This is a genomic window from Citrobacter sp. Awk 2 (assembly GCF_028069815.1).
GTDB lineage: Bacteria > Pseudomonadota > Gammaproteobacteria > Enterobacterales > Enterobacteriaceae > Citrobacter.
The window spans coordinates 1-57,671 of record NZ_JANEWL010000015.1 but is presented as its reverse complement, the minus strand read 5'-3'; the positions used below and the strand labels follow the sequence as shown (position 1 = coordinate 57,671).

Below are 57,671 nucleotides of genomic sequence, written 5' to 3'. Positions count from 1 at the left end.
ACGCTACAAGGTGAGCTGGTCTGGTAACACGCGTAAAATTCCATGGAATACGTTGCTTGAGCGCGTAGACATCATTCCTACCAGTATGGTGGCGACTATGGCTGCGGCTGAAAGCGGTTGGGGCACATCGAAACTGGCGCGTAGCAATAACAACCTGTTTGGCATGAAATGTGTCAAAGGCCGCTGCAACAATGCACCCGGTAAGGTGAAAGGCTATTCACAGTTTGAATCGGTAAAAGAGTCGGTGAATGCATATGTCATTAACCTGAACACGCACCCGGCATACTCTTCCTTCCGTAAATCGCGCGCGCAGTTGCGTAAAGCCGATCAGGAAGTGACAGCGACCGCGATGATCCATAAGCTGAAGGGGTACTCCACCAAAGGACAGAGTTACAATAACTATCTGTTCGCGATGTACCAGGATAACCAGCGTTTAATCGCCGCGCATATGTAATTCCACAGGCCTGATGGCGCGACGCTTATCAGGCCTGTGAGTCGCTCTGTCGGCCGGATAAGGCGAAACCGCTATCCGGCACAATTCCCCTTACAGCAACACCTCACTGTTCATGTCACGGTACTCTTTTGGCGTCGTGTCATACTCTTTCTTGAAAACGGAATAGAAATACTGCAACGACGGGTAGCCGCACATTTGTGAAATTTCGTTTATCGCGAGCGTCGTGGAGATCAACAGGCTACGCGCTTTTTCCAGTTTTTCGGCATGAATCACGGCGTGGATGGTCTCCCCGACCTCGTCTTTAAAGCGCTTCTCGAGATTCGAACGTGAAATCCCAACTGCATCCAGCACTTGTTCGACTTTGATGCCTTTACAGGCATGGTTGCGGATAAAGTGCATTGCCTGAATGACAGCGGGATCGGTCAGTGAGCGATAGTCGGTTGAACGACGATTCACGACGCGTACCGGAGGCACCAGAATGCGTTGCAGCGGCAGTTCTTCATTCGCCAGTAAGCGGTGCAGAAGTTTTGCCGCCTGATAGCCCATTTGTCGCGCGCCCTGAGCAACGGAGGACAGTGCGACGCGGGACAGGTAACGGGTGAGTTCTTCGTTATCGATCCCAATGACACACAGTTTTTCCGGCACCGGGATATGCAAATGCTCGCAGGCCTGCAGAACATGCCGCGCACGCGCGTCGGTTACGGCGATAATACCGGTTTGCGGGGGTAAAGTTTGCAGCCAGTCCGCCAGTCGATTTTGAGCGTGCTGCCAGTTTTCTGGTGCGGTTTCCAGCCCCTGATAAACAACGCCACGGTACTTCTCTTTGGCGACCAACTGGCAAAAGGCATATTCACGCTCGGCAGCCCAGCGCTTGCCGCTGGAAGAGGGCAGACCATAAAATGCGAATCGGTTGACCCCTTTTTCTTTTAGATGCAAAAAAGCGCTTTCCACCAGTGCATGGTTATCAGTCGCAATGTAATGGACGGGTGGATAATCGCTTTCAAGATGGTAGGAACCACCGACACCGATGATGGGAACATCGACATCGGCAAGTAATTGCGCAATGTCATCATCGTCATAATCAGCAATAACACCGTCGCCTAACCAGTCTTTGATATTATCAATACGGGCACGGAAATCTTCCTCAATGAATATATCCCACTCGGATTGCGATGCCTGTAAATATTCACCTACGCCCTCTACCACCTGGCGGTCATAGGCTTTATTAGCATTAAATAATAGGGTGATGCGGTGTCGTTTATCAAACATAAGAGCCTATCCTGAAAGGTTAACGTGGCCTGTCGATACTACCAAAACCGCAGGTGCGACTACTTGATGAAGCGTGACAAATTTCTTATTTGCGTAACGCTACGCAAAATTCACACACCCCGACCAGGAAGACAATTGTCATTTCTTATCTGCGTATTATGGTTTTTTGTTTATTGATGAAGAGCCGATCGCGATCGCTTTTTTAATTGCTTATTCAGTGTGAATTTTTGGGAGCCAGCGCACATTTGGGTATTCTCTTAATGGCGGTGTGAAATAACGTAATTGAGCAATAAATCAGGAAATTCCAGTATGACTGTATCGCAGTTTACTTGCCGTATTACCTGATTATGGAGCTTATTATGCAGGCTTATTTTGACCAACTCGATCGCGTTCGTTTTGAAGGTACAAAATCCACTAACCCACTCGCATTTCGCCATTACAACCCTGATGAAATCGTGCTGGGCAAGCGCATGGAAGATCATCTGCGTTTTGCCGCCTGCTACTGGCACACTTTCTGCTGGAACGGCGCGGATATGTTCGGTATGGGGGCCTTCGACCGTCCGTGGCAACAGCCGGGTGAAGCATTGGCGCTGGCAAAACGTAAAGCGGATGTGGCCTTTGAGTTTTTCCATAAGCTGAATGTGCCTTATTACTGCTTCCATGATGTTGACGTCTCGCCTGAAGGCGCGTCACTGAAAGAGTATAAAAATAACTTTGCCCAGATGGTGGATGTGCTGGCGGCAAAACAGGAACAGAGCGGCGTGAAACTGCTGTGGGGTACGGCAAACTGCTTTACTAACCCACGTTATGGCGCAGGTGCGGCGACTAACCCGGACCCGGAAGTCTTCAGCTGGGCGGCCACGCAGGTCGTGACTGCCATGGATGCCACACATAGATTAGGTGGTGAGAACTACGTTCTGTGGGGCGGCCGTGAAGGTTATGAAACGCTGCTTAATACCGACCTGCGTCAGGAGCGTGAGCAGATTGGCCGCTTTATGCAACTGGTGGTCGAGCATAAACACAAAATAGGTTTTCAGGGCACCTTACTGATCGAACCGAAGCCGCAAGAACCCACTAAACACCAGTATGACTACGATGCCGCGACCGTTTACGGATTCCTGAAGCAGTTCGGTCTGGAAAAAGAGATCAAACTGAACATTGAAGCAAACCATGCCACGCTGGCAGGGCATTCGTTCCACCACGAAATCGCTACGGCGATTGCTCTGGGGCTATTTGGTTCCGTCGATGCGAACCGTGGCGACGCACAACTGGGCTGGGATACCGACCAATTCCCGAACAGCGTAGAAGAGAATGCGCTGGTCATGTACGAAATCCTGAAAGCGGGCGGATTTACCACAGGTGGCCTGAACTTTGATGCCAAAGTCCGTCGTCAGAGTACCGATAAATACGATCTGTTCTATGGTCATATTGGGGCGATGGATACCATGGCGCTGTCGCTGAAAATTGCGGCCCGTATGATTGAAGACGGTGGCCTGGATCAGCGCGTGGCAAAACGTTATGCCGGTTGGAATGGTGAGCTGGGCCAGCAAATTCTGAAAGGTCAGATGACGCTGACGGAAATTGCGCAGTACGCTGAACAACATAACCTGGCACCGGTGCATCAGAGCGGCCATCAGGAACAGCTGGAAAATCTGGTAAACCATTATTTGTTCGACAAATAACGGACTGCCGAGTACGTCCGTAAGCCCGGATAGCGATTCGCTACCGGGCCTTTCTTTAAGGAACGATACCCTATGTATATCGGGATAGATCTTGGTACATCAGGCGTAAAGGCCATTCTGCTGAACGAGCAGGGCGATGTGGTGGCCTCGCACACGGAGAAATTGACCGTCTCCCGGCCTCATCCATTATGGTCGGAGCAGGATCCTGAACAGTGGTGGCTGGCGACGGATCGTGCTGTAAAAGCGTTGGGCCAGCAATATTCTCTCAGCGAGGTAAAGGCGTTAGGTATTGCCGGGCAGATGCACGGCGCGACGCTGCTTGATAAGCAGCAGAAGGTTCTGCGTCCGGCAATCCTGTGGAATGATGGTCGCTGCGCTGAAGAATGCGTGATGCTGGAAAATCAGGTGCCGCAATCTCGTGTGATTACCGGCAATCTGATGATGCCTGGCTTTACCGCCCCTAAATTGCTGTGGGTTCAGCGCCATGAACCGGATATTTTCAGCCAGGTTGATAAAGTCTTGCTGCCGAAAGATTATCTGCGTCTGCGTATGACCGGAGAGTTTGCCAGCGATATGTCGGATGCCGCAGGTACGATGTGGCTGGATGTCGCGAGACGTGACTGGAGTGACGTCATGTTGTCTGCGTGTCAACTGACTCGCGCACATATGCCGGCCTTGTACGAGGGCAGTGCGATTACCGGAACGCTGTTGCCTGCTGTCGCGCAATCCTGGGGCATGTCAGAAGTTGCGGTCGTTGCCGGTGGTGGCGATAACGCGGCGGGTGCGGTTGGCGTAGGGATGATGAATGCAGGCCAGGCGATGCTGTCATTGGGTACGTCCGGCGTCTACTTTGCTGTAAGCGACGGCTTTCTCAGTAAACCAGAAAGTGCGGTACACAGCTTTTGCCACGCGCTGCCTGAACGGTGGCATCTGATGTCGGTGATGCTGAGCGCCGCATCCTGCCTCGACTGGGCGGCAAAATTAACCGGGCTGGCAAGCGTACCTGCGTTGATTGATGCCGCACAGCAGGCAAATGAGCAGGCTGAACCGGTCTGGTTCTTGCCCTATCTGTCAGGTGAACGTACGCCGCACAATAACCCGCAGGCGAAAGGTGTCTTTTTTGGCCTGACGCATCAGCATGGTCCGGCAGAACTGGCGCGAGCGGTACTTGAAGGTGTGGGATTTGCCTTAGCTGACGGTATGGATGTGGTACATGCCTGTGGCGTTACACCGGCCAGCATTACGCTCATCGGTGGTGGGGCGCGTAGCGAATACTGGCGGCAGATGTTGTCCGATATCAGCGGGCTGCAGTTGGATTACCGTACAGGCGGAGATGTCGGTCCTGCCCTGGGCGCAGCACGGCTGGCGCAAATTGCGATGAATCCACAACAACCACTCTCTGACTTACTGCCTCAACTGGTGCTGGAGCAGGCGCATTATCCTGATGCAGAGCATCATGCTCGTTATCAACAACGTCGGGAAACCTTCCGTCGTATCTATCAGCAATTGCTGCCCTTAATGTCCTGATCGTGTTCCCCTCTGATGAGCAGAGGGGATTTTTCTCATATATGTTTCCATTGAATCAATAGCTCATGTGCATAAATGTATTCTGAAATTTCAGTTGGATAGCGTTTTTCTGTGTTGTCTTGAGTGGGTTATTCATATTGTATCCGTGGTAGAGGATAAGGAGATCCCGATGAAGACGACGCGGCTATTGCCATGGCTATTGTTTCTTTCCGGCGCACTCATTTACGTTATTGGCTTATGGCGGGCGTGTCCGTTATTGAGTGGCAAAGGCTATTTTTTCGGCGTGCTGATGACAGGAATGTTTGTGACGTACGCTTATCAGCGTGCTGTAAATCTCAATCAGAACGACGAACGTTTCGCTTCCGTGTGTCAGATGGTGACGCTAATAACCGTTGGGTTACTGCTGGTGGGGGTGTGGAATGCCCCGTTAGCCCCCCTCGAAATGGGGTTATACCCGGCGGCATTCTTTGTGAGTTTACTGGGGCAGGTTTTACTCATGCGTTCAGCAGAATATTTATCTAAAGGACAGGAACTCTAAATGGAAAACAGGACATCAACTTATTCACCCGCATTTAGCATTGTGTCATGGGTCGCGCTGCTCGGCGGTATTGTGGTTTATCTGCTGGGATTGTGGAACGCCGATATGCAGTTGAATGAAAAGGGGTATTACTTTGCTGTTTTGGTGCTTGGTTTGTTTTCTGCTGCGTCGTATCAAAAGACGGTAAGGGATAAATATGAGGGGATCCCGACTACGCCGATTTACTACGTAACCTGTCTGGCCGCGTTTGTTATTGCAGTTGCATTGTTGGTTATTGGTTTGTGGAATGCCACGCTGCTGCTAAATGAAAAAGGATTTTACGGCCTGGCCTTCTTTTTGAGTCTTTTTGGTACTGTAGCGGTGCAGAAAAATATCCGTGATGGTGGCTTTGAGCATCCAAAAGAATCGTTGGCGGTCGCAGAAGAGTTTACGGAGTGACCGTATGCCCTCGATGGTTACCGATCGAGGGCTTTTCTTTTAGCTCACCAGTCTGCGCGTATCGATGCGCTGTAGCAGCATGGAAAGCAATAGACTGCCCGCCAGCGTAGCGCTAAAAATCCATAGCATATCCAGCGGTGGCCAGTTTTTGAGTTCAATACCGCGGGTACGTAGCGCATGAATGATCAGCGCGTGGAAACCGTAAATACCTAACGAGTGACGGGAAATAAGCCCCAGTATGGGCAGTGTGCGTGTACTGAGCGTGTTTTTGACCAACGTCAGGAGCGATGCAGCAAAGATAAATACCGCCGGGCCACAATAGAGATACCAGGTATCGGCAAAATTACCTCGCCACTGGAGCTCATGCAGCGTCCCGCGGGAAATAACAAACACGGCGATGATACACAACGCTGCACAGAGCCAGGTGAGTGAGCGCTTTTGTGTCTCCATCATGCCAATTGCCCGACCCAGCATGCCGTACAGAATGTAGTAGAAGGTATCGCCACTGATGTACAGGTTGATGGGTAGCCACTCAAAGCTGCCCAATTTTTGCGATACGGTATTGGGATTGGCAATAACGCCAATCACGACCATCAATGCCAGCAGCATTTTTCCGCTGACATTTTTCACCTGAATTAACGGGGATACCAGGTAGATAACGGTAATAGCGAAGAAAAACCACAGGTGGTAGAACACCGGTTTTTGTAGCAGGTTTTTCAACGATAGCTCAGCGTTGATCGAGGTAAACAGCAGGATGTAGGCCAGTGCAACGGTGCTGTAAAACAGTATGCACAACGTAATGCGGATGAAATGTCGCGGTCTGGCGCTGCGTTCGCCAAAAAAGAGATAACCCGAGATCATAAAAAACAGCGGGACGCTAACGCGAGAAGCAGAATTTAGCACATTGGCAAGATCCCAATTTACCGGGCTGACGCTTTGCGCATTGGTGATGTACCAGGTCGTGGTGTGAATCATCACAACCATTAAACAGGCTATCCCGCGTAAGTTATCAATCCAGAAAATTTTGGGCTGCATCAGTTCCTCTGTTTTCATTAAAAAAGTCTGACCGGTATTTGCGAACGTCGCTCACTGGATTAATCCGAGTTATTACGCTAAAGCTTGTGATGGCCTGGGGAGATTCTCACAATAGGATCTGTTTCCAGACACTAATAATAAGACTGACCAGTAAACCAGGCGGTAATAAAATGATGATGAAGTATTTCTTTCCAGCAATCCTCACGCTGCTGCTGGCGGGGTGCGCCGATCCACAATCTTCAGCACCCGTGCAGAAAGCGCAAAAGGTCAAAATTACTGCCACGCGTTCACTGGATATGGAGTCATTGTGCAAAAGTGAAGCATCGGAGCTTTATAATACGGGTGCCCAGAAAATTGCTATCACCGGTCTTGAGCAATTCCAGGGTAGCTATGAGATGCGCGGTTCTACCTTCCGTAAAGAGAGTTTTGTCTGCTCATTTGATGCAGACGGGCAGTTTTTGCACCTTTCCATGCGCTAAGTTCCCCCTTTTTCCCGTTTCGTACTGTATATCTTGCAGCCAGCGGGTATACTGATCGCTTCCTTTAAATCCACACGTATCCAGCACGAAATAATATGCAAAAGTTTGATACCAGGACCTTCCAGGGCTTGATCCTGACCTTACAGGATTACTGGGCTCGCCAGGGCTGCACCATCGTTCAACCATTGGACATGGAAGTCGGCGCGGGGACATCTCACCCAATGACCTGCCTGCGTGCACTGGGGCCGGAACCGATGGCGACTGCTTATGTGCAGCCTTCTCGTCGTCCGACCGACGGCCGCTATGGCGAAAACCCGAACCGCTTACAGCACTACTATCAGTTCCAGGTAGTGATTAAGCCGTCACCGGACAATATTCAGGAATTGTACCTGGGTTCTCTGAAAGAGCTGGGTATGGACCCGACCATTCACGATATCCGTTTCGTGGAAGATAACTGGGAAAACCCGACGTTGGGTGCCTGGGGTCTCGGTTGGGAAGTGTGGCTGAACGGCATGGAAGTCACGCAGTTCACCTACTTCCAGCAGGTTGGTGGTCTGGAATGTAAGCCAGTTACCGGGGAAATCACCTACGGTCTGGAACGTCTGGCTATGTACATTCAGGGCGTAGACAGCGTTTACGACCTGGTCTGGAGCGACGGTCCGCTGGGCAAAACAACCTACGGCGACGTGTTCCATCAGAACGAAGTGGAGCAATCCACTTACAACTTCGAATACGCCGATGTGGACTTCCTGTTCACCTGCTTCGAGCAGTACGAGAAAGAAGCACAGCAACTGCTGGCGCTGGAAAACCCACTGCCGCTGCCTGCGTATGAACGTATTCTGAAAGCCGCCCATAGCTTCAACCTGCTGGATGCGCGTAAAGCCATCTCCGTCACCGAGCGCCAGCGCTATATCCTGCGCATTCGCACGCTGACCAAAGCAGTGGCAGAAGCTTACTACGCTTCCCGTGAAGCCCTTGGCTTCCCGATGTGCAACAAAGACAAATAAGAGGCGGCCATGTCTGAGAAAACTTTTCTGGTGGAAATCGGCACTGAAGAGCTGCCACCAAAAGCACTGCGCAGCCTGGCTGAGTCCTTTGCTGCGAACTTCACCGCGGAGCTGGATAACGCTGGCATCGCGCACGGCAACGTTGAGTGGTTCGCCGCGCCGCGTCGTCTGGCGCTGAAAGTCGCGAACCTGGCTGAAGCGCAACCTGACCGTGAAGTTGAAAAACGCGGCCCGGCAATTGCCCAGGCGTTTGATGCTGAAGGTAAACCGAGTAAAGCGGCGGAAGGTTGGGCGCGTGGTTGCGGTATCACCGTTGATCAGGCTGAGCGTCTGACCACTGATAAAGGTGAGTGGCTGCTGTACCGTGCGCACGTGAAAGGCGAAAGCGCTGAAGCGCTGCTGCCGAACATGATTGCGGCTTCGCTGGCGAAGCTGCCGATCCCGAAACTGATGCGCTGGGGGGCGTCTGACGTCCACTTCGTGCGTCCGGTTCACACTGTGACCCTGCTGCTGGGCGACAAAGTGATTCCGGCAACGATTCTGGGGATTCAGTCCGATCGCGTGATCCGCGGTCATCGTTTTATGGGCGAGCCGGAATTCACCATCGATTCTGCCGATCAGTATCCAGAAATCCTGCGTGAGCGTGGCAAAGTGATCGCGGATTACGCTGAGCGTAAAGCGAAAATCAAAGCCGATGCTGAAGAAGCAGCGCGTAAGATTGGCGGTAACGCTGACCTGAGCGAAAGCCTTCTGGAAGAAGTCACCTCGCTGGTGGAATGGCCGGTAGTGTTGACTGCGAAGTTCGAAGAGAAATTCCTCGCGGTGCCGTCTGAAGCGCTGGTACACACCATGAAAGGTGACCAGAAGTACTTCCCGGTTTATGCGAACGACGGCAAGCTGCTGCCGAACTTTATCTTCGTTGCTAACATCGAATCGAAAGACCCGAGCCAGATTATCTCCGGTAACGAGAAGGTGGTTCGTCCGCGCCTGGCAGATGCCGAGTTCTTCTTCAATACTGACCGTAAAAAACGTCTGGAAGACAATCTGCCGCGTCTGCAAACCGTGCTGTTCCAACAACAGCTGGGTACGCTGCGTGACAAGACTGACCGTATTCAGGCGCTGGCGGGCTGGATTGCCGAACAGATTGGCGCTGATGTAAACCACGCAACGCGTGCTGGCCTGCTGTCCAAGTGCGACCTGATGACCAACATGGTCTTCGAGTTCACTGACACCCAGGGCGTAATGGGCATGCACTACGCGCGTCATGATGGCGAAGCGGAAGATGTGGCCGTCGCGTTGAACGAGCAGTATCAGCCGCGCTTCGCCGGTGATGACCTGCCGTCTAACCCGGTTGCCTGTGCGGTGGCGATTGCCGATAAGATGGACACCCTGGCGGGTATTTTCGGTATCGGTCAGCATCCGAAAGGCGACAAGGACCCGTTTGCACTGCGTCGTGCCGCGCTGGGCGTGCTGCGTATCATCGTTGAGAAGAACCTGAATCTGGATCTGCAAACGCTGACGGAAGAAGCGGTACGTCTGTATGGCGACAAGCTGACCAACGCCAACGTGGTGGATGACGTTATCGACTTCATGCTGGGTCGTTTCCGCGCCTGGTATCAGGACGAAGGCTATACCGTAGATACCATTCAGGCCGTGCTGGCGCGTCGTCCGACTCGTCCGGCTGATTTCGATGCGCGTATGAAGGCGGTTTCGCACTTCCGTACGCTGGAAGCCGCGTCCGCGCTGGCTGCGGCGAACAAGCGTGTATCGAACATCCTGGCGAAGTCCGAAGAAACGCTGAATGAGCGTGTCAATGCAGCAACGCTGAAAGAGCCAGAAGAAATTGCGCTGGCGATGCAGGTTGTGGTGTTGCGCGATAAGCTGGAGCCTGTCTTCGCTGCGGGGAACTATCAGGAAGCGCTGGTTGAATTAGCTGAGCTGCGCGCGCCGGTCGATGCGTTCTTCGAGAAAGTGATGGTGAACGTAGAGGATAAAGACCTGCGTATTAACCGTCTTTCTATGCTCGAAAAACTGCGTGAACTATTCCTGCGTGTTGCGGATATTTCGCTGCTGCAGTAACGGTTCTGAGCTGATTTAGAAAATGCCGGATAAGCATTGCGCTATCCGGCATTTTTTTATGCTGTTAGCGCAGTTGTAATTTTGTCAGGCAGGTCTGGCTATCTTCCATCGTTTTAATGGGATACTCTGCTGTTTTACCGTTGTAGCTTACCGCGATGGTACCTGTCATATTGCGCGGTAACCAAATCCCGACGAAGCCATTTCGACCACTTTTCATCTCTTTTTGTACAACCACATCCCCTTTGCTATCCGTCACTTTGACGTTGAATTTTTTCCCGGGCATTTCTCCCTGACAACCGGAAAGGCTGTGGTTGAAACAAGGGTGCGTTTGCCACTCATAGGGGGCAAACGACAGATAGAACTTATCGCCGAGCGGCATCGTATACACCTGGTCGCCCGAAGACAGCTTCAGCGCGGTACTGGTGACAGAGGCTGAGTACGGCAGCGGGCGACTCTGGGGGGATTGGTCAATGGTCTCGACTATTTGCTCGACGGATTTCCCGCTGAGTCCGTGTTCAGCCAGGAAATTGGCTTCCGGTGTTGCCGCGAAGGCGGTACCGGTTGTGAGCAAACCTAAAAATAACAGCAGTGAGGATTTCGACATAGCTTCAATTCCTTGTGAAAATTGTGGAATATAAACTCGCTCACTATAAAGCTTGCCCTTAGGGAAAGGTCAAAGGTGTGATGGGTAAAGTAATGCAAAGACGTGTTCGGGAGAGGGGGCGTGGAGAACAAATAAAAAAAATCCCCGCCGTTTGGCAGGGATCTTGAATTCTGAGCTTTTTAAGCTTACAGGCTGGTTACGTTGCCAGCTGCCGGGCCTTTAGCGCCGCTTTCGATGGTGAAGGAAACTTTCTGACCTTCGTCCAGAGATTTGTAGCCATCGTTCTGGATAGCAGAGAAGTGTACGAACACGTCTTTAGAGCCATCGTCAGGAGTGATGAAGCCGAAACCTTTATCAGCGTTGAACCATTTTACGATACCAGTCATTTTACCGGACATAGTGTATTACCTTTTAAAAAATAAGTGTGCCTTTCGGCGATATGGCGTGCTCTACAGATTTTTTAACAGTAAAGGAAATGCTCACTACGAGGGGTATCAATGATAACTCTTGAAGGGACTTGCCTTACTAAACTGCTTTAATGGTCTGTACGTCAAACCGTTGAGCGCATTAACTCATTTTACGCCTGTGGATGCAACTACTATTTTCTTATTTGTGGATACCCTCCGTAAGGGAACGGCCCTTTTACCGGACCGTTCTTCAGAAAAATTAAAAAATAGCTCAATCCATCAACTGTTTACTTAATCGAGGGTCTGCCTGAATCAGACGCATCAACTTCAATTCGGTACTGGATGGCTTCACGCGTTTAGACTCCCATTCATGAACCATCGCGACCGTTACGCCCATCACCCGGGCGAAATCATCTGTTTTTAAACCTGTCCCTCGTCGTAGTTGTTCAAATTCAGCGAAAGGGTTGGTTTTTTGCGTCTGAGTAACTGTCTGCGATACATCTTTAAAAACAATCTGCTCCAGACTGCTTAGCAGTTCAAACATAGGATCTTTGTATTCCATTGAGAACTCCTATAAATCACACAGCGGGATCGTGAATTTCATCGAAGCTCATTAAGAGTAGTCGGAAAAAATGAAGGCGAATTTAAGGTATGCGTTGTGGATTCGTTTCAGCGAATCGCGGGTGACAACCTTTAGTCGGCTAACGAACTGATAAAGGTCGGGATCTCCGATCGAACCCTTCCAATTGTAAAGATGACTAAAATAGACCGCCGTTATGTGAATGGAGCATTGTTGAGCAAAACACCGGGTGGTGGAAACCGTTATTTTCCCCGACAAGATTACGCGGAAAGGGTATCTTGCGGGGCTGACCTGGACTATCCTTGTCAACGTCAGGCACGCGGGTGTCGTTGTGCGCATTTTTGGGTGAAAGGAGTATTAAAATGGCGACAGGTAAGTCCTGCTCTCGCTGGTTTGCGCCTGTTTTGGCGCTCTTAATGGTAGTTGGCCTGAGTGGGTGTTTTGATAAAGAAGGCGATCAACGCAAAGCGTTTATCGATTTTCTGCAGAATACTGCAATGCGTAGCGGAGAGCGTTTACCGACGCTTACTGCCGATCAGAAAAAACAGTTTGGCCCGTTTGTGTCTGATTACGCGATTCTTTATGGCTATTCACAGCAGGTTAATCAGGCAATGGACTCCGGTCTGCGCCCGGTTGTTGATAGCGTAAACGCAATCCGTGTTCCTCAGGATTACATGACTCAGCGTGAACCGCTGCGTCAGGCAAATGGCGCGCTGGGCGTGTTAGGACAACAGTTGCAGAATGCGAAGCTACAGGCAGATGCTGCCCATGGCGCGCTGAAGCAGGGTGATGATCTGAAACCTGTCTTTGATCAGGTTTACAGCAAAGTCGTGACCGCACCGGCAGAGGCGTTACAGCCGCTGATCCCAGCCGCGCAAGTTTTCACGCAGCAGTTGGTGCAGGTAGGCGATTTTATCGCGCAGCAGGATACGCAGGTGAGCTTTGTTGCGAACGGCATCCAGTTCCCAACCTCACAACAGGCCAGTCAGTACAATACGCTGATTGGCCCGCTGGCGGCGCAGCATCAGGCATTTAATCAGGCATGGACTGCTGCGGTGAGTGCCGCGCAGTAATCGTCGTACGGTAAGACACATTAAAGGCCGGGTGAGCACCAATGCTACCCGGCCTTTTGTGTTATTTGGCCACTTGCGGATTTACGCAGTTCTTCTCAACTTTTCCCTGCAGTGCGTCAATTAAGTTATCCACAGCACAAGCCGCCATGTTATAGCGCGTTTCATGCGTGGCTGAACCAATATGCGGCACCGCCACCACATTCGGCAGTGACAGCAGCGGTGAGTCTGACGGCAACGGCTCTTGTTCAAACACATCCAGCCCAGCGGCATGAATCTCCCCGCTTTGCAGAGCGGCGATCAGTGCGTTCTCATCCACCACCGGGCCACGCCCGGCGTTAATGAAAATGGCAGAAGACTTCATTTTGGCAAACTGTTCGGTACTGAACAGATGGTGGGTTTCGTCCGTTAACGGCAGAATCAGGCAAACAAAGTCCGATTCTTGCAGCAGCGTATCCAGGTCGCAGTAGCGCGCGTTGAAACGTTCTTCCGCTTCCTGATGGTGGCGGCGCGCGTTGTAGAGAATCGGCATGCTAAAGCCGAAATGCGCGCGTTGTGCCAGCGCCAGCCCAATACGTCCCATGCCGACAATACCCAACGTCTTATGGTGAACATCGGTACCAAACCAGTCGGCTCCGATGCTTTTTGTCCATTCGCCTGCCTTCACGCGTTCAGCGACTTCCACCACGCGTCGCGCCGTACTTAACACCAGCGCCATTACCGTGTCCGCCACGGTTTCTGTCAGCACCGTTGGCGTGTGCATCAGCAGCACCTTACGTGCGTTTAAGGCTTCAACATCGAAATTGTCATAGCCTACGGAAATGGTCGAGGTCGCACGCAGTTTGGGCATTTTCTCCAGCAGGGCGGTATTGACGGCTTCACTGGAGCCCAGCAGGCCTTCCGCGCTGGCAAAGGCTGCGGCGTGCTGTGCTACGGTTTCCGCACGCAGGTTAGGCACCTGAGTGACAGTAAAATGCTCTTCCAGGCGATGCAGTAAATCGTCAGGTAACGCTTTATAGAGAATAATGGACGGCTTCATGCGAATCTCCGTAAGTTAAAATTTAAGCGTGGCGTGCGCCAATAGGTAGCTGTTGATTATTAGCAGGCTTAACAATAAGAGTTAGCCACACTGAGACAAAAAGCGCTACCCCCATAAAAATGTATGAGGCGGACGGGCTGCCGGTGGTGCCATTGAGGTAGCCGACAAACCAGGAACCAAAGAAGGAGCCTAATGCGCCCATGCTGTTGATCAATGCCATTGCTCCCCCAGCGACGTTGCGCGGCAACATCTCAGGAATGATGGCGAAGAAGGGACCATACGGGGCGTACATCGCCGCGCCGGCGATAACCAGCAGTGTGTAAGAAATCCAGAAGTGGTCTGCGCCAACGGCCCAGGAGCCAATAAAGGCGAAAGCGGCAATCAGCAGCAGTGGCCAGACAAACAGCTTACGGTTTTGCAGTTTATCGGAAGCCCATGAAACCAGGATCATCGCCGCCGTTGCGGCCAGATACGGAACGGACGAAAGCCAACCGACCTCTACCATACCCAGGTTGGCACCGCCGCTGCGGATAATTGACGGCAACCACAGAACAAAACCGTAGACGCCAATACTCCAGGCAAAGTACTGCATGCACAGCAGAATAACGTTACGTGAACGGAACGCTTCGCCGTAGTTACGCACGGCTTTGATACCCTGCTGTTCTTTTTCTAACTGGGCCTGCAGCGCGGCTTTTTCGGATTCTGACAACCAGCCCACCTGCGACGGTTTATCTTTTACCAGTACCCACCAGCAGAACGCCCAGATGATGGCCGGAAAACCTTCAATGATGAACATTTCACGCCAGCCCAGCGCCTGAATCAGGTATCCGGACACGACGGACATCCACAGGACGGTGACAGGGTTACCGAGGATCAGGAAGGTATTGGCACGCGAACGCTCGGACTTCGTAAACCAGTTGCTGATATAAATCAGCATGGCCGGCATGACCGCGGCTTCAACGACGCCAAGAATGAAGCGAATGGCGGCCAGCATCGGAATGTTGCTGACCATCCCGGTCAGTGACGCGCAGGCGCCCCACAGAATCAGACAGACAAAAATCAGTTTACGTACGCTGCGGCGTTCGGCGTAAATTGCGCCTGGGATCTGGAAGAAGAAATAGCCGAGAAAAAACAGCGCGCCCAGCAGGGAAGAGATCCCTTTGGTAATGCCGAGGTCCTCGTTGATACCGGCGGCGGAAGCGAAGCTAAAGTTCGCACGGTCAAGGTACGCCAGGCTGTACGTGATAAACACGATTGGCATGATGTACCACCAGCGTTTTGCTGCATTAGTTGAGCTATTCATAGACTGCCCTCTGGTTATGCTGATACGCCGCCTCTGTCTGTAGGGTACAGAGTTGGCCGGGAATTTATTCCCCTAATTGTTCACGTGTGGGTAATCCTTCGCTGTCGCCCTGAACCTGAATGGCCAGAGCGCCAATTTTATTGCCCCGGGTCACTGCCTGATGCAGCGTTCGGCCTTCCAGCAGCGCGCTGATCACGCCGACGGCAAAGCCATCACCCGCGCCGACGGTATCGACCACGTTGTCGACTTTCACCGGCGCGACGCTGCCTTGCTCGCCGCTAGCTGCTTTGTACCAGGCCCCATCAGCCCCGGTCTTCACGATGACGGCCTTCACGCCATGACGCAGATAAAAGTCTGCAATGGCTTCTGGTGTCTGTTGTCCGGTTAAAATCATGCCCTCTTTTAACCCCGGCAGTACCCAGTCAGCCAGGAATGCCAGTCGGTTGAGTTTTTCCACCATCTCGCCTTCGCTTTTCCACAGCACCGGGCGCAAATTCGGGTCGAACGAGATGGTCCTGCCCTGGGCCTTCATGGTGCGGGCGGTGTGCGCCAGTAGTTCATATGAACTGGCAGACAGCGCAGCCGCAACGCCGCTCAGGTGCAGGTGGCGTGCGCTGGAGAAATACCCATCGTGATAATCCTCAACGCTGAGATGGCTGGCTGCAGAGCCTTTGCGGAAATATTCCACAATGGGATCGGTTCCATTTTCGACTTTAGATTTAAGCTGAAAGCCGGTAGCGTAGCGCCCGTCCAGAGTGACTCCCTGCGCATCAATCCCTTCTTTCTCCAGCGACTTAATAATAAAACGGCCAAAACTGTCGTTACCCACGCGGCTGACCCAGCCTACGTTCAGACCCAGGCGAGCAAGTCCGGTTGCCACATTAAGTTCAGCGCCTGCAACGCGTTTAATAAACTGTTCCACGTCCGCCAAATCACCGGTTTGCGTGGCGACAAACATCGCCATCGCTTCACCAATGGTGACAACGTCCAGTGAATTTTTCATGTGTTACTCCTTGCGTAATAGAGCGACGTAGTGACGGGTAACCGCCGTTAAGTCTTGCCCTTCCAGGGGGAATTCAATGCCGCGCGGAACATCTGCGGGCAACGTGTCCAGCAGCGCCAGCCAGCGTGGTTCCGTGTGATCCGGCGGCATGGCACGGTAACTGTCACGATGTGGTGTGGCGGCTTTCACATGGATATATCCAACGCTTGAGGCCAACTGCTGTGCAGCCTCTTCCGGAGAATCACCTACCCACAGCCAGTTACCCATATCGAAGGTCAGAGAAATGGGCAGATTGAATGCCTGACAGGCATCGTTAAAGCGCTTCATCGGTTGCAGGCGTCCACAGGATGTCTGATCGTTTTCGACAACCAGCTCCATCCCGCTGTTGTCCAGCCATTCGCGCAACACGTCGAACTGTCCGTCATGGGCAAAATGGCCGAGGGAAACTTTTAACCACAGTGCTTGCAGGGCTTGCGCTTCCTGGAGTAGTTCCGGAAGGCGAGGATTAAGATTTCCGTCTTCGGTGAACAGCGGTTCGGGGGCGGAGTAGCATGCCAGCAGGCCGAAAATTTCAATAGCAGAGGCCATTGTTGGCAGTGTTTTTAGCTCGGCGTCGGTCAGCATTTCGCGGCGGATTTCAACCCCGTCAGCACCGGCTTCGGCAATGATGGGCAGCAGGGCCGTTTGCCCACCTGCGGCGCGTACCTGGTCGTAGCCGTAAGCGGCAGTGACCACCATAATTTTTCTTTTCATGGAAACTCCAAAACTAGCGTTCTTGCTATAACGCTAGATGGAACCGGTTCCAAAGAAAAGCCTGTGATGTTGAATTTATGATCACCATCACGAAGGAAATTTAGCGGGCGGTGGAGCCACGAACGATCAGTTCGCCGGAAAAAACCTGTTCCTGGATTGCGTCTGAGTCGCCATCGATCCGGCGTACTACCTGCTCGACGGCGGTGTAGCCAATCTGCCAGGTGGGCTGTTTTAGCGTAGTGATGCCGACGCCAGCCAGCTCGGCCCATTCCAGCTCGTCAAACCCGAGCAGACCGATGTCGCTGCCCCAGTTGAGACCAATACGCTTTAACGCGCGGGCAACCTGCAACGTCAGGGCACCATTGGCAGAGATAACGGCTTTGCGCATCCCTCGATGCTGCTGGTGAAACTGGCGCAGTGTGTCATCGAGTTGCGTATTGTCCGTTAGCGGGACTTCCGCATTTTGTGCGATGACACCAGGGGATTGTGCGAGCGTGGCGCGAAAGGCGCTCAGGCGCTCGCGGCGAGTATTCACCATCCCCAGCGGCTCGCTAAGGAACAGAATGGCTTCAAAACCTTGTTCAAGCAGGTGTTCGGTGGCAACGGTCGCTGCCTGGGTATTATCCAGTCCGACCATATCGCAGGCGAAATCCGGGATCTTACGGTCAATCAGTACCATTGGCAACGCAGACTGTTGCAGACGGTTCAGTCCTTCTTCACGCATCCCGACGGCGTTCACCACGATCCCTTCGACCTGGTAGCTGCGCAGCAGATCGAGATAATGCAGCTCCTGATCCACTTCGTTGTTCGTGTTACAGACCAGCGGGGTAAAACCTTTGTCACGGCAGGCGGCTTCAATACCGCTTAACACGTTGACGGAGTAGGGGTTGGTTATATCAGCGATAATCAGGCCAATCAGGCGGGTACGCCCATGTTTCAGGCCTCTGGCCATCAGGCTGGGACGGTAGTCGAGTTCGGCAATGGCTTTTTCAATGCGGGCTAACAGCGCGTCGGATAGCAGATGCTTTTCACCATTGAGGTAGCGTGAAATGCTGGTCTTGCCGGTTTTTGCGGCCTTTGCCACATCGCTGATGGTTGCCCGTGTTGATTTGCTCATCGCTGATTTCCCTGGATTTAGTGAGAATACCTTAGCGGGAAAATCTGACGAAGCAAGTAATTTGCCCGGTGGCGCTGTGCTTACCGGGTCTACATGTCGAATGTAGGCCGGGTAAGGCGAAGCCGCCACCCGGCTCAACGATTACTGTACAGGACTCAGCGTAATCTCTACGCGACGGTTCTGCGCTTTACCTTCAGCCGTGCTGTTGCTGGCGATGGGGTTCGCCGGGCCCATACCCTGAGTGCGAATGCGGTTCGCTGCCACGCCCTGGGTAATCAACGCGCTGGCGACGGAGTCGGCACGCTGCTGTGACAGACGCATGTTCAAATCGTGGCTGCCAGTGCTGTCGGTGAAGCCCAACACGTTGACGGCTGTTTTATTGTACTCTTTCAGTACCATTGCCACGCCGGTCAGCGTGTTTGCGCCCGCCGGTTTCAGGTTGGCGCTGCTGCTGTCGAAGGTGACATTGTTTGGCATGTTCAGAATGATGTTATCGCCGCTACGCGTCACGCTCACGCCTGTTCCCTGCATTTTCTCACGCAGTTTTGCTTCCTGCACATCCATGTAATAACCGATACCGCCACCTACAGCCGCACCTGCCGCTGCACCAATCAGCGCGCCTTTGCCGCGATCTTTCTTCGAAGACGAGAGTGCGCCAATACCCGCACCAACCAGTGAACCGATACCCGCGCCGATGCCGGATTTCCCTGCTTCTCGCTCGCCGGTGTAAGGGTTTGTTGTGCAGCCAGATACCGCCAGGGCGCCGCTCACGATGGCAGCAATAACAAATACACGTTTCTTCATCTTAATTCCTTAATGACTTTTTTCTTCTTTACCACAGCGACCGTGGCGGTTGATTATGACGTCTGAACATGAAGAAAATTCCAGGGAAGACTCTGAAATTTGTAAGTAACATTGAACGGCATAACAATAAGCCGTCACATCGCATTCAGGAGCGCCATCTTGGCTAATTCACCTGCACATTACCCGGTGTTAACTGCCGCACACTGGGGGCCCATTCTTGTCGAAACCGATGGCGAGACTGTTTTTTCATCCCGGGGGGCATTACCCACCTCTCATCCCAACTCGCTGCAAACCGTGGTTCGCGATCAAGTACACAGTAAAACGCGGGTACGTTTTCCCATGGTGCGTAAAGGATTCCTTGCCTCGCCGGATAATCCGCAAGGCGTGCGCGGGCAGGATGAGTTTGTTCGTGTTAGCTGGGACGATGCACTGAATCTTATCGATGCGCAGCATAAACGCATCCGTGACAGTTACGGTCCAGCCTCGATTTTTGCCGGCTCGTACGGCTGGCGGTCGAACGGGGTATTACACAAAGCGGCGACCCTGCTGCAGCGCTATATGGCGCTGGCGGGGGGATATACCGGGCACCTGGGGGATTATTCTACGGGGGCGGCACAGGCCATCATGCCGTATGTAGTAGGTGGCAACGAAGTTTACCAGCAGCAGACCAGCTGGCCGATGGTGCTGGAGCATAGCGATGTGGTGGTGCTGTGGAGTGCTAACCCACTGAATACGCTTAAAATTGCCTGGAATGCTTCTGACGAACAGGGTATTGCTTACTTTGAAGCGCTGCGCGATAGCGGTAAGCGATTGATCTGCATCGATCCAATGCGATCGGAAAGTGTGGCGTTCTTTGGCGACAAGATGGAATGGATTGCCCCGCATATGGGGACCGACGTAGCGTTGATGCTGGGTATCGCGTATACGCTGGTGGAAAACGACTGGCATGACGAGGATTTTCTCGCCCGTTGTACAACCGGATATGATTCGTTCGCCGACTACCTGCTGGGTAAATCCGATGGGATAGCGAAAACGGCAGAGTGGGCTGCTGAAATTTGTGGTATTCCGGCAGCGAAAATACGCGAACTTGCAGCAATATTTCACCAAAATACCACCATGCTGATGGCCGGTTGGGGTATGCAGCGTCAGCAGTATGGCGAGCAAAAACACTGGATGATCGTCACGCTGGCCGCCATGCTCGGTCAAATTGGCACGCCCGGCGGTGGCTTTGGACTGTCGTATCATTTTGCCAACGGAGGGAACCCGACGCGTCGTGCAGCGGTACTGGCTTCGATGCAAGGGAGCCTCAAAGGCGGCACCGACGCGGTGGATAAAATCCCGGTGGCGCGTATCGTCGAGGCGCTGGAAAATCCCGGCGGTTTCTATCAGCACAACGGTATGGATCGGCATTTCCCGGACATCCGCATGCTCTGGTGGGCCGGGGGCGCAAACTTCACGCATCACCAGGACACCAATCGTCTGATCCGCGCCTGGCAAAAGCCGGAACTGGTGGTTATCTCGGAGTGTTTCTGGACCGCTGCGGCGAAGCATGCCGATATCGTGTTACCCGCGACAACCTCTTTTGAACGTAACGATTTGACCATGACCGGAGACTACAGCAACCAGCATCTGGTGCCGATGAAGCAGGTCGTACCGCCACAGGCTGAAGCGCGCAACGATTTTGATGTTTTTGCCGAGCTGAGTGAGCGCTGGGAACAGGGCGGTTATACCCGATTCACTGAGGGGAAAAGCGAACTGGCGTGGCTGGAAACTTTTTACGACATTGCTGCGCAGCGTGGTGCCAGCCAGCAGGTTACACTGCCGCCCTTCGCTGAGTTCTGGCAAAAGAATGCACTGATCGAAATGCCGGAAAACGCCGCAAATACGCAGTTCATCCGTTTTGCTGATTTTCGCCGCGATCCACAGGCGCATCCGCTGAAAACGGACAGTGGAAAAATTGAAATCTATTCTGCAAAAATTGCAGGTTACGGCTATGCGGATTGTGCAGGACACCCGATGTGGCTGGAGCCCGATGAGTGGTTCGGCAATGCCGAACCCGACCAACTGCAGGTGCTCTCCGCCCATCCGGCTCACCGTTTGCACAGCCAGCTCAACTACAGTGCGTTACGCGAACAGTATGCGGTGGCGGATCGGGAGCCGGTGACAATACACCCGCAGGATGCGCAAGCGCGGGGGATTGCAGATGGCGATACGGTCAGGGTGTGGAACCACCGCGGGCATATCCTGGCGGGTGCAGTTGTGACGACAGGGATCAAACCCGGCGTCATCTGTATTCACGAGGGGGCCTGGCCTGATTTGGACCCGGCCGCCGACGGTATTTGTAAAAATGGCGCTGTCAACGTGCTGACCAAAGATCTCCCCAGCTCGAAGCTGGGGAACGGCTGTGCGGGCAATACCGCGCTGGCGTGGCTGGAGAAGTACAGTGGGCCGAACCTGGTGCTTACGGCGTTTGATCCACCTGCCAGCCCATAATCCAGGTTGGATGGTGAGTCTCTTCCTGCCACGCGCTGTCTTCAATGCGAAAGCCCAGTGCGTGGTAGAAGTTTACCGCTGATTGATTCTTCTGGTAGACCTCCAGGCTGAGCCACGAAAAGCGCTGCTGCACATGTTGCACCAGCGCTTTGCCGATACCGCTTCTGATGGCGGCAGGCTCTACAAACAGCGCGCCTAAAAAGCGCTCTTCCATCACGCTGGCAAAACCTTTGAGCACACCGTTTTCTTCCCACACCCAGGTTTGCGCAGCGGGCAGGTAGACATCACGTACGATAGGCTCACTCTCGCGCCAGTAGCGTTCTTCGATAAAAGGATGGGCAAAAATGGTGCTTTCCATCCACAGTGCCAGAATGGGTGCCAGATCGTCAGCGTTGGATTCACGAATCATGTTGTTCTCCTGGGTAGCACATGCAGCCGATGACATGGTCGTTGACCAGACCGCATGCCTGCATAAAGGAGTAACAGATGGTGGTGCCAACAAACTTAAATCCCCGTTTTTTTAACGCTTTAGAAAGTGCGTCAGAGGCAGGCGTTGAAGTAGGGATATCGCTCAGACTGGCTGCACGGGTTAACTGCGGTTGGTTATCGACGAATGACCAGACGAACTCGCTAAACGGCTCACCGTTTTGCTCCATTGCCAAAAAGGCGCGGGCGTTGCCGATAATGGCCTGAATCTTTCCTCGATGGCGAATAATACCGGCATCCAGTACCAGCCTTTCTACATCCTCTTCGGTCATCGCCGCAACGGTTGCAGGATCGAAGTGGTGGAATGCCTGTCGATAGTTTTCCCGTTTCTTTAGCACCGTTATCCACGACAGCCCAGCCTGCTGGCCTTCAAGGCAGATCATTTCGAACAGCTTTTTACCATCGGTTTCCGGGACGCCCCATTCCTTGTCATGATAGGCAATGTATAGTGGATCCTGACTGACCCAACCGCAACGCTGCATACTCTTCCTCGCTGTTTTTACTGGCGTAAAAATTTCATTCGGCCCGCCTTGACGCGCCCGCTAAAAAGACAATATTTAATACAGGGCCTCATGTGCCCGATATCCTTTAAACAATGACAATAATATCGCCGAATTCGGCTCTTTTCTGGAGTCGCGTTGATGATTATAAGAAACAGTAGTGGTCGTCAGAGGTTAATCCTGGCGAACGTCATCGTCTGTGCGCTGTTTGCCAATACGGCATATGGCTGGCAACAAGAATATATCGTTGATGCGCTGTCCGGTCATACGTCGGAACGTTATACATGGGACAGCGATCACCAACCACGTTATAACGACATCCTGGAAGAGCGTATTCGCTCCACCCAGAACGTGGCGGGGCCGGTGGTGAATCTTGCGGACCAAGCGGCTCTGGATGCGACCAGCGGTATGAGTGTGGGCTGGAATTTTCCCCTTTCCCGTAAGGTGACGACGGGGCCCGTCGCAGCCCTGCATTATGATGGTTCAACCGCATCTACCTACAACGAATTTGGCGACAGTGTGACTTCGCTAACGCTGACCGATCCGATGTGGCATGCCAGCGTCAGTACCCTGGGTTGGCGGGTCGACTCGCAGCTTGGCGATATACGGCCATGGGCGCAAATCAGTTATAACCAGCAATTTGGCGAGAATATCTGGAAGGCGCAATCGGGTCTCAATCGTATGGCGGCGACGAGTCAGGATGGTAACTGGGTCGATGTCACTGTCGGTGCAGATATGCTGCTGAATCAGCATATGGCTGCCTATGCGGCACTTTCTCAGGCAGAAAACAGTACGAATAACAGCGACTACCTGTACACCATGGGAGTGAGCGCCAAATTTTAACGAAAAAAAGCCTGGATAAAACACCTCTGTAACATATTGGGATCAAGAATCACACGCATTCCAGCGATAGCGTGCACTAACTCCGGCAATAAAATTCAGTAACCCGACTTTTTGTCTCGTCATTCATTCCGCAATCCAGGCATTTCATTCCGTCCTGATGGCATTTCATGCCGTTTTCTCCTGGTCATAAAAGCACTTCGGTATGGTTGTCGGCAGAGAATTTCCCATTTTGTTTATGCAGGAAGACTGCCATGAAAACTTCTGATTATCAGCGTACCCGGTGGCTGACACTGATCGGCACCATCATTACCCAATTTGCATTAGGTTCTGTTTATACCTGGAGCCTGTTCAATGGCGCACTCTCTTCAAAGCTTGATGCACCGGTTAGTCAGGTTGCATTTTCCTTTGGTTTGCTGAGTCTGGGTCTGGCGATCTCTTCTTCCGTCGCCGGGAAGCTTCAGGAACGTTTCGGCGTGAAACGCGTCACCATGGCATCCGGTATCTTACTGGGTGTGGGCTTCTTCTTAACCGCGCATTCTGACAGCCTGATTATGCTGTGGCTGAGTGCCGGTGTACTGGTTGGTCTGGCTGACGGTGCAGGATACCTGTTAACCCTGTCCAACTGCGTGAAATGGTTCCCTGAGCGTAAAGGGCTGATTTCCGCCTTTGCGATCGGTTCTTACGGCCTGGGTAGCCTCGGTTTTAAATTTATCGACAGCCAACTGCTGAGCACAGTGGGTCTGGAAAAGACCTTTATGATTTGGGGCGCGATTGTACTGGTGATGATTGTCTTTGGCTCCACGCTGATGAAAGATGCGCCAAACCAGGACGTTAAAGCCGTAAATGGCGTGGTAGAGAACGACTACACGCTGGCGCAATCCATGCGTAAACCACAGTACTGGATGTTGGCAGTGATGTTCCTGACAGCATGCATGAGCGGGCTTTACGTGATTGGTGTCGCGAAAGATATCGCCCAAAGCCTGGCAAAAATGGATGTGGCAACAGCAGCGAATGCGGTAACTGTTATTTCTATCGCGAACCTGTCAGGTCGTCTGGTTCTGGGTATTCTGTCCGACAAAATTTCCCGTATTCGCGTTATCACCATTGGTCAGGTTGTTTCGCTGGTGGGTATGGCGGCGCTGCTTTTTGCTCCGCTGAATGAAGTGACATTCTTCGCAGCCATTGCCTGTGTCGCCTTCAACTTCGGTGGCACCATTACGGTTTTCCCGTCACTGGTGAGTGAGTTCTTCGGCCTGAATAACCTCGCGAAAAACTATGGGGTCATCTACCTGGGCTTCGGGATTGGCAGCATCTGCGGGTCAATTATCGCCTCGCTGTTCGGCGGTTTCTATGTGACCTTCTGCGTTATCTTTGCGCTGTTAATCATCTCGCTGGCGCTGTCCACGACCATTCGCCAGCCGCAGCGTAGTGTATTTACAGAGGCACACGCCTGATTTTACTCTTTGTCTGATTTATACACGGCGCATATATTTACAAAAATATATGCGCCGTTTGCATTCTCCATAAGCACTTTTCTCCCCTCCTGTGGTCTACTTAGCCGCGCCCGTAGACATTTCATCTCTGCTGTTGTCGCATTTTTCCCTGTTTGGTTCGATTGACCACTTCACAGGGTGTTTTTATCCCGATTCCCAGGGTTTTTTTGCATGAGATACATTAAATCGATGACGCAGCAAAAGCTTAGCTTCTTGCTTGCGATCTATATCGGTCTGTTTATGAACTGCGCAGTTTTTTATCGCCGCATTGGCAGCTATGTGCAGGAATTTACCGCGCTGAAAGGAATCTCTGCGGTTGTTGAATTGGCCGGCACCGTGCTGGTTACCTTCTTTTTACTTCGTCTTCTGTCTCTGTTTGGTCGGCGGGCCTGGCGCGTACTGGCTACCTTTGTGGTGCTGTGTTCCGCTGGTGCCAGCTATTACATGACCTTCCTGAATGTGGTAATTGGCTACGGCATTATTGCCTCGGTCATGACAACCGATATTGATTTATCAAAGGAAGTTGTGGGCTGGCATTTTATTGTGTGGCTGGTCTCGGTCAGCATCTTACCGCTGCTGCTTATCTGGAATAATCGCTGCCGCTATACCCTGTTAAAACAGATACGTACGCCAGGTATGAGATGGCGTAGCGTGGCCGTTGTTTTGTTGGCTGGCTTGATGGTGTGGGCGCCGATTCGGTTACTGGGAATACAGCAGAAATCGGTTGAACGGGAAACGGGTATTGATTTGCCCAGCTACGGTGGCGTAGTGGCAAATTCATATTTGCCTTCAAACTGGTTGTCTGCGCTGGGTCTGTATGCCTGGGCGCAGGTTGATGAGTCTTCAGATAACAAGTCGCTGATGAATCCGGCGAAGAAATTTACCTACGTCGCCCCCAAGAATATTGATGATACCTACGTCGTGTTTATTATCGGCGAAACGACCCGTTGGGATCATATGGGTATTTTTGGCTACGAGAGAAATACTACGCCAAGGCTGGCTCAGGAAAAAAACCTGGCCGCTTTCCGCGGATATTCGTGTGATACGGCAACCAAACTTTCGCTACGCTGTATGTTTGTTCGTGAAGGCGGAGCAGAGGAAAACCCGCAGCGTACGCTGAAAGAACAAAACGTCTTTTCTGTACTCAGCCAGCTAGGTTTTAATACCGATCTCTACGCGATGCAAAGTGAGATGTGGTTTTACAGCAACACGATGGCGGAGAACATCGCATATCGTGAGCAGATTGGCGCTGAGCCGCGTAACCGTGGCAAAACGGTTGACGATATGCTGCTGATTTCTGAGATGCAGCAATCAATCAAACCGGATGATAACGGTAAGCACCTGATTATCCTGCATACCAAAGGCTCACACTTTAACTACACGCAGCGCTATACCCGTGAGTACGCCCAGTGGAAGCCGGAGTGTGTCAATGTTGATAGCGGTTGTTCGAAAGCGCAGATGATTAACTCATTTGATAACTCGGTAACTTATGTTGACCACTTTATCACCAAAGTGTTTGACCAGCTGCGCGATAAGAAAGCGATCGTGTTCTATGCTGCCGATCACGGTGAGTCGATCAACGAGCGTGAACACCTGCACGGTACGCCACGTAAAATGGCACCACCAGAGCAGTTCCGCGTTCCTATGTTGGTGTGGATGTCTGATAAGTATCTGGAAGACCCCGATCATGCGAAAGCCTTCGCCCACCTTAAGCAGGAGGCTGATATGAAGGTTCCGCGTCGCCATGTTGAACTGTACGACACCATTCTCGGTTGCCTTGGATATACCTCGCCAAACGGCGGTATAAATGAGAATAACAACTGGTGTCATGTCCCGGACGATAAGAAGGTTGTAGCCCGGTAATGGGCTGCTGACTTTCTCACCGATCGAATGGCATTTTGATACTAAGGGATTGACGGGCGCGCAGCTGAGCAGTAAGATGCGCCCCGCATTCGGTGATTGGCGCAGCCTGGTAGCGCACTTCGTTCGGGACGAAGGGGTCGGAGGTTCGAATCCTCTATCACCGACCAAATTTAAAACCCTGCTCAACGAGCAGGGTTTTTTGCATTTGAAGCCCGTGAGGATGAGAACCTCCGGGGGCAAGAGGTTCGACTCGAGCGGAGCGAGAGAACGTTGCGCCAGCAACGGCCCGCAGGGCGAGCCACGAAGTGGCGAGTCATCCTCTATCACCGACCAAATTAGAAAAGCCCGCTCTTTGAGCGGGTTTTTTGCTTTCTGGAATCCAAAAGATTTGTAGGCCTGATAAGCGCAGCGCCATCAGGCAATTAAAGCGCGCGGGAGTCGGCATCGCCGGATGGCGGCGTAGACGCCTTATCCGGCCTACGAACGCAGTGCTATCAGGCAAAACATTGCAGCGTTTTGGCATCGCCGGATGGCGGCGTAGACGCCTTATCCGGCCTACGAACGCAGCGCCATCAGGCAAAACATTACACCGTTTTGGCATCGCAAGCACCTTATCCGGCCTACAGGCAAGCGCTGACAGGATGTATTTTGCGTTTTCCCATCCCCATTTTGACCTTCATTTTATCTGCAAAAATTGTGCACCACTTCCCACTGACTGTTAACGATTCTGTGACATATTCCATTGCCTTTTTTTATATTTGCTTGAATCTTTTTTTGCGTTACTTATGGCTGAACCTAGCATTTTCCGCTGTGCGTTTTAACGTTCATGGTATTAATCGCTCAGATATGCAGCATGTGTTGAGAAAATTTTCATAATTTGCATAAATGTTAATCACCAAATGTTTCTGAATATGAAGATATTTATTCTGGCATAGTGCGCGTAGCACAAATTTCCCTGCTGAAAATACCCGTCTGCACTTTTTTTAATCTTTGTTTGCCAATTCTCACCGTTGGTGTAAATCACGGTTACCTGTATTGACGTTTTCACATTCTGTTGACAGATTGTAGGGCATGAGGGGCATTTCATGGAGAATCCGCACTGCAACTCAGTCGCTTATGTGAACGGAATCCCCATCCTCTTAACGCCGACCCGGCCGGGTAAAAAACAAAAAAGGCCAGGCGGTGCAAACCCACTGCAAAGGGTAAAACAACAAACATCACATTTGGAGCAGAAGAATGAGTATTTCCTTGAAGAAGTCAGGGATGCTGAAGCTTGGTCTGAGCCTGGTGGCCATGACCTGCGCCGCAAGCGTACAGGCTAAAACTCTGGTTTATTGTTCAGAAGGATCTCCTGAAGGCTTTAACCCACAGCTTTTCACCTCTGGTACTACCTATGATGCCAGCTCCGTACCGATCTATAACCGCCTGGTTGAATTCAAAACCGGTACCACCGAAGTGATCCCCGGCCTTGCTGAGAAGTGGGAAATCAGCGAAGACGGTAAAACCTATACCTTCCACCTGCGGCAGGGCGTGAAGTGGCAGGACAATAAAGAATTCAAGCCGACGCGTGATTTCAACGCTGATGACGTGGTGTTCTCTTTCGATCGTCAGAAAAATGCTCAGAACCCGTACCATAAAGTTTCTGGCGGCAGCTACGAATACTTCGAAGGGATGGGTCTGCCAGACCTGATCAGTGAAGTGAAGAAAGTGGACGATAAAACTGTCCAGTTCGTACTGACCCGTCCGGAAGCACCGTTCCTGGCTGACCTGGCTATGGACTTCGCCTCTATTCTTTCTAAAGAATATGCGGACAACATGCTGAAGGCCGGTTCGCCGGAGAAAGTTGACCTGAACCCAATCGGTACTGGTCCGTTCCAGCTGCAGCAGTACCAGAAAGATTCTCGTATTCTGTATAAAGCGTTCGACGGCTTCTGGGGCACCAAGCCGCAGATTGACCGTCTGGTCTTCTCCATTACGCCTGACGCTTCCGTGCGTTATGCCAAACTGCAGAAAAATGAATGCCAGGTGATGCCGTATCCGAACCCGGCGGACATTGCGCGCATGAAGCAGGACAAAAATATCAATCTGATGGAGCAGGCTGGTCTGAACGTCGGTTATCTCTCTTTCAACACCGAGAAGAAACCGTTTGATGACGTGAAAGTTCGTCAGGCGTTGACCTATGCGGTAAACAAAGAAGCGATCATCAAAGCTGTTTATCAGGGGGCTGGCGTTGCCGCGAAGAACCTGATCCCGCCGACCATGTGGGGCTATAACGACGACGTTAAAGATTACAACTACGATCCTGAGAAAGCGAAAGCACTGCTGAAAGAAGCCGGTCAGGATAAAGGCTTTACCGTTGAACTGTGGGCAATGCCGGTACAGCGTCCGTATAACCCGAACGCGCGCCGTATGGCTGAAATGATCCAGGCTGACTGGGCGAAAATTGGTGTTCAGGCCAAGATTGTTACCTACGAATGGGGTGAGTACCTCAAGCGTGCCAAGTCTGGTGAACATCAGGCTGTAATGATGGGCTGGACCGGCGATAACGGGGATCCGGATAACTTCTTCGCCACGCTGTTTAGCTGTGCTGCGGCGAAAGATGGCTCCAACTACTCCCGCTGGTGCTACAAGCCGTTTGAAGATCTGATTCAGCCGGCACGTGCAACCGATGACCACAACAAGCGTATTGAGCTCTACAAACAGGCTCAGGTTGTGATGCATGACCAGGCACCTGCGCTGATCATTGCTCACTCCACCGTGTACGAGCCAGTGCGTAAAGAAGTCAAAGGCTATGTGGTTGATCCATTAGGCAAACACCACTTCGAAAACGTTTCTGTCGAATAATTAAAAGCAATTAAGGAAGCGCTGCGCCCCGGTATTGTGTAAGCCGGATAAGCGCAGCGCCATCCGGCGTAATGCTTTACCCGCGATGCAGTTTGCGTGGGATAAGATTTGTGAGCAATACAGACGCACTGTCACCAGGCTGCGCGTCATTAGAGAGAATCCGGGTTATGTTGCAGTTCATTCTCCGACGTTTGGGACTCGTCATCCCCACGTTTATCGGTATCACTCTTCTCACCTTTGCCTTCGTCCATATGATCCCCGGCGATCCGGTCATGATCATGGCAGGTGAACGTGGGATCTCCCCTGAGCGTCACGCTCAATTGCTGGCTGAACTTGGTCTGGATAAGCCGATGTGGCAGCAGTACCTCCATTATATTTGGGGGGTTATGCATGGTGATCTCGGTATCTCGCTGAAAAGCCGCTTACCGGTGTGGGAAGAGTTCGTGCCTCGCTTTAAAGCGACACTGGAACTCGGTGTCTGCGCCATGATTTTCGCCGTCGCAGTGGGTATCCCGGTGGGTGTACTGGCCGCCGTTAAGCGTGGTTCTATTTTTGATCATACCGCCGTTGGTCTGGCGCTGACCGGTTACTCAATGCCTATCTTCTGGTGGGGCATGATGCTGATCATGTTGGTTTCTGTGCAGTGGAATCTGACGCCGGTTTCCGGTCGTGTGAGTGACATGGTGTTCCTTGATGATTCCAATCCACTGACCGGATTTATGCTGATCGACACAGCCATCTGGGGTGAAGAGGGCAACTTCATTGATGCGCTGGCGCATATGATCCTGCCGGCGATGGTGCTTGGCACCATTCCCCTGGCGGTGATTGTGCGTATGACCCGTTCATCGATGTTGGAAGTGCTGGGCGAAGACTACATTCGTACCGCGCGCGCCAAAGGGTTGACCCGTATGCGCGTCATCATCATTCATGCTCTGCGCAACGCCATGCTGCCTGTTGTGACCGTTATTGGCCTTCAGGTCGGTACGCTGCTGGCGGGGGCGATCCTGACCGAAACCATCTTCTCGTGGCCAGGTCTGGGGCGCTGGCTGATTGATGCGCTGCAACGCCGTGATTATCCGGTAGTGCAGGGCGGGGTATTACTGGTGGCGACGATGATTATTCTCGTCAACCTGCTGGTAGACCTACTGTACGGCGTGGTGAACCCGCGTATTCGGCATAAGAAGTAAGGGGCCATCATGTCACAGGTTACTGAAAATAAAGTTATTGCTGCACCGGTGCCGATGACCCCGTTGCAGGAGTTCTGGCACTATTTTAAACGCAACAAAGGTGCGGTTGTCGGGCTGGTGTATGTGGTGGTGATGATCCTGATTGCGGTCTTTGCCAACGTTCTCGCACCGTACAATCCAGCTGATCAGTTCCGCGATACGCTATTGGCCCCACCTGCGTGGCAGGAAGGTGGCACCATGGCACATCTGTTCGGTACTGACGATGTAGGCCGCGATGTGCTGTCGCGTCTGATGTATGGCGCGCGTTTATCGCTGCTGGTTGGCTGCCTGGTGGTCGTACTGTCCCTGTTGATGGGCGTGGTGCTCGGTCTGGTTGCCGGTTACTTTGGCGGTATCGTCGATAACGTCATCATGCGTGTGGTCGATATTATGCTGGCGCTGCCGAGCCTGTTGCTGGCTCTGGTGCTGGTTGCCGTATTTGGTCCTTCTATTGGTAACGCCGCGCTGGCGCTGACGTTTGTGGCATTGCCGCACTATGTCCGTCTGACGCGTGCCGCAGTCCTGGTGGAAGTGAACCGCGATTACGTTACCGCTTCCCGCGTAGCGGGTGCAGGTGCGATGCGTCAGATGTTCGTTAATATTCTTCCTAACTGTCTTGCGCCGCTGATCGTTCAGGCGTCGCTCGGTTTCTCTAACGCTATTCTCGATATGGCCGCGCTTGGCTTCCTGGGTATGGGTGCGCAACCACCAACACCGGAATGGGGAACCATGCTCTCCGACGTGTTGCAGTTTGCGCAGAGTGCCTGGTGGGTCGTGACCTTCCCGGGTCTGGCGATCCTGCTGACGGTGCTGGCATTTAACCTGATGGGTGACGGTCTGCGTGACGCGCTCGATCCCAAACTGAAGCAGTAAGAGGTTCGAGATGGCGTTATTAAATGTAGATAAATTATCGGTGCACTTCGGTGACGTTGGTTCCGAATTCCGCGCCGTAGACCGTATTAGTTACAGTGTGAACCAGGGCGAAGTGGTTGGTATTGTGGGCGAATCCGGCTCCGGTAAATCGGTCAGTTCGCTGGCGATTATGGGGCTGATTGACTACCCCGGCCGCGTGATGGCCGAAAATCTGGAGTTTAACGGTCGCGATCTGAAGCGTATCTCTGAGAAAGAGCGTCGTCAGTTGGTGGGTGCGGAAGTGGCAATGATCTTCCAGGACCCGATGACCAGTCTTAACCCGTGCTATACCGTGGGTTACCAGATCATGGAAGCCATTAAGGTGCACCAGGGCGGAAATAAAAAAACGCGTGTTCAGCGGGCAATTGACCTGCTAACGCTGGTGGGTATCCCTGACCCGGCCTCGCGTCTGGATGTGTATCCGCACCAGCTGTCCGGTGGGATGAGCCAGCGTGTGATGATCGCGATGGCGATCGCCTGTCGTCCGAAGCTGCTCATTGCCGACGAACCGACAACAGCGCTGGATGTGACCATTCAGGCACAGATCATTGAGCTGCTGTTGGAACTGCAACAGAAAGAGAATATGGCGCTGGTTCTGATCACTCATGACCTGGCGCTGGTGGCGGAGGCTGCGCATAAAATTATCGTGATGTATGCCGGTCAGGTGGTGGAAACCGGAGCGGCGCACGACATTTTCCGCGCACCGCGTCATCCATATACCCAGGCGTTGCTGCGTGCGTTGCCAGAGTTTGCTCAGGATAAAGCGCGTCTGGCATCGTTGCTGGGTGTGGTGCCAGGGAAATATGACCGCCCGAACGGTTGTCTGTTGAATCCTCGCTGCCCCTATGCAACCGACAAATGCCGGGCTGAAGAACCTGAACTGAACCTGCTGGAAGGCGGTCGTCAGTCGAAATGCCACTACCCACTTGATGATGCCGGGAGGCCTGGGCTATGAGTACGCAAAAGGCCGCTTTGCCACAGCCGCTGTTGCAGGCCATTGAACTGAAAAAACACTATCCGGTGAAGAAGGGTATGTTCGCCCCGGAACGCCTGGTGAAAGCGCTGGACGGCGTTTCGTTCACCTTAGAGCGCGGTAAAACATTGGCGGTAGTCGGTGAGTCGGGTTGTGGGAAATCCACTCTTGGACGCCTGCTGACGATGATTGAAGTCCCGACCGGCGGTGAACTGTATTACCAGGGACAGGATCTGCTGAAGCACGACCCGCAGGCGCAGAAGTTGCGTCGGCAGAAAATCCAGATTGTGTTCCAGAACCCGTACGGTTCTCTGAACCCGCGTAAGAAAGTGGGGCAGATTCTGGAAGAGCCGTTGCTGATCAACTCCACGCTCAGCAAAGAGCAGCGCCGTGAAAAAGCGCTGGCGATGATGGCGAAAGTGGGGCTGAAAACCGAGCACTACGACCGCTATCCGCATATGTTCTCCGGCGGTCAGCGTCAGCGTATTGCGATTGCCCGTGGCCTGATGCTTGACCCGGACGTAGTGATTGCCGACGAACCCGTTTCCGCGCTGGATGTATCCGTGCGTGCGCAGGTGTTGAACCTGATGATGGATCTGCAGCAGGAACTGGGGCTGTCCTACGTCTTTATCTCGCACGACCTGTCGGTAGTGGAACATATTGCGGATGAAGTGATGGTGATGTACCTGGGCCGTTGTGTGGAGAAGGGCACCAAGGATCAGATCTTCAATAATCCGCGCCATCCGTATACGCAGGCGTTGCTTTCTGCGACACCACGTCTGAACCCGGATGACCGTCGCGAGCGCATTAAGCTGACCGGCGAGCTGCCAAGCCCGCTGAATCCGCCACCAGGCTGTGCGTTCAATGCCCGTTGCCGTCGTCGCTTTGGTCCTTGTACCCAGCTACAGCCACAGTTGAAAGACTACGGCGGCCAACTGGTAGCGTGCTTTGCCGTTGACCAGGATGAAAATCCGCAGCAATAAACGTGGGTTATGACCCAATAACCGGAGCCTTGTGCTCCGGTTTTTTTATAATTCGTTTTTACTCCCACAATGTGAGTCCATTGGCAGAACATTATTCCATAGTGTCTAGAATGTAGTCAGGTTGGCTTTCGTCACAGAAATATCTACTTCGCAGTTGCTAACTACCAGGAGCAAATGTGGTCACGATACGCTGGGATATTAAAACAATTGATCGTCTGTCGATGGTTGAGGATGTCCTGAAGGAATTTTCCTGCTGTGATATCAATATCATCTCCATGAAAGTTACGCCTGGACGCATTCTGATTAAATCCTGGTGTCGCCAATTGCAGGATATTTCCTGCGTACAATCCTGCTTAAGCCAGCGCGCTGATATTATTAACGTTGCATATCTGTGCGAAGAGATAAGCGAACTGTCGATGTCTGAACCGGAACGTCCGCGTTATTTTTCTGACATTATTTGCAGCAGCCAGAGCATGCAACTGCTGATAGAAAAAGCGATCAGAATAGCGGATAGCAAATATACCGTTTTGGTACGTGGTGAAACCGGAACCGGTAAGGAACTGCTTGCCCGGGCCATCCATAATTCCGGGCAGCGACGTTTTTATCCGTTTATTCCGGTTAACTGTTCAGCACTTCCCGAGTCGCTGATGGAAAGTGAGTTTTTTGGCTATGAGAAAGGGGCCTTCAGTGGCGCGGATTGTAAAGGCAAAAAAGGGCTGTTTGAAATGGCTGATAAAGGCACCCTTTTTCTGGATGAATTTGGTGAAATGTCGCTGAGCTTACAGGCCAAATTGTTGCGTGTCCTCCAGGATGGGGGGATCCGTCGCGTTGGCGGGGCGCAAACCATTCCGGTTAATGCGCGTATTATTGTGGCGACGAACGCAAATCTGGAAGAGATGGTGGAGCAACGTCTGCTGCGCGCCGATCTCTATTACCGCATCAACGTACTTTCACTCACCATTCCACCGTTACGCGAGCGCCCGCAGGATATCAGTCTGCTGATCCGCCACTTTGTGCAGAAATACGCGAAGGAGTTCCAACGGCGAATTATTCTGGATAAAGCCTGTTTTGACGCTTTGCACCAGCACAGCTGGCCGGGGAACGTACGCGAGCTGGAAAACACGATTATTCGTCTGATGCTGATGGCCGAATCTGATGTTATTACCCGGGAAGACCTGGGGATGGCGAATCTGTCGGCAGGCGAATTGCGCCACACTCAACGTCCGTTTAAAGAACAGGTCCAGTGCGCTGAGCGTCAGTTAATTGAGCAGATGGTGGAAGAGAATGTGTCGTCGCGGCATATTGCTAAGGTGCTGGGCGTATCGCATACCACGGTATTGAATAAAATTCGTAGCTACCAGCTTGAGAGCGTGAGTTAAGCGCCGCCAGACATTGACGGCGCTGTCATCGGATTATTCAATCAGTTTTAACAGTGGCGACAGGCACAGCAAAATCCCGTAGATCAGGATTAGCCAGGTTTTTAGCCCGCGCAGTTTTTCCAGTTGCGCCACTTTATAGATCAAGAAAAACGGAATAATACACGACACAATTCCATATAGCGGACTGCCTAACTGGAAGAATACCAGCACTGAGACGCGGAACGAAACCCAAATAACCAGCGTAATAACGATAAACGTGCAAATACCCAATGTAAGCACTAGTGGGTTTATTTTATCAACATCAATTACGCGGCTAAGTACGTTAAGGATAATCCCTTTAATCGCTTCATGGAAGCCCAGGTAAATACCGAAGAATGCGGTCAGGACAGCAAAGATATTCAATATCGTGGAGGTGATATGAATAATCTGACCAGGAATGACCTGCGCCGCCAGAGCCAGTGCAGAAATATTCTGTTCGAAGGCTGAAACCGCCTCTTCGTGGCTAATCGAAAAGGTAAATGAGAATGAGAAAAACAGGATGACTGCAATCAACGTAATGTAGCTGATGCGGTGGGTACGAATGGCCATGCGCGTTGCCAGCACCCGGTCAGCCACCCGTTTGCGGTAGGCGATATTCATGGGGTTGAGCACCTGAATAAACACCGCAGAGAAGAAGCAGAATGGGATGGTCAACAGAACGTCACGAAAGAAGACCGAAGCTTCAGGAAAGGCGCTGATATTGCTGAAGTTCCAGTGTGGGACCATCGCAAAGCCGAAGATAATGATAATGCCGACTTTTACCACCACCATCGGGCCGGAGATTTTGAACAGCAGCTTTTCTCCACCGGAAGCAATGGCGACCAGTACCGCAAAAATAGCCACTTTATAGATGATTGATTGCGAAAGGTCGGTGTCGGTTAGCCCGAAGGTTTTTATATATGAGGCACTGTCAAAAACAACGGATAATGAATAGATGAATATTCCATGAATAATCATCAAAAAGTAAATTACACCGAGAAATACACCCCAATTTTTTCCAAGGTAATGACTTATAATATCGGTGTAGTCATTGCAGGTTTCACTTTCGGATAATGTTTTTAAATAAATGTCCTGCACAATATACGTTGCCGGGTAAGCGATAATAAAGGCGACAATAAAAACCCAAATGCCGGTTAAGCCAATTTGTACCGGCATCAGAACTGTACCAGCACCAATTGCCATGCCGATGCAGAGTAATACCCAGCCAAAATCGTATTTTGTAAATGGTATTTTCTTTGAGAATGGTACGGCGGTTGCTGTATTGTTGCTTAATTGTAATGTGTTGTCCTGCATAGAACCCCCTGCCCAAAATACCCGTTCTCCCCAAAAAAGGAGTGCGCGTATAGCCAGACTGTTGTGCCTTGATTCTCAACGACCTGAACCGATCGTCGTCGGTTCAGGTCGTAATGGTCAGAATGTTGCCTTTCTGATGGCGTGTTCAAGGTCGTTAATAATATCTTCTGGATCTTCAAGACCGACAGAAAGACGGATAAGTCCGTCGGTAATACCTGCTTTAAGCCGTTCCTCTGGCGCAACGGGCGAATGTGTCATAGACGCTGGGTGCTGAATGAGGGTTTCGGTATCACCGAGACTGACCGCGAGGAGGCACAATTCTACAGAATTGATCATCCGTCTGCCAGCATCGAGGCCGCCGGCAATTTCAAAGCTGATAATTCCCCCGGGCAGGCTCATCTGCCGTTGGCCCAGCTCATACTGTGGGTGCGAAGTCAGACCTGGATAATACACGCGGGTAATGGAGGGATGTCCTTCCAGGAAACGGGCAATTTTCAGCGCGTTTTCACAGTGACGTTCCATACGAATGCCCAATGTTTTAACGCCGCGTAGGGTTAGCCAGGCGTTGAAAGGGCTCATACAGCCGCCGGTAATATCCTTCAAACCAACAAACCGCGCCTGGTCGATAAACTCCTGCTTCCCGACAATGATGCCGCCAATCACATCACCGTGTCCGTTAATGTACTTGGTTACACTGTGGACCACGATGTCTGCGCCCAATTGCAGAGGCTGCTGACAATATGGCGACATAAAGGTGTTATCCACGACCAGCAAAGCGCCCTGCTGGTGGGCAATGCCCGCCACTGTTTCGATATCGACCAATGAGAGCGTCGGGTTGGCGGGCGTTTCGATATACACAACTTTAGTTTCCGGCCGCATCGCGGCGCGGATTTCTTCCGGTTTCGCGGCGTCGACAAAACTCACGTTAATGCCGAACTTCGGCATGCTGTGCGACAGAAATGCGTGAGTACAACCATAAATTGCGCTGGCAGAAACGATATGGTCACCTTGTTGACACAGCGTCAGCAGAGTTGTGGTGATGGCGGAAATGCCGGATGCCGTTGCCAGCGCGGCTTCACCCCTTTCCAGAACTGCCAGCTTTTTCTCCAGCGCATCGGTGGTGGGGTTACCCAAACGGGTATAAATGTACCCGGACTCTTCGAGCGCAAAGCGGGCGGCACCCTGTTCGGCGCTGTCAAAAACAAACGTTGAAGTCTGGAAGATAGGCGTACTGAGCGCGCCAGTTGAAGGGTCGGGTTGTTGCCCCGCGTGAACGATCTGGGTATTGAATCCGTAAGTACGACAGTCAGACATGATATCTCCTTTAATTCGGAACAGAACAGCTCACACTCAAATAGCAATTGCTGTGCCAGAAAATTAAGATTTAAATATCAATGAATTAGATAATTTTTGTTTCAGGAGAGCGTCAGGAAAGTTGCCAACTGGCAACAATCTTTCCAGCCATATCGGATTTGTAGCGCCGTAATTGCGAGGCTTCACGCAGAGTGGATGGTGCCGGGATGTCAGGGCGAAAAGGTTACCGTAGAATCAGCGGCAAGCCGGGATATCCCGGTGAGGCGCAATGTTGCGGGGGCTTGATCCCCGGCGGCATAGGTTGCTGGAAAGAGAAAACCCCCGCACGTTGTTCGGTAAAAACCTGGCAACAAAACGGGGGCTAACTTGACTCCAGACAAGTTAAGAATAGCCGCGAATAATTGCCATTGCAACGCAGGCGGCTATATGACGCTCATGCAACTGGGTAGTGCTTTCTGGCACGATCTGGCAGCGCCGATCATCGCTGGCATTATTGCCAGCCTGATTGTGAACTGGCTGCGTAACAGTAAGTAATGCCCCTTATGGGTGTCTGGTTGCCGTAATGGCAATATGCGCCCGAACCGGGCCGCAGAGGAAACTTTGCGGCCTTTTTCGCCTTAATTGCAGGCAAATCCCAGCGTCATGTCTCTAACCTGCGGCGATAATGCACAAAGGGAAGTTTTCAGATACCGCCTCTCTTAATACCGCTACGATGGGGTATACTCTGACGGCAGTTTTTGTCTATCCGTGGAGAGTCAGTTTGCGTGTCAGTCGCTCGTTAACAATTAAGCAGATGGCGATGGTTGCGGCCGTTGTCATGGTGTTTGTTTTTATTTTTTGCACCGTTTTGTTGTTCCATTTGGTCCAGCAGAACCGCTATAACACGGCTACGCAACTGGAAAGCATCGCTCGCTCCGTTCGTGAACCTCTGTCGGCCGCCATCCTGAAGGGGGATATCCCCGAAGCAGAATTGATTTTAAGCCGTATCCAGCCCGCTGGCGTGGTCAGTCGCGCGGATGTGGTACTGCCCAACCAGTTTCAGGCATTGCGGATGAGCTTTATCCCTGAACGCCCCGTTCCGGTTACGGTGACTCGACTGTTTGAACTGCCGGTGCAGATTTCGCTCCCGGTCTATTCTCTTGAGCGCTCCGCCAACCCACAGCCGCTGGCGTATCTGGTGTTACAGGCGGATTCATACCGCATGTACAAATTCGTGACGAGCACACTTTCAACGTTAGTGACCATTTACTTACTTTTGTCGTTAATCCTGTCGGTAGCCATCTCCTGGTGTATTAACCGCCTGATTGTGCACCCGTTACGCAAAATTGCTCGCGAACTGAACGATATTCCGCAGCAGGAGCTGATCGGCTATCAACTGACATTACCGCCTATGCATCAGGATGATGAGATTGGGATGCTGGTGCGTAGCTACAACCTGAATCAGCAACTGGTCCTGCGCCACAGTGAAGAGCAGAACGACAATTCGATGCGCTTTCCGGTCTCTGAACTGCCAAATAAGACGTTCTTAATGGGGCTACTGGGGCAGATTGTTACTGGCCCGCAAACAACTGCGCTGATGATTGTCACCTGCGAAACCCTGCGTGATACCGCCGGTGTATTGACCGAGACCCAGCGGGAAATCCTGCTGTTGACGCTGGTTGAGAAACTGAGATCGGTGCTGGCACCCAGAATGGTGCTTACTCAGGTGAGCGGCTATGACTTCGCGATTATTGCGCATGGTGTGAAGGAACCCTGGCATGCAATCACATTAGGTCAGCAAGTACTCACTATCATGAATGAACGGTTGCCTATTCAGGGTATCCAGCTACGCCCGAGCTGCAATATTGGGGTGGCGATGTACTACGGCGATTTGACGGCGGAACAGCTATACAGCCGCGCGCTATCGGCAGTGTTAACCTCGCGTCGCAAGGGTAAAAACCAGATCCAGTTCTTTGATCCGCAGCAAATGGAAGAAGCACAGCAGCGTTTGACTGAAGAGAACGACATTCTGACCGCGCTTGATCACCAGCAATTTGCGTTGTGGATGCAGCCGCAGGTAGAGATCGCCAGCGGCAAGATGTTGAGTGCTGAAGCTTTATTGCGGATGCAGCAGGCAGACGGAAGCTGGGAATTACCGGAAGGGTTAATCGACAGGATTGAATCCTGTGGTCTGATGGTGAAGGTTGGATATTGGGTGCTGGAGGAGTCTTGTCGCCAGCTTGCGGCCTGGCAGGAACGTGGTCTGATGTTACCGCTGTCGGTGAATCTGTCTGCACTACAGCTGATGCACCCCAGTATGGTGTCGGATCTGCTGGAGTTGTTAAACCGTTATCGCATTAAGCCCGGCACCTTGATTCTTGAAGTTACCGAAAGCCGGCATATCGATGATCCGAACGCCGCTGTTGCTATCCTGCGTCCTCTGCGCAATGCGGGGGTACGCATTGCGTTGGATGATTTTGGTATGGGCTATGCGGGTCTGCGACAGTTGCAGCACATGAAGTCACTGCCAGTTGATGTGCTCAAAATCGATAAGATGTTTGTTGAAGGCCTGCCAGAGGATAGCAGTATGATTTCTGCCATTATTCAGCTGGCTCATAGTCTCAATTTGCAAATGATTGCGGAAGGCGTTGAAACCGAAGCGCAACGCGACTGGTTATCACAGGCAGGGGTAGAAGTCGCGCAAGGATTCCTGTTTGCCCGTCCGGTTCCGGCAGATATCTTCGAAGAACGCCATTTAGCGAAGGAATCAGCTGATTACAAAAGTTAAAAAAGGTAGCGCTTGTGCGAGCCAGTTCAAAATTTTTAACAAATTTGTATCAATTATGATCCAGGTGCATTTCTGTCATGTTGTGTGGGTGTTACTTTAAGGCCGCAGGTTAAACAAAACCTTACAAGACCTGTGGTTTTTACTTTAAGGACACCCTATGAAAACCTCTATCTTCAAAAGCCTTTACTTTCAGGTCCTGACAGCAATTGCCATTGGTATCCTCCTTGGCCATTACTACCCTGAATTAGGCGCCCAAATGAAACCGCTTGGCGACGCGTTCGTTAAGCTCATTAAGATGGTCATCGCACCTGTTATCTTCTGTACTGTCGTTACCGGCATTGCAGGTATGGAAAGTATGAAAGCAGTAGGCCGCACAGGTGCGGTTGCACTGCTTTATTTTGAAGTGGTTAGTACGATTGCGCTGATCATTGGTCTTATCATCGTCAACGTGGTGCAACCTGGTGCCGGGATGAACGTCGATCCGGCAACGCTGGATGCCAAAGCGGTAGCGATTTACGCCGAGCAGGCAAAAGACCAGGGGATCGTGGGCTTCCTGATGGATATTATCCCGGGTAGCGTCATCGGCGCGTTCGCCAGCGGCAACATCCTGCAGGTATTGTTGTTTGCGGTGATGTTTGGTTTTGCTCTGCACCGTCTGGGCAGCAAAGGCCAGATGATTTTCAACGTAATTGAAAGTTTCTCGCAGGTTATTTTCGGCATTATCAACATGATCATGCGCCTTGCGCCGATCGGTGCTTTCGGTGCCATGGCCTTTACCATCGGTAAGTATGGCGTCGGAACGCTGGTGCAACTGGGTCAGTTGATTATCTGCTTCTACATCACTTGTATCCTGTTTGTGGTCGTGGTGCTGGGCTCGATTGCTCGCGCAACCGGCTTCAGCATCTTTAAGTTCATCCGCTATATCCGTGAAGAACTGCTGATCGTTCTGGGGACCTCTTCTTCCGAGTCAGCGCTGCCGCGTATGCTTGATAAGATGGAAAAGCTGGGCTGCCGGAAGTCTGTCGTTGGTCTGGTTATTCCCACCGGCTACTCGTTTAACCTTGATGGAACATCGATATATCTGACGATGGCGGCGGTGTTTATCGCGCAGGCCACCAATAGTCATATGGATATCTTCCATCAGATAACCCTGTTGGTGGTGCTGCTGCTCTCCTCGAAAGGTGCAGCGGGCGTGACCGGAAGTGGCTTTATCGTGCTGGCAGCGACGATTTCCGCAGTAGGGCATCTGCCGGTAGCGGGTCTGGCGCTCATCCTGGGTATTGACCGCTTTATGTCTGAAGCGCGTGCGCTGACTAACCTGGTCGGTAACGGTGTGGCAACGGTCGTTGTGGCTAAGTGGGTGAAAGAACTGGACCACAAAAAGCTTGATGATGTGCTGAATAATCGTGCGCCGGATGGCAAAACGCACGATTTATCCTCTTAATCTCGCCACTTATGCCCGTAGTCCCTTCCAGGACTGCGGGCGTTTGCGCATAATTACCCCCTGAGCCTGAAACTGTCTGTTCGACGGTTTCGGGATTTTTTCACTTCTTCCGTGACATTTTTATGTTCTTGCGGTCTAACACGAAGTGTTTTTAACGTCATATTCAGAGAGTCCTTCTCAGGGCTGTCTTTTTATTACCAGGATAGTTGATCAGGGGTTCACATGCAGGGCACAAAAATTCGACTTTTAGCGGGCGGCTTGCTGATGATGGCCTCTGCCGGCTATGTGCAGGCAGATGCGCTCCAGCCTGACCCGGCGTGGCAACAGGGCACGCTGGCGAATGGCCTCCAGTGGCAAGTGTTAGCCACCCCCCAGCGCCCCAGCGACCGTATTGAGGTTCGCCTGCTGGTAAATACCGGTTCACTCACCGAAAGTACGCAACAGAGTGGTTTTAGCCATGCGATCCCACGTATCGCGCTGACGCAAAGCGGTGGCCTTGATGCCACGCAAGCCCGTTCTCTGTGGCAGCAGGGGTTTGATCCTAAACGCCCCATGCCGCCCGTTATCGTTTCCTATGATTCCACGCTGTATAACCTTAGCTTACCCAATAGCCGGAATGACTTGCTGAAAGAGTCGCTTTCATATCTGGCGAATATCTCCGGCAAGCTAACCATTACCCCTGAAACGGTTAACCATGCGCTGAGCAGCGAAGATATGGTGGCAACATGGCCGACGGATACCAAAGAGGGGTGGTGGCGTTATCGTTTGAAAGGTTCCACGCTGTTAGGACACGATCCCGCCGATCCGCTGAAAAAACCGATTGATGCAGCAAAAATTCAGTCGTTCTACCAGAAATGGTATACCCCGGACGCAATGACGCTCATTATCGTCGGTAACGTTGACGCGCGCAGCGTGGCTGAGCAAATCAATAAAACCTTCGGTGAGTTAAAAGGAAAACGTGAAACGCCGGCACCGGTGCCTACGCTCTCTCCATTGCGTGCGGAAGCGGTAAGCATTATGACCGATGCGGTACGCCAGGATCGCCTTTCCATCATGTGGGACGCGCCGTGGCAACCTATTCGTGAATCCGCCGCGTTGTTACGCTACTGGCGTGCTGATTTAGCCCGTGAAGCGCTGTTCTGGCATATTCAGCAGACGTTATCCAGGAACAACGCAAAAGATATCGGCCTCGGCTTTGATTGTCGGGTGCTGTTCCTGCGTGCACAGTGCGCCATTAACGTTGAATCGCCGAACGATAAGCTAAATGCGAACCTGGGCACGGTGGCACGCGAACTGGCGAAAGTGCGGGATAAGGGCCTGCCGGAAGAAGAGTTTAATGCGCTGGTGGCGCAAAAAAATCTGGAATTGCAGAAACTGTTTGCCACCTACGGCCGCACCGATACCGATATTTTGATCAGCCAGCGTTTGCGCTCGTTGCAAAACCAGGTGGTGGATATCGCGCCAGAACAGTATCAGCGTTTACGGCAGAATTTCCTTAATGGCCTGACCGTTGAGATGCTGAATCAGGATTTGCGTCAGCAGCTATCGCAGGATATGGCTCTCATTCTGCTTCAGCCGAAAGGGGAACCTGAGTTCAACATGAAGGATCTGCAGGCGACATGGGATAGCATCATGGTGCCAGCGACTACGGCGGCAACGCCGGTTGAAACGGATGAATCTCACCCAGAAGTGACGGATATTCCGGCGGTACAGTAAAGCTATCGTAACGTGTAGGCCGGGCAAGCGAAGCGCCTCCGGCCTACAAGGATAATAGTTACTGCGGCATGGCGTCGCGTGGAATAATCGCCCCGCGATGCTGAATAACGGTACTTGCCGTCAGGTGACCGCGTTTAGCGGCTTCAGCGGCATCGCCACCGGTTAAACGTACTGCCAGATACCCGGCACTGAAGGAGTCTCCTGCCGCTGTGGTATCGATCACTTTCTCTTTCGGTAATTTTACAGCCGGTACATCGATAAGTGCTTCACCCTCGATGGACACCAGGCAAGAGTCTGCACCGCGCTTCACAACCACTTCCTGTACGCCAGCTGCGTGAGTCCGGGCAATCACGTCCTCTACGGGTTTTTCACCCCACAGTGCGTCTTCATCGTCCAGCGTCAGGAACGCAATATTGGTGCACTCCAGCATCTGCTGGTACACCTGCTGAGTTTCTTCTTTGCTGCTCCACAGACGCGGGCGGTAGTTGTTGTCAAAAATGACCTTACCGCCGTTGGCGCGGCACTCGCGCAGCAGCGACAGCAGTTTGTCACGGCTGGCCGGGCTTAAAATCGCCAGGCTGATTCCGCTCAGGTACAGGTAGTCGAATGTCGCCAGCGTTTTGCAAATGGCGTCGGACTGTTCGCTCTCCAGCCAGAATTTCGCCGCCGCTTCATTACGCCAGTAGTAGAAGGTGCGCTCACCAGTACTGTCAGTCTCGATGTAATAGAGACCCGGCAGACGGTTTTCCATACGCTGGGTTAATGACGTATCGACGTTTTCGCCCTGCCAGGATTCCAGCATTTGCTGGCTGAAACTATCAGTGCCCAGCGCCGTGACATAATGTACGGAAAGGGCCGCAGAATCGACCTGACGGGCAATATAAACGGATGTATTCAACGTGTCGCCACCGAATCCGCGCTGAACGTCAGCGCCTTTCTGTGACAGCTCAATCATGCATTCGCCAATCACGGCAATCTTCCTGGACATAGTCGTAACCTGCTCTGAAAAAAATTAGCGTTAGTGTGCGCTGTGGGTGTTAAGTGGTCAACTATATTAAAACAACGTTCCATTATTTTTTTGAGCCAGAACGTGTTCTGTGTCGTTTTTGCTGCTGTTTTTATTTTGCGTACTGCTGAACGTAAAGTTCTGCGCCTGAGCGCCGATAACCTTTGACGAGTCCGGTCAGTCACACTCTTATTTACAGGACACCTCAGATGATAAAGCAGGTCACCCAGCAGCTAATTACGCCAGATGCGAGTATCGAATGCTTGCAGGAGCGACGCTATTGGCTGCAGTGCGAGCGTGCTTACACTTATCAGCCCATTTACCAGACCAATGGTCGGCTGATGGCCGTTGAGCTGCTAACCGTCGTGAGCCATCCTGATAACCCTTCTCAACGCATTGCGCCAGACCGTTATTTTGCTGAAGTGGCTGTTCGGCATCGCGTTGAGGTAGTGAAAGAGCAACTTGAACAACTTGAACTGAAAAGTGATTTTTTCAGAGCCCACGATCTGCTGGCCTCCGTCAATGTCGATGGCCCGACGCTCATTGCGATGCGCCAGGACCCCGAGATCCTGAAAATCATTGAATGCCTGCCCTGGTTGCGCTTCGAGTTGGTAGAGCATATCCGTTTACCGAAGGGGTCGTCGTTTGCCTCAATGTGCGAATTCGGCCCGCTCTGGCTGGATGATTTTGGTACCGGGATGGCCAATTTCTCAGCCCTTAGCGAAGTGAGCTACGACTACATCAAAGTGGCGCGGGATCTGTTTGTGATGCTGCGTCAGACGCCGGAAGGCCGTAACCTCTTCACTTTACTGCTCCAGCTTATGAACCGCTATTGCCGTGGCGTGATTGTCGAAGGTGTTGAAACCCTGGAAGAGTGGCGCGATGTGCAAAACTCACCGGCGTTTGCTGCACAGGGCTATTTCCTCTCTCGTCCGGTGCCGCTGAGTACCCTTGAAGAGGTGATTCTGTCGCTTTGATGCGGATGTAGCGTGCCTCCTTTTTGCCCTGCTGGACTATCTTTAGGTCAGGCAAGGGAGGAAGTCAGGAGGAAAAAGTGACGAAAACAAGCAAAATAGCCACATCCATAGCAGGGGTTTTCTTGTTGTTGATCGTCGTGCTCATCATTGTGATTGCGACATTTGACTGGAACCGGCTCAAACCGACCATCAACCAGAAAGTCTCTACTGAACTCAACCGTCCATTCGCCATACGCGGTGACCTGGGCGTCGTCTGGGAACGCCAGAAGCAGGAAACCGGTTGGCGCAGTTGGGTTCCATGGCCGCATGTTCATGCTGAAGATATTATCCTCGGCAACCCGCCAGATATTCCCGACGTCACAATGGTACATCTCCCCCGTGTTGAGGCGACGCTTGCCCCGTTGGCGTTGCTGACAAAAACCATCTGGTTACCGTGGGTCAAGCTGGTGAAACCCGATGCGCGACTCATTCGGCTGTCGGAGGAAAACAACAACTGGACCTTTACGCTCGCTGGGGATAAAAACCGCGATCCGAATGCCACTCCCTCTGCCTGGTCATTTCGCCTGGATAACATTCTGTTCGATCAAGGGCGTATCGCTGTTAACGATAAGGTGACGCAATCTGAGCTGGAGATCCTGGTCGATCCCTTAGGCAAGCCGCTACCGTTTAGCGAAGTGACAGGCACCAACAGCAAAGAAGGGGGTGCCAGCGTTGAGGATTACGTTTTTGGTCTGAAAGCCCAGGGCCGCTACAACGGTGAACCGCTAACCGGAACGGGGAAAATAGGCGGGATGCTGGCGTTACGCGGCGAAGGTACCCCTTTTCCGATACAGGCTGACTTTCGCTCGGGCAACACGCGTGTGGTATTTAGCGGCACGATAAATGACCCGATGAATATGGGCGGTGTCGATCTACGGCTTAAATTCTCTGGTGATTCACTCGGGGATTTATACGATTTGACCGGTGTGCTGTTACCGGATACGCCACCGTTTGAAACGGATGGGCGTCTGGTGGCGAAAATCGATCCAGAAAAGTCCTCTCTTTTTGAATACCGTCATTTTAATGGTCGCATTGGCGATAGCGATATTCACGGAACGCTTACCTATACCACCGGCAAGCCGCGCCCGATGCTAAAAGGCGACGTTGAATCACGCCAACTGCGACTGGCGGATTTAGGACCGTTGATTGGCGTTGATTCGGGTAAAGGGGCCGAGCGGGCAAAACAATCTGAACGACGCAAAGGTGAGACCAGCGTGCAACCCGCCGGCAAAGTTTTGCCATATGACCGTTTTGAAACCGATAAATGGAACGTGATGGATGCTGACGTGCGTTTCAAAGGGCAACGGATTGAGCACGGTAGCCGCTTGCCCATCAGCGGTCTCTCCACCCATATCCTCCTGAAAAATGCTGACCTGCGCCTGCAGCCACTGAAATTTGGCCTCGCGGGGGGCAGCATTGTTTCCAGCATCCATCTGGAAGGCGATAAAAAGCCGATGCGGGGGCAGGCGGATATTCAGGCGCGGCGGCTTAAGCTAAAAGCACTGATGCCGGATGTGGCGCTGATGCAGAAAACGCTTGGTGAGATGAACGGTGACGCCCGGTTGAGCGGTAGCGGAAATTCAGTGGCTGCGCTGCTGGGTAACAGCAACGGTAATCTGAAGCTGCTGATGAACGATGGCTTAATCAGTCGCAATCTGATGGAGATCGTTGGGCTGAATCTGGGTAACTATCTCGTTGGTCAGATATTTGGTGACGACGAGGTCCGGGTGAACTGCGCGGCGGCGAATCTGGATATCGTTAACGGCGTGGCGCGTCCTCAAATCTTTGCTTTTGATACGGAAAATGCGGTGATCAATGTGACCGGGACCGCGAGTTTTGCGTCGGAGCAACTGGATTTAACCATCGACCCGGAGAGCAAAGGTATTCGTATTATTACACTGCGTTCACCGCTGTATGTTCGCGGGACATTTAAGAACCCACAGGCCGGGGTAAAAGCTGGGCCGTTGATTGCACGCGGTGCGGTGGCTGCCGCGCTGGCAACGCTGGTTACGCCAGCGGCGGCGCTGCTGGCGCTAATTTCTCCGTCGGAAAACGAAACGAATCAGTGCCGGACGATTTTGTCGCAGATGAAGCAGTGATGTCTGGCCGGATGTTTATCCGGCCTGGATTGTATGCTCAATCCAGACCGGAGAAGGGCTTACACCGCCATCCGGCAAAAAAATCACAATGACTTATGCCGTGTCTCATGGGTTAACAGCAGGGCGACCAGGGTTAACGCCGCCATTGATGCCAGATAGGTTCCTACCGCCGCCAGACCGTAGTTCCCCTGCAGCCATGCGGCAATATAGGGGGCAACAGAGGCACCGAGAATCGACGAGACGTTATACGAGAATGATGCGCCCGTGTAGCGAACTTCGGTCGGGAACAACTCCGGAAGCAGTGCTCCCATCGGGCCGAATGTCAGCCCCATCAGGCTCAATCCCAGCAACAGGAAGGCGAACACCAGCACCGGGTTACCGGAACCCAGCAACGGCTTAAAGGCAAACAGTGCAAACAGAATGATAAGCGTGGTGATGATGAGCATGCTTTTGCGACGACCAAACGCATCGGCCAGTAGACCTGCCACTGGTACCATCACACCGAAGCCAATCACCGCCATCATCAGCATCCACAATACGTCATTACGCGGTAAGCCAAGACCCACAGGTGCTGCGGCGGTACTGAACGTCATCGAGTAGACGGTCATGATATAGAACAGCGTATAGGTCGCCAGCATGATGAACGTGCCGAGGATGGTCACGCGAACATGCTTTGTCAGCAGAGTGCCCAGCGGGATTTTTACCTGCTTTTTCGCTGCGGCGACTTTGGCAAATACCGGTGATTCGTGGAGCGAAACACGGACGTACAGACCGATAATAACCAGTACGGCAGAGAAGATGAAAGGTACGCGCCATCCCCAGCTCATAAATTGCTCATCAGTCAACAGCCATGAGAGCAACAGGAACGTGCCGTTAGCGAAGAAGAAACCGATAGGCGCACCCAACTGCGGGAATGAACCGTACAGCGCACGTTTACGCGGTGGCGCGTTTTCCGTCGCCAGCAGTGCAGCACCGCCCCATTCACCTCCCAGGCCTAAACCCTGGCCAAAACGCGCCAGCGCCAGCAGCAACGGGGCGAAAATGCCGATGGTTTCATAACCCGGCAGCAGACCGATGACGACCGTTGAAATCCCCATGGTGAGCAGTGAAGCAACCAGCGTGACTTTACGGCCAACACGATCGCCGAAATGGCCGAATACGGCAGAGCCGATCGGACGGGCCACGAAGGCGATAGCAAAGGTAGCCAGCGACTGTAGCGTTGCCGCCGCTGGGTCACCCTGCGGGAAGAAGATGTGGGGGAACACGATCACCGCCGCGGTTGCGTAAATATAGAAGTCGAAGAACTCAATAGCGGTGCCGATGAGCGAAGCGACGACGACTTTATTGCGCGAGTTGACCGGGGCGTGTTCCTGTTCGTTATCGAGTGTTGTAGCGGTTGCTTGCATAATATTTTCTTATTTTGGGTCGAACGAAAGGTCATATTACGCACAGCAAAAGAGACATTTCAATCTGTAACAAACGCTGAGCCTGGTCAAAATAAAGTCAAAAAGAGGATAATTTTTAGGCTGGCGTTTTCACTTCTATGAAATGCTTCACATAATTTAAAACTTAGTTGATAAAACTGGTTTTTGGTTAAATAAAAGTTACGAGTTGGATTTATTCACTAAATCGGTGAGAACAGACGGCATTATAATTGCCGGATGGCGCTGCGCTTATCCGGCCGACACAACTCACCCGTAGGCCGGATAAGGCGCGCGCGTCGCCATCCGGCAATTCACAACTCATCCGGCGGTGACTATTGCGATTTCCCCGGCATGCGCGGGTCATCTTTGTATTCTGCGGTCGCAATCCAGGCCGCGCAGAACAAGGTCAGACGGGCGAAGAAGTAGAAAAATGCCATCAGCCCAAGTACAGAGCCAAATGCTGCGCCTGACGGTGATTGCACCAACGATGGCAGCGTGTACGTCATAATCATTTTGATCGCTTCAAAGCCCAGCGCGGCGATAAATGTGCCACGAATCAGCGCTCTCTTGCGCGGACGATGGCGCGGCAGGCGCCAGAAAATCCAGAAGAACAGCAAATAGTTGGCGAAAATGGAGATCGCCAGGCCAATCAACCGCCATGCGGGTTTCAGCCATTCAATGCCGTCGAGATACAGTGCCGAGATGATCATTTGCTGGGCAGAACCGGCAATGGAGGTAATCGACAGCGTAACGATCAGCGCAATCAGCAATCCAATCAATGAGACAAAATCACGCAGGTATTTAACCCATATTTTTTCCTGATCCTGCGGTGTGCGTTCCCAGACGTCCCGCGACTGTGCACGAATAGCTTCACGCAGGTTTCCCATCCAGTTGATACCAGAGTAGAGGGCGATGCCAAGCCCCACCAGACCCACGGTGGTACGTTGCTGAACGGCAGTATTGATGGTGTTTTTCAGCGTTGAGGCCAGCGTCGGATCGCTAACGTTGAGCAATATTTTGCTGAAGATATCCTGTAATAACGTGGGGTGTGAGGCGAGTATAAAACCGGCCGCCGCAAACGACACCATCAGGATAGGGATCATCGACAGAAACGAGAAATACGTGATGGCTGCGCCAAACTGATTCCCCATTCGGTCATTAAAACGCTCTGCAGCGCGGATCAGGTGGGCGATAACAGGTTGACGTTGAACTTTGTCTGCGAAGGTTATGGCTGTTTTCAGCGCCTGGTTCGCTTTGGCGTTTTTCACCGGCGTTGTGGTGGTTTGCTGTTGTTCAGGCGTAGGGTGCTTTGCGTCGTGTTCCTGCGTCATCCGATCGGTAGTCCTTATTTTGTTTACTCATGACATTATAGCCGCTCAGACCCACTTCCCGAAAAATGGGCTAATCCACATAGTCTTTCATCACACCGGTCAACCATTCCATGAACAGATGTACCCGGCGGGAAAGGTTACGGCGATGTGGATACAGCAAAGAAACGGGCATGGGCTCGGCCCGATATTGCGGCAATACTTCAACCAGCGTACCGGCGCGAAGGGCTTCACGCACCCCGACGCGTGGTACCTGAATAATGCCCAGCCCGGCAAGGCATGCTGCATGATAGGTTTCGGTGCTGTTCACCGTCAGCATGCCGCCCGTTTTTACCCATGCAGTCCCATTGTCTGTAGCCACCTCGAAACCCTGTGCGCGCGTACCCAAATTCACCGAGTAATGCACCACAGCATGTGAGGCCAAATCCTCCAGACTTTCCGGATAACCAAAGCGGGCCAGATACTGTGGACTGGCACAGTTAATCTGCGTGAGTTTCCCCAGCGGTCGAGCAATCAACCCTGAATCTTTCAGCGTGCCAACGCGTACGACGCAGTCGAAACCCTCACGAATTAAGTCTACCAGGCGGTCACTGCTGCTGAGTTCAAGCTCCAGACCCGGATACTGATGCAAAAAGGTGGGCAGGCGGGGCATGACCAGATTTCTCGCCACGCCAACCGGCATATCGACGCGCAGCTTACCGCTGATACTGGCTGGATCGTGATGGAACAACCCATCCAGTTCATCCAGATTGCTCAACAGATCTTTTGCACGTTCGTAATAGATCATGCCGTCCTGCGTCAGCTGAACGCGCCGGGTGGTGCGGTGCAGAAGTTGCGTACCCAGGTGATTTTCCAGGGCCTGAATTTGGCGCGATACGCTACCTTTAGGAAGTCCAAGGGTGTCTGCCGCACGCGAAAAACTCTCCAGTTCTGCGACGCGGATGAACAACTGCATTGCGTGAATTTTATCCATTCCCATGCCCTATTGTTGTTCTAAATGAAACAGTAATGCGCAATTAGCGATATTTATTGTTCTTCTACCACCTAATAAGCTTTGTCTCAATCATCACAACACCTGAAATGAGGTTTCTTATGACGCAACGTATCGCATTAGTGACCGGTGGCGGTCGTGGGCTCGGTAAAAACGCGGCACTTAAGCTGGCGAACAAAGGAATAGGTATCGTCCTGACGTGGAACAGCAATGAAAAAGAGGCGCAGCAGGTTGTGGATGAAATTCGGCAATCTGGTGGAAAAGCAGCGGCATTGCCGTTAAATGTCGGCGATATTTCAACGTTCCCATCCTTCGTTGAACAGATGCAGCACACCGTAAAGACACAGTGGCAGAGCGAAGGGTTTGATTATTTATTGAACAACGCCGGAATCGGCATTAATGCGCCGTACTCTGCATTCACCGAAGCGCAATTTGACCAACTGATGAACATCCAGTTTAAGGGGCCATTTTTCCTGACGCAGAGTCTTCTTCCGCTGATGAACAAGGGGGGAAGGATCCTCAATGTCTCGACTGGTCTTGCGCGTTTTGCGCTACCGGGCTACAGCGCCTATGCCGCCATGAAAGGGGCGATGGAAGTGCTCACCCGCTATCAGGCTAAAGAGTTGGGGGAACGCGGTATTACGGCAAATATCATTGCGCCGGGCGCGATTGAAACCGATTTTGGCGGTGGGAATGTGCGTGATAACGCGCAACTGAATGCGTATATTGCCTCGCAAACGGCGCTGGGACGCGTCGGGTTACCGGATGATATCGGTGCTGCCATCGCCGCGTTGCTCAGCGATGAGCTCGCCTGGATGACGGCACAACGTATTGAGGTATCTGGCGGGATGTTCCTGTAACACTGCAACGTGCTTATTCAATAGACGCAGTATCTGTTGAATGAGCACTTAATGCTATATTGTCATTTGTAACATATTCATTGTTTGTTCAGGATTTCTTATTTTCAGCTAAAAATGTATTCTCCGAAAAATTAATATTAATAAGGAGTTCTGACCCGCGATAAATGAGGAATATCTCAGAGATCTATCTTGTTCTGCTCGCTTTGTGTAATCCTTTTTCTTGAGCTGTAACTATTCATAACCCCCGCTTCTTTATTCTTCTGTTATCGGTAGAATGACCCCTGCCAAATGGTGAGTTCTTATTTTTCCTCGTGAATAATACCCTTTCACGTCTCAGAGCCACTATTTTTCAGACGGAGAGTTAATAATGCAGGTAATAATGTTTGACAGGCAGTCAATATTTATTCATGGAATGAATGTAAGTTTGCAGCAACGAATTCCAGGAGTGAATGTTCAGGGTGTCAGTCAGGCAGATGACCTTTGGCAAAAACTGGAAAACACCCCAGATGCGCTGCTTATGCTGGATGGCGATCTCGACGGTGTGTTTTGCTGCGGCTTGTTGCAACAGATTGCACACTCTTTTTCAACGGTGAAGGTGCTGATCTCCGCCACTGATTGCAGTAAGAAATGGCTGCAGGATGCGATGCAATTAAACGTGCTAGCCATTGTGCCACGGGACTCGGATGCAGAAACCTATACCCTGGCGCTTAACAGCGTTGCGATGGGCATGTTGTTTCTTCCCAGGGATCACTTAGCGACAAACGATAGCAACAGGCAAAATATAAAAACATTAAGCGCCCGCCAGCGAGAGATCCTGACCATGCTGGCGGCTGGTGAGTCAAATAAACAAATTGGTCGGCTGTTAAATATCAGTACCGGAACGGTAAAAGCCCACCTTGAGTCACTTTATCAGCGCCTGGAAGTTAAAAACCGTACTCAGGCGGCAATGATGTTAAATGAATTTCTATAATTGATATTTATTTCACGGTCAGACGCTATCTGGCTGTGAAATATTAACTGACCACATTTCTGCGTGACAAAAGCGCGTTATCCCAACACTTAGCATCCACGCAATAAAGGCCTCTTGTTGAAACGGGTCGTTAAGCTGAGGTTTATTTGTGCGTATTAATGCTTTGCAGATATCCAGATCCGCGAGCAGCAGAGCCTCTGCCTGCGCCATTGAAATGGGGGTAACAAAGGTTTCATCGGGTGTAATTTCATGCCCGTAGCCAATGACCCATACACCATTTTTATCCTGATACTTTTCCAGCGACAGGCCCTGCCATTGCTTGATAAATGCAATACCAGCGGAGGTAAAATGAGCGGCGAAATGCGGCATAATGATTTCTCTTAAAAGAAAAACAGTATAAAGATAATTATCAGCAGACGTAGTTGCCATATGGCCATTTTTGGCCATAAACGCCTTACGACTTAAGGGGCGGCACTCACGTTTTTACCGGCTGAACATCCTGTCATCTCAGGCACTTTTCCCGATATGCTATTGCGAATCACCAGACATAGCCAGTCACTCTCCGTCATTGTGAGGCGGTCGCGCTGTTTTCAACACAGACACGGGTTTATCTCCAGAATAAATTTCAATGATTTTGCCGTTGTCACTGCAAAACACATTTATTTGTTATATGAATGTGTTCTAGTCTACTGCGGCACAATTCTGCGCAGTACCACGTTTATAAAAAGATAACGAAATACATCGTGAGGCCGCACCTTTCTGGGCTCTTTTAGGGAAGATAATGACCAATAGCGCGTTACAGGCGACATGTGCGCCATTTGAACACTGTTTGGGGATCATCCGTCAGGCGTCGGTGGAAATTTTGCTGCTGTTAGGCGTACATGTGGCAGAGGGCAAAGATCCGCGTTGGTTTCTGGAGCAACTCGATCAGGCCCGACTGAATCTGGGAGGTTGGGGGGCTGTCGCCAGACGCTTGCAGATGAATGATGCGCAACTCAGCCAGTTCACGTTGCGTTTACGCCATCTTCAACAGAGTGTGCCTCAGTATGAAAGCGGTCAGGATGTCAGTGAAAACCAGCTGATTTCCGCGCTGCGTTTTGTGGCAGCACTGGAGCAATTACGCCAGCAACAGCCGCTCCTGAACTATCAAACCGATATCGAAATCGGGGGGCCGGATGCGCAGATGCGGGCGCAACGTCAGCTTCGCGCAATAGAGTTAACGCTCAAAGCCCTCGTCGCTCGGGTATGGCCAGATCAGCATCCGCTAAACAGTTTCCTGAAGCAGCACTTTGGCGCCGAACGCTTGCGCCGCTGGCTAAAGCTGGGCGAAGGGCGTGATGCGCTGGATGGCATGTTGTTTAGCGAACTGGCGTTGATGGTGGTCGATAAGAAGCTATTTGTTCGTCACTTTACGCAGATTTTTAATGATACGTCAGTGTTGATGCTGTTTGTCGAACCGCGCTTAACGCTGCGGATGTTTCTGGATGATTGCCGACTGGCACGAAACGCGGTCATTGCTCAGCAACCGCTGACGTCAGTACAGCTGATGCTGTTAAATTACCAGTACCAACAAATTACGCATTCTGTGCAGCGGGCGTTTGAAGAGCGCCGAACACGTATCAATCCCGCATCATATCTGGACTCTGATGAGTCGACGGTGCGTCAATTCTGGGAAACGGCAAGGCAAAAAGACGAGCAGGCTGGAGGCGATAAAATGGAAATTGCCGACAGTATTGATCCTCCTGAAAAACGAGCGCAGCGCACGGCCGAAGAGCGCGAACAGCTGATTTCCGGCATGCTGTGGGTGGCTGTCGGTGTCATGGTACTGGCGATCTCGCTGGGTGCTTTCTGGCTATTCAATGCATCTGCACCGCAAGCATCTTCAGGGCAAACTGTTGAGATAGTACAGGAGGAGCCGCGGCGTGATGCGCCTTCCGCGCGAGAATCGGTGACCCGAATGGGCATTACATGGGATACCTTTAATATGCGGGCGGCTATCGATCGCAACGATACCCGCGTCACGTCGCTGTTCCTGCAAGGCGGTATGGACTGGAAGCTGGCGTGGACGGAGCAGGCATTTTCCGCGGGGAATACCGCCGTTCTGAAGCTTCTGCTGCGATATCCCTCACAGATGGATGAGGCCAGGCCCTGCCAGCAGTTTATGAATACGCTCAGCCATGCCATGTCGAATGGCGCATCACTAACGTCACTGCATAAAAGCTACCTACAAAGTTTCTGCTCTACACCGGAGGTCGTTGCTCGCCAGCAGTATGATGTGGAACAGGCCCAACTGCGTGTGCGTGCAGATCCAAATGCAGAGAACAAGAAATGGCAGAAAATCCACACCGCGCTGTACGATGCCATTAACTAACGGCCTGATGCATTTCGTGGCATCAGGCCGTCAGACATTTACGGTTCACCGTACAAACCGATTAATCGGCGCACCACGCCATTCGTCCAGCCAAATCCGTCCTGCAGCGGATATTCCCCACCGCCGCCTTCGCGCGGCGTGCCGTCAGCGATATGGTACTTTTCAATTAGCTTGTGGTGTTCCTGATAAAAAATATTAACCGTCTTCAGCCAGTTACGGGCAATCTCATCGCCGAGATGGTCATCGCCATACAGTTTAAACCCCTGAATCGCCATCCACTGCAACGGTGCCCAGCCGTTGGGTTTATCCCACTGTTCACCGGTTTCATACTCGGTTGCTAAAATGCCGCCTGGCGTGAGTAAGCGACTGCGTACCGTGTTGGCGAGTCGGTCAGCTTGTTCATGGGTCGCCATGCCGACATACAGCGGAACGATGCTGGCAGCAGAGAAGAGGGCCATCTGCTCACGTCGCCAGTCGTAATCGCGATAGCAGCCATTTTCATCGTCCCACAAATAGCGGTTCACGGCGGCACGGCGGTCGCTGGCTTTCTGGCGAAACAGTGCTTCGGTATCTCGCTCTCCCTTTAATGCAGAAATGTTCGCAATCGTACTTTCCAGTTTGTAGAGAAATGCGTTCAGGTCAATCGGGATGAACTGAGTGGTGCGGATGCTGGCGAGGCGACCGGTATCGCGCAACCAACGTGATGAATAATCCCAGCCGGAGGCCGCACCCGCACGTAGATCCCGATAAACCTCATTTGGTGGTCGACCTGAATGCTTAGCCGTTTCTACATCTTCAAGCCAGGACTCATCGCGCGGGGTATCACGATCGTCCCAATAGCGGTTGAGCAGAGAACCGTCCGGCATTCTGATAACATGACGGTACGCCTGATTAAGTACCAGCGAGTCGGCACCATCCATCCAAAACGCGTACTCCATTTTGAGATGATCAAGATAGCGACGAGCGCCGCGTACGCCATCTTCTTCGAACAGTTCGACCATTAGCGCAAAGACCGGTGGCTGGGAGCGGCTCAGGTAGTAGGTGCGGTTGCCGTTCGGGATGTGACCATAGTTTTCGATCATCCAGGCAAAGTTATCTGCCATGCATTTCAGTAAGTCTTCCCGGCCACTCTCTGCAAGACCCAGCATGGTGAAGTAGGAATCCCAATAGTAGGTTTCGCTAAAGCGTCCGCCTGGCACGATGTATGACTGCGGTAGCGCCAGCAGTGAAGACCAGGGAATATGATCCTGCGGCTCGCGAGTCAGCACTGGCCACAGTTGATCAATATGCTCTTTCAGCGAGCTTTCAGGGTCGGAAACATATTCGCTGGTGGGGGTTTCCGGCAGCCAAAAGTGGTTCTCGACAAAGCGTTGTAGGTCAAAGTCCCGGTGTCGTTTGACTTTACGATAGCGAATCAAAATATCCAGTGGGTCCATTCTGGGGGCGCAGTCGGGAAAGGTTTTGCTATCAGCAAACAGTTTTGATGACTGGACGTGCTCGAACAGTTCGAGGTAACGATCGGCGGGGGTTAACGCGTCCGAGGCGGGAAGTCCCTCAATCATTTCCGGTTCAGGCTCCGCCTCAATCATTTCATCCAGCTTTAACTCGCACGGATCCATTTCATAAAGTAGATCGACGTCGATCGTCAGTTCTTCTGAAGGGGCGTGGGGTAGTTTCTGGTTGAGCATAATGAGAAAGACCTCCGGTAACGGTTGAAATACTAAGGCTATTGCCTGGTCGTCTGTTAAGCGTAGACATTCGCTTCGGTGCCGGGTGAGTAAAGCGTGCGGTCGATCACGTTTTTATGCTTATCAATAATAAAGAAATAAAACTATCCCAATGATAACAAT

Annotated in this window: 50 protein-coding genes, 1 tRNA gene and 1 other RNA gene (1 of these 52 running past the window's edge); 31 read left to right on the top strand and 21 right to left on the bottom strand. The window is 52.1% G+C overall.

Features of this window, described 5'->3' with window-relative positions:
* Nucleotides 1–454: the 3' portion of a protein bax gene (locus NNO02_RS06580; RefSeq protein ID WP_061066797.1), read on the top strand. Its footprint begins 371 nt before the window's first position; 454 of the gene's 825 nt are visible here — the last part of the coding sequence; its start codon lies off the left edge, out of view; its stop codon occupies nucleotides 452–454.
* Between the two features lie 90 nt (nucleotides 455–544).
* Here NNO02_RS06580 and xylR read toward each other — a convergent pair whose 3' ends face one another.
* On the bottom strand, nucleotides 545–1,723 hold the full coding sequence (xylR, locus tag NNO02_RS06575; RefSeq protein WP_048213671.1) for a D-xylose utilization transcriptional activator XylR: 1,179 nt from the start codon (nucleotides 1,721–1,723) through the stop codon (nucleotides 545–547).
* A gap of 359 nt (nucleotides 1,724–2,082) precedes the next feature.
* On the opposite strand from xylR, the gene xylA reads away from it, so the two are divergent.
* From xylA to yiaA, 4 genes are all read left to right on the top strand, one after another.
* Nucleotides 2,083–3,405, top strand: coding sequence for a xylose isomerase (gene xylA / locus NNO02_RS06570; RefSeq protein ID WP_271454446.1), 1,323 nt, complete (start codon nucleotides 2,083–2,085; stop codon nucleotides 3,403–3,405).
* Between the two features lie 72 nt (nucleotides 3,406–3,477).
* Nucleotides 3,478–4,932 carry a xylulokinase gene (xylB, locus tag NNO02_RS06565; protein WP_271454445.1) on the top strand — a complete coding sequence of 485 codons (1,455 nt, stop codon included), beginning with the start codon at nucleotides 3,478–3,480 and terminating at the stop codon, nucleotides 4,930–4,932.
* A gap of 169 nt (nucleotides 4,933–5,101) precedes the next feature.
* Entirely contained in the window at nucleotides 5,102–5,470 is a 369-nt protein-coding gene (yiaB, locus tag NNO02_RS06560; protein ID WP_271454444.1) for an inner membrane protein YiaB, read from the top strand.
* The gene (gene yiaA / locus NNO02_RS06555; protein ID WP_271454443.1) at nucleotides 5,471–5,908 is read left to right on the top strand and encodes an inner membrane protein YiaA; all 438 of its coding nucleotides are present in this window, start codon (nucleotides 5,471–5,473) and stop codon (nucleotides 5,906–5,908) included.
* Between the two features lie 39 nt (nucleotides 5,909–5,947).
* Here the strand turns inward: yiaA and NNO02_RS06550 are convergent, their stop codons facing one another.
* Nucleotides 5,948–6,943, bottom strand: coding sequence for an acyltransferase (locus tag NNO02_RS06550; protein ID WP_271454442.1), 996 nt, complete (start codon nucleotides 6,941–6,943; stop codon nucleotides 5,948–5,950).
* A gap of 170 nt (nucleotides 6,944–7,113) precedes the next feature.
* Between NNO02_RS06550 and NNO02_RS06545 the strand changes: the two genes are divergently transcribed.
* From NNO02_RS06545 to glyS, 3 genes are all read left to right on the top strand, one after another.
* Nucleotides 7,114–7,422: a YsaB family lipoprotein gene (locus tag NNO02_RS06545; protein ID WP_271448740.1), complete on the top strand. Its 309-nt coding sequence runs from the start codon at nucleotides 7,114–7,116 to the stop codon at nucleotides 7,420–7,422.
* Between the two features lie 95 nt (nucleotides 7,423–7,517).
* Nucleotides 7,518–8,429: a glycine--tRNA ligase subunit alpha gene (glyQ, locus tag NNO02_RS06540; protein WP_001168551.1), complete on the top strand. Its 912-nt coding sequence runs from the start codon at nucleotides 7,518–7,520 to the stop codon at nucleotides 8,427–8,429.
* 9 nt (nucleotides 8,430–8,438) lie between these two features.
* Nucleotides 8,439–10,508 carry a glycine--tRNA ligase subunit beta gene (gene glyS / locus NNO02_RS06535; RefSeq protein WP_271454441.1) on the top strand — a complete coding sequence of 690 codons (2,070 nt, stop codon included), beginning with the start codon at nucleotides 8,439–8,441 and terminating at the stop codon, nucleotides 10,506–10,508.
* Nucleotides 10,509–10,572: 64 nt separating this feature from the next.
* Here glyS and cueP read toward each other — a convergent pair whose 3' ends face one another.
* From cueP to NNO02_RS06520, 3 genes are all read right to left on the bottom strand, one after another.
* Nucleotides 10,573–11,112, bottom strand: coding sequence for a copper-binding periplasmic metallochaperone CueP (gene cueP, locus NNO02_RS06530; RefSeq protein ID WP_271454440.1), 540 nt, complete (start codon nucleotides 11,110–11,112; stop codon nucleotides 10,573–10,575).
* Nucleotides 11,113–11,297: 185 nt separating this feature from the next.
* Nucleotides 11,298–11,510: a transcription antiterminator/RNA stability regulator CspE gene (gene cspE, locus NNO02_RS06525; RefSeq protein WP_000014594.1), complete on the bottom strand. Its 213-nt coding sequence runs from the start codon at nucleotides 11,508–11,510 to the stop codon at nucleotides 11,298–11,300.
* Between the two features lie 280 nt (nucleotides 11,511–11,790).
* Nucleotides 11,791–12,081, bottom strand: coding sequence for an HTH-type transcriptional regulator (locus NNO02_RS06520; RefSeq protein WP_048213664.1), 291 nt, complete (start codon nucleotides 12,079–12,081; stop codon nucleotides 11,791–11,793).
* A gap of 380 nt (nucleotides 12,082–12,461) precedes the next feature.
* On the opposite strand from NNO02_RS06520, the gene NNO02_RS06515 reads away from it, so the two are divergent.
* Entirely contained in the window at nucleotides 12,462–13,172 is a 711-nt protein-coding gene (locus NNO02_RS06515; protein ID WP_271440385.1) for a DUF3053 domain-containing protein, read from the top strand.
* Between the two features lie 61 nt (nucleotides 13,173–13,233).
* On the opposite strand, the gene ghrB is transcribed toward NNO02_RS06515, so the two are convergent.
* From ghrB to NNO02_RS06485, 6 genes are all read right to left on the bottom strand, one after another.
* Nucleotides 13,234–14,208 carry a glyoxylate/hydroxypyruvate reductase GhrB gene (ghrB, locus tag NNO02_RS06510; RefSeq protein WP_202037453.1) on the bottom strand — a complete coding sequence of 325 codons (975 nt, stop codon included), beginning with the start codon at nucleotides 14,206–14,208 and terminating at the stop codon, nucleotides 13,234–13,236.
* A 22-nt stretch (nucleotides 14,209–14,230) separates the two neighbouring features.
* Complete coding sequence (locus tag NNO02_RS06505) at nucleotides 14,231–15,511, bottom strand: MFS transporter (RefSeq protein ID WP_137382051.1); 1,281 nt, start codon at nucleotides 15,509–15,511, stop codon at nucleotides 14,231–14,233.
* Nucleotides 15,512–15,575: 64 nt separating this feature from the next.
* Nucleotides 15,576–16,514 (bottom strand): sugar kinase, encoded by a 939-nt coding sequence (locus NNO02_RS06500; RefSeq protein ID WP_271454439.1) that lies wholly within the window; start codon nucleotides 16,512–16,514, stop codon nucleotides 15,576–15,578.
* A gap of 3 nt (nucleotides 16,515–16,517) precedes the next feature.
* Complete coding sequence (locus tag NNO02_RS06495; RefSeq protein ID WP_271454438.1) at nucleotides 16,518–17,267, bottom strand: sugar phosphate isomerase/epimerase family protein; 750 nt, start codon at nucleotides 17,265–17,267, stop codon at nucleotides 16,518–16,520.
* A 100-nt stretch (nucleotides 17,268–17,367) separates the two neighbouring features.
* Nucleotides 17,368–18,384 carry a LacI family DNA-binding transcriptional regulator gene (locus NNO02_RS06490; protein ID WP_137382048.1) on the bottom strand — a complete coding sequence of 339 codons (1,017 nt, stop codon included), beginning with the start codon at nucleotides 18,382–18,384 and terminating at the stop codon, nucleotides 17,368–17,370.
* A gap of 141 nt (nucleotides 18,385–18,525) precedes the next feature.
* A complete protein-coding gene (locus tag NNO02_RS06485; RefSeq protein ID WP_271440388.1) occupies nucleotides 18,526–19,188 on the bottom strand; it encodes an OmpA family lipoprotein in 663 nt (220 codons plus the stop codon).
* A 159-nt stretch (nucleotides 19,189–19,347) separates the two neighbouring features.
* Here NNO02_RS06485 and NNO02_RS06480 point away from each other — a divergent pair, with 159 nt between their 5' ends.
* Nucleotides 19,348–21,681, top strand: a complete 2,334-nt coding sequence (locus NNO02_RS06480) for a molybdopterin guanine dinucleotide-containing S/N-oxide reductase (protein ID WP_271454437.1) — start codon at nucleotides 19,348–19,350, stop codon at nucleotides 21,679–21,681.
* On the opposite strand, the gene NNO02_RS06475 is transcribed toward NNO02_RS06480, so the two are convergent.
* Complete coding sequence (locus NNO02_RS06475; RefSeq protein ID WP_137382046.1) at nucleotides 21,650–22,090, bottom strand: N-acetyltransferase; 441 nt, start codon at nucleotides 22,088–22,090, stop codon at nucleotides 21,650–21,652. The two genes, NNO02_RS06480 and NNO02_RS06475, sit on opposite strands and share 32 nt — an antisense overlap.
* On the bottom strand, nucleotides 22,080–22,649 hold the full coding sequence (gene tag, locus NNO02_RS06470) for a DNA-3-methyladenine glycosylase I (RefSeq protein ID WP_202037460.1): 570 nt from the start codon (nucleotides 22,647–22,649) through the stop codon (nucleotides 22,080–22,082). The genes NNO02_RS06475 and tag overlap by 11 nt, the downstream gene beginning before the upstream one ends.
* A gap of 159 nt (nucleotides 22,650–22,808) precedes the next feature.
* Here tag and NNO02_RS06465 point away from each other — a divergent pair, with 159 nt between their 5' ends.
* The 12 genes from NNO02_RS06465 to NNO02_RS06410 all read left to right on the top strand — a co-directional run bounded on the left by NNO02_RS06465 (nucleotide 22,809) and on the right by NNO02_RS06410 (nucleotide 35,183).
* On the top strand, nucleotides 22,809–23,510 hold the full coding sequence (locus tag NNO02_RS06465) for an autotransporter outer membrane beta-barrel domain-containing protein (RefSeq protein WP_271454436.1): 702 nt from the start codon (nucleotides 22,809–22,811) through the stop codon (nucleotides 23,508–23,510).
* A gap of 251 nt (nucleotides 23,511–23,761) precedes the next feature.
* On the top strand, nucleotides 23,762–24,964 hold the full coding sequence (locus NNO02_RS06460) for an L-lactate MFS transporter (RefSeq protein WP_271454435.1): 1,203 nt from the start codon (nucleotides 23,762–23,764) through the stop codon (nucleotides 24,962–24,964).
* Between the two features lie 210 nt (nucleotides 24,965–25,174).
* The gene (gene eptB, locus NNO02_RS06455; RefSeq protein WP_271454434.1) at nucleotides 25,175–26,866 is read left to right on the top strand and encodes a kdo(2)-lipid A phosphoethanolamine 7''-transferase; all 1,692 of its coding nucleotides are present in this window, start codon (nucleotides 25,175–25,177) and stop codon (nucleotides 26,864–26,866) included.
* A gap of 90 nt (nucleotides 26,867–26,956) precedes the next feature.
* Nucleotides 26,957–27,033: transfer RNA gene (locus NNO02_RS06450), tRNA-Pro, on the top strand.
* A 33-nt stretch (nucleotides 27,034–27,066) separates the two neighbouring features.
* Nucleotides 27,067–27,199: non-coding RNA, RtT sRNA (locus NNO02_RS06445), on the top strand.
* 752 nt (nucleotides 27,200–27,951) lie between these two features.
* Nucleotides 27,952–28,188 (top strand): hypothetical protein, encoded by a 237-nt coding sequence (locus NNO02_RS06440; RefSeq protein WP_170974355.1) that lies wholly within the window; start codon nucleotides 27,952–27,954, stop codon nucleotides 28,186–28,188.
* Nucleotides 28,103–29,710, top strand: a complete 1,608-nt coding sequence (dppA, locus tag NNO02_RS06435) for a dipeptide ABC transporter periplasmic-binding protein DppA (RefSeq protein ID WP_271454433.1) — start codon at nucleotides 28,103–28,105, stop codon at nucleotides 29,708–29,710. Before NNO02_RS06440 ends, dppA begins: the two co-directional genes overlap by 86 nt.
* Before the next feature lie 167 nt (nucleotides 29,711–29,877).
* A complete protein-coding gene (gene dppB / locus NNO02_RS06430; RefSeq protein WP_003827415.1) occupies nucleotides 29,878–30,897 on the top strand; it encodes a dipeptide ABC transporter permease DppB in 1,020 nt (339 codons plus the stop codon).
* 9 nt (nucleotides 30,898–30,906) lie between these two features.
* Nucleotides 30,907–31,809, top strand: a complete 903-nt coding sequence (dppC, locus tag NNO02_RS06425; protein ID WP_137382040.1) for a dipeptide ABC transporter permease DppC — start codon at nucleotides 30,907–30,909, stop codon at nucleotides 31,807–31,809.
* A gap of 10 nt (nucleotides 31,810–31,819) precedes the next feature.
* A complete protein-coding gene (gene dppD, locus NNO02_RS06420) occupies nucleotides 31,820–32,803 on the top strand; it encodes a dipeptide ABC transporter ATP-binding protein (RefSeq protein ID WP_271454432.1) in 984 nt (327 codons plus the stop codon).
* Entirely contained in the window at nucleotides 32,800–33,804 is a 1,005-nt protein-coding gene (dppF, locus tag NNO02_RS06415; protein WP_271454431.1) for a dipeptide ABC transporter ATP-binding subunit DppF, read from the top strand. The genes dppD and dppF overlap by 4 nt, the downstream gene beginning before the upstream one ends.
* Nucleotides 33,805–33,980: 176 nt before the next feature.
* Nucleotides 33,981–35,183 (top strand): sigma-54 interaction domain-containing protein, encoded by a 1,203-nt coding sequence (locus NNO02_RS06410; RefSeq protein WP_271454430.1) that lies wholly within the window; start codon nucleotides 33,981–33,983, stop codon nucleotides 35,181–35,183.
* Between the two features lie 33 nt (nucleotides 35,184–35,216).
* On the opposite strand, the gene NNO02_RS06405 is transcribed toward NNO02_RS06410, so the two are convergent.
* Together NNO02_RS06405 and megL are read right to left on the bottom strand one after the other, a co-directional pair.
* The gene (locus tag NNO02_RS06405) at nucleotides 35,217–36,515 is read right to left on the bottom strand and encodes a transporter (protein ID WP_271454429.1); all 1,299 of its coding nucleotides are present in this window, start codon (nucleotides 36,513–36,515) and stop codon (nucleotides 35,217–35,219) included.
* A 117-nt stretch (nucleotides 36,516–36,632) separates the two neighbouring features.
* Nucleotides 36,633–37,829, bottom strand: a complete 1,197-nt coding sequence (megL, locus tag NNO02_RS06400; protein WP_271440395.1) for a methionine gamma-lyase — start codon at nucleotides 37,827–37,829, stop codon at nucleotides 36,633–36,635.
* 426 nt (nucleotides 37,830–38,255) lie between these two features.
* Here megL and NNO02_RS06395 point away from each other — a divergent pair, with 426 nt between their 5' ends.
* The 4 genes from NNO02_RS06395 to NNO02_RS06380 all read left to right on the top strand — a co-directional run bounded on the left by NNO02_RS06395 (nucleotide 38,256) and on the right by NNO02_RS06380 (nucleotide 43,756).
* A complete protein-coding gene (locus NNO02_RS06395; RefSeq protein ID WP_202037470.1) occupies nucleotides 38,256–38,363 on the top strand; it encodes a type I toxin-antitoxin system toxin Ldr family protein in 108 nt (35 codons plus the stop codon).
* A 226-nt stretch (nucleotides 38,364–38,589) separates the two neighbouring features.
* Entirely contained in the window at nucleotides 38,590–40,596 is a 2,007-nt protein-coding gene (gene hmsP, locus NNO02_RS06390) for a biofilm formation regulator HmsP (RefSeq protein WP_271454428.1), read from the top strand.
* Between the two features lie 157 nt (nucleotides 40,597–40,753).
* On the top strand, nucleotides 40,754–42,040 hold the full coding sequence (gene dctA / locus NNO02_RS06385; RefSeq protein ID WP_048213643.1) for a C4-dicarboxylate transporter DctC: 1,287 nt from the start codon (nucleotides 40,754–40,756) through the stop codon (nucleotides 42,038–42,040).
* 222 nt (nucleotides 42,041–42,262) lie between these two features.
* Entirely contained in the window at nucleotides 42,263–43,756 is a 1,494-nt protein-coding gene (locus NNO02_RS06380; RefSeq protein WP_271448729.1) for a M16 family metallopeptidase, read from the top strand.
* Nucleotides 43,757–43,814: 58 nt separating this feature from the next.
* Here NNO02_RS06380 and NNO02_RS06375 read toward each other — a convergent pair whose 3' ends face one another.
* Nucleotides 43,815–44,744, bottom strand: coding sequence for a sugar kinase (locus tag NNO02_RS06375; RefSeq protein ID WP_271454427.1), 930 nt, complete (start codon nucleotides 44,742–44,744; stop codon nucleotides 43,815–43,817).
* 227 nt (nucleotides 44,745–44,971) lie between these two features.
* Here NNO02_RS06375 and pdeH point away from each other — a divergent pair, with 227 nt between their 5' ends.
* Together pdeH and NNO02_RS06365 are read left to right on the top strand one after the other, a co-directional pair.
* Nucleotides 44,972–45,739, top strand: a complete 768-nt coding sequence (gene pdeH, locus NNO02_RS06370; RefSeq protein ID WP_202037473.1) for a cyclic-guanylate-specific phosphodiesterase — start codon at nucleotides 44,972–44,974, stop codon at nucleotides 45,737–45,739.
* 77 nt (nucleotides 45,740–45,816) lie between these two features.
* Nucleotides 45,817–47,877 carry an AsmA family protein gene (locus tag NNO02_RS06365; protein ID WP_271454426.1) on the top strand — a complete coding sequence of 687 codons (2,061 nt, stop codon included), beginning with the start codon at nucleotides 45,817–45,819 and terminating at the stop codon, nucleotides 47,875–47,877.
* Nucleotides 47,878–47,960: 83 nt separating this feature from the next.
* On the opposite strand, the gene NNO02_RS06360 is transcribed toward NNO02_RS06365, so the two are convergent.
* The 3 genes from NNO02_RS06360 to NNO02_RS06350 all read right to left on the bottom strand — a co-directional run bounded on the left by NNO02_RS06360 (nucleotide 47,961) and on the right by NNO02_RS06350 (nucleotide 51,602).
* Entirely contained in the window at nucleotides 47,961–49,283 is a 1,323-nt protein-coding gene (locus NNO02_RS06360; RefSeq protein ID WP_137382029.1) for an MFS transporter, read from the bottom strand.
* 350 nt (nucleotides 49,284–49,633) lie between these two features.
* Complete coding sequence (gene yhjD, locus NNO02_RS06355) at nucleotides 49,634–50,632, bottom strand: inner membrane protein YhjD (RefSeq protein ID WP_271454425.1); 999 nt, start codon at nucleotides 50,630–50,632, stop codon at nucleotides 49,634–49,636.
* 70 nt (nucleotides 50,633–50,702) lie between these two features.
* On the bottom strand, nucleotides 50,703–51,602 hold the full coding sequence (locus NNO02_RS06350; RefSeq protein ID WP_271440442.1) for a LysR family transcriptional regulator: 900 nt from the start codon (nucleotides 51,600–51,602) through the stop codon (nucleotides 50,703–50,705).
* Nucleotides 51,603–51,721: 119 nt separating this feature from the next.
* Between NNO02_RS06350 and NNO02_RS06345 the strand changes: the two genes are divergently transcribed.
* Together NNO02_RS06345 and NNO02_RS06340 are read left to right on the top strand one after the other, a co-directional pair.
* Nucleotides 51,722–52,480, top strand: coding sequence for an SDR family NAD(P)-dependent oxidoreductase (locus NNO02_RS06345; protein ID WP_271448723.1), 759 nt, complete (start codon nucleotides 51,722–51,724; stop codon nucleotides 52,478–52,480).
* A 367-nt stretch (nucleotides 52,481–52,847) separates the two neighbouring features.
* Nucleotides 52,848–53,450: a helix-turn-helix transcriptional regulator gene (locus NNO02_RS06340; RefSeq protein WP_271454424.1), complete on the top strand. Its 603-nt coding sequence runs from the start codon at nucleotides 52,848–52,850 to the stop codon at nucleotides 53,448–53,450.
* A gap of 18 nt (nucleotides 53,451–53,468) precedes the next feature.
* Here the strand turns inward: NNO02_RS06340 and NNO02_RS06335 are convergent, their stop codons facing one another.
* Nucleotides 53,469–53,819: a glycoside hydrolase family protein gene (locus tag NNO02_RS06335; RefSeq protein WP_271454452.1), complete on the bottom strand. Its 351-nt coding sequence runs from the start codon at nucleotides 53,817–53,819 to the stop codon at nucleotides 53,469–53,471.
* Nucleotides 53,820–54,231: 412 nt separating this feature from the next.
* Here NNO02_RS06335 and NNO02_RS06330 point away from each other — a divergent pair, with 412 nt between their 5' ends.
* A complete protein-coding gene (locus NNO02_RS06330) occupies nucleotides 54,232–55,821 on the top strand; it encodes an STY4199 family HEPN domain-containing protein (protein ID WP_271454423.1) in 1,590 nt (529 codons plus the stop codon).
* A 38-nt stretch (nucleotides 55,822–55,859) separates the two neighbouring features.
* On the opposite strand, the gene NNO02_RS06325 is transcribed toward NNO02_RS06330, so the two are convergent.
* Complete coding sequence (locus NNO02_RS06325; protein ID WP_271454422.1) at nucleotides 55,860–57,509, bottom strand: alpha,alpha-trehalase; 1,650 nt, start codon at nucleotides 57,507–57,509, stop codon at nucleotides 55,860–55,862.
* Between the last annotated feature and the right edge of the window lie 162 nt (nucleotides 57,510–57,671).

Bases quoted from the DNA above. Each gene is read 5' to 3' on its own strand.
- NNO02_RS06475 (WP_137382046.1), bottom strand. From the start codon at position 22,090: ATGATTCGTGAATCCAACGCTGACGATCTGGCACCCATTCTGGCACTG.
- NNO02_RS06380 (WP_271448729.1), top strand. From the start codon at position 42,263: ATGCAGGGCACAAAAATTCGACTTTTAGCGGGCGGCTTGCTGATGATG.
- megL (WP_271440395.1), bottom strand. From the start codon at position 37,829: ATGTCTGACTGTCGTACTTACGGATTCAATACCCAGATCGTTCACGCG.
- tag (WP_202037460.1), bottom strand. From the start codon at position 22,649: ATGCAGCGTTGCGGTTGGGTCAGTCAGGATCCACTATACATTGCCTAT.
- yiaA (WP_271454443.1), top strand. From the start codon at position 5,471: ATGGAAAACAGGACATCAACTTATTCACCCGCATTTAGCATTGTGTCA.
- dppF (WP_271454431.1), top strand. From the start codon at position 32,800: ATGAGTACGCAAAAGGCCGCTTTGCCACAGCCGCTGTTGCAGGCCATT.
- NNO02_RS06505 (WP_137382051.1), bottom strand. From the start codon at position 15,511: ATGAATAGCTCAACTAATGCAGCAAAACGCTGGTGGTACATCATGCCA.
- NNO02_RS06360 (WP_137382029.1), bottom strand. From the start codon at position 49,283: ATGCAAGCAACCGCTACAACACTCGATAACGAACAGGAACACGCCCCG.
- dctA (WP_048213643.1), top strand. From the start codon at position 40,754: ATGAAAACCTCTATCTTCAAAAGCCTTTACTTTCAGGTCCTGACAGCA.
- xylB (WP_271454445.1), top strand. From the start codon at position 3,478: ATGTATATCGGGATAGATCTTGGTACATCAGGCGTAAAGGCCATTCTG.
- dppC (WP_137382040.1), top strand. From the start codon at position 30,907: ATGTCACAGGTTACTGAAAATAAAGTTATTGCTGCACCGGTGCCGATG.
- NNO02_RS06395 (WP_202037470.1), top strand. From the start codon at position 38,256: ATGACGCTCATGCAACTGGGTAGTGCTTTCTGGCACGATCTGGCAGCG.
- dppA (WP_271454433.1), top strand. From the start codon at position 28,103: ATGAGTATTTCCTTGAAGAAGTCAGGGATGCTGAAGCTTGGTCTGAGC.
- pdeH (WP_202037473.1), top strand. From the start codon at position 44,972: ATGATAAAGCAGGTCACCCAGCAGCTAATTACGCCAGATGCGAGTATC.
- NNO02_RS06500 (WP_271454439.1), bottom strand. From the start codon at position 16,514: ATGAAAAATTCACTGGACGTTGTCACCATTGGTGAAGCGATGGCGATG.
- NNO02_RS06350 (WP_271440442.1), bottom strand. From the start codon at position 51,602: ATGGATAAAATTCACGCAATGCAGTTGTTCATCCGCGTCGCAGAACTG.
- dppD (WP_271454432.1), top strand. From the start codon at position 31,820: ATGGCGTTATTAAATGTAGATAAATTATCGGTGCACTTCGGTGACGTT.
- NNO02_RS06460 (WP_271454435.1), top strand. From the start codon at position 23,762: ATGAAAACTTCTGATTATCAGCGTACCCGGTGGCTGACACTGATCGGC.
- cspE (WP_000014594.1), bottom strand. From the start codon at position 11,510: ATGTCCGGTAAAATGACTGGTATCGTAAAATGGTTCAACGCTGATAAA.
- ghrB (WP_202037453.1), bottom strand. From the start codon at position 14,208: ATGAAGCCGTCCATTATTCTCTATAAAGCGTTACCTGACGATTTACTG.
- NNO02_RS06335 (WP_271454452.1), bottom strand. From the start codon at position 53,819: ATGCCGCATTTCGCCGCTCATTTTACCTCCGCTGGTATTGCATTTATC.
- NNO02_RS06495 (WP_271454438.1), bottom strand. From the start codon at position 17,267: ATGAAAAGAAAAATTATGGTGGTCACTGCCGCTTACGGCTACGACCAG.
- yiaB (WP_271454444.1), top strand. From the start codon at position 5,102: ATGAAGACGACGCGGCTATTGCCATGGCTATTGTTTCTTTCCGGCGCA.
- NNO02_RS06375 (WP_271454427.1), bottom strand. From the start codon at position 44,744: ATGTCCAGGAAGATTGCCGTGATTGGCGAATGCATGATTGAGCTGTCA.
- NNO02_RS06520 (WP_048213664.1), bottom strand. From the start codon at position 12,081: ATGGAATACAAAGATCCTATGTTTGAACTGCTAAGCAGTCTGGAGCAG.
- xylR (WP_048213671.1), bottom strand. From the start codon at position 1,723: ATGTTTGATAAACGACACCGCATCACCCTATTATTTAATGCTAATAAA.
- NNO02_RS06465 (WP_271454436.1), top strand. From the start codon at position 22,809: ATGATTATAAGAAACAGTAGTGGTCGTCAGAGGTTAATCCTGGCGAAC.
- cueP (WP_271454440.1), bottom strand. From the start codon at position 11,112: ATGTCGAAATCCTCACTGCTGTTATTTTTAGGTTTGCTCACAACCGGT.
- NNO02_RS06330 (WP_271454423.1), top strand. From the start codon at position 54,232: ATGACCAATAGCGCGTTACAGGCGACATGTGCGCCATTTGAACACTGT.
- eptB (WP_271454434.1), top strand. From the start codon at position 25,175: ATGAGATACATTAAATCGATGACGCAGCAAAAGCTTAGCTTCTTGCTT.
- glyQ (WP_001168551.1), top strand. From the start codon at position 7,518: ATGCAAAAGTTTGATACCAGGACCTTCCAGGGCTTGATCCTGACCTTA.
- glyS (WP_271454441.1), top strand. From the start codon at position 8,439: ATGTCTGAGAAAACTTTTCTGGTGGAAATCGGCACTGAAGAGCTGCCA.
- NNO02_RS06340 (WP_271454424.1), top strand. From the start codon at position 52,848: ATGCAGGTAATAATGTTTGACAGGCAGTCAATATTTATTCATGGAATG.
- yhjD (WP_271454425.1), bottom strand. From the start codon at position 50,632: ATGACGCAGGAACACGACGCAAAGCACCCTACGCCTGAACAACAGCAA.
- dppB (WP_003827415.1), top strand. From the start codon at position 29,878: ATGTTGCAGTTCATTCTCCGACGTTTGGGACTCGTCATCCCCACGTTT.
- NNO02_RS06550 (WP_271454442.1), bottom strand. From the start codon at position 6,943: ATGCAGCCCAAAATTTTCTGGATTGATAACTTACGCGGGATAGCCTGT.
- NNO02_RS06345 (WP_271448723.1), top strand. From the start codon at position 51,722: ATGACGCAACGTATCGCATTAGTGACCGGTGGCGGTCGTGGGCTCGGT.
- NNO02_RS06515 (WP_271440385.1), top strand. From the start codon at position 12,462: ATGGCGACAGGTAAGTCCTGCTCTCGCTGGTTTGCGCCTGTTTTGGCG.
- NNO02_RS06485 (WP_271440388.1), bottom strand. From the start codon at position 19,188: ATGAAGAAACGTGTATTTGTTATTGCTGCCATCGTGAGCGGCGCCCTG.
- NNO02_RS06490 (WP_137382048.1), bottom strand. From the start codon at position 18,384: ATGAGCAAATCAACACGGGCAACCATCAGCGATGTGGCAAAGGCCGCA.
- NNO02_RS06440 (WP_170974355.1), top strand. From the start codon at position 27,952: ATGGAGAATCCGCACTGCAACTCAGTCGCTTATGTGAACGGAATCCCC.
- NNO02_RS06325 (WP_271454422.1), bottom strand. From the start codon at position 57,509: ATGCTCAACCAGAAACTACCCCACGCCCCTTCAGAAGAACTGACGATC.
- NNO02_RS06405 (WP_271454429.1), bottom strand. From the start codon at position 36,515: ATGCAGGACAACACATTACAATTAAGCAACAATACAGCAACCGCCGTA.
- NNO02_RS06545 (WP_271448740.1), top strand. From the start codon at position 7,114: ATGATGATGAAGTATTTCTTTCCAGCAATCCTCACGCTGCTGCTGGCG.
- xylA (WP_271454446.1), top strand. From the start codon at position 2,083: ATGCAGGCTTATTTTGACCAACTCGATCGCGTTCGTTTTGAAGGTACA.